Raw genomic sequence first — 57,671 nt, forward strand, 5'->3', positions numbered from 1 at the left:
CCCTCGCCTTCGCCCTGGGCGCCGGGGTGTTCGCCCTCGTCCTCGCCGTCACCGGCTTCCGCTCGTCCGACGCCGCGCACCAGGTGGAACAGCCGGAGGCGGCACTGACGGGCATCACCGCGGGGATGAGCGTGCTGCCCGCCGTCATCGCCGCCGCGAGCCTCCTGCTGCTGCACCGCTACCACGCGTCCCCGAGCCCGTCCCGCCCCCTCCAGGAAGAGCCCGTCCGTGCCGACTGAACCCGCCCTGCCCGACGGCCGCCCCGCCGCCGAGGTGCTCGCCGAACTGCGCGCCCTGCGCGAGGCGGACGCGCCCACCCGGGGCGGACGCACCTTCGCCTATGTCTACGACGCGGGGCTGGAGGGGCTCGACGAGCTGGCCGCCGAGGCGTACACCGCCTTCGCGACGGTCAACGGGCTCGACCCCACGGTCTTCCCGAGCGTGGCCCGGCTGGAGAACGACGTCGTCGGCGCCGTCGCCGCCCTGCTCGGCGCCCCCGGCGCCCAGGGGACGTTCACCAGCGGTGGCACGGAGAGCATCCTGCTCGCCGTCAAGACCGCCCGCGACCACGCCAGGACGGTGCGCGGGATCACCGAACCCCAGCTGGTGCTGCCCTCCACCGCCCACGCCGCCTTCCACAAGGCGGCCGCCTATCTGGGCCTCGGGACCGTCGTCGTGCCCGTCGACCCGGTCACCTTCCGCGCCGACGCCGGCGCCATGGCCGCCGCGCTCACCGACCGCACCGCGCTGGTGGTCGCCTCCACGCCCTCGTACGCCCACGGGGTCGTCGACCCCGTCGCCGAGATCGCCGCCGCCGCCTCCGCACGCGGGGTGCTCTGCCATGTGGACGCCTGCATCGGAGGCTGGATCCTGCCGTACCTGCGGCGCGCCGGACGGGAGGTGGAACCCTTCGACCTCTCCGTCCCCGGCGTCACCTCCCTCTCGGTGGACCTCCACAAATACGCGTACGCCGACAAGGGCGCCTCCGTGGTCCTCTACCGCGACGCGGAGCTCCGCCGCCACCAGTACTTCGCGCACGCCGGCTGGCCCGGCTACCCCGTGGTCAACCCCACGGTGCAGGGCACCAAGTCCGGCGGCCTGCTGGCCCAGGCCTGGGCGGTCCTCCATTACGTCGGCGAGGAGGGCTACACCGCGCTCGCGGGCCGGGTCGCCGAGGCGTCCGACCGGCTGCTGGCGGGGCTGCGTGCCCTCGACGGCGTACGGGTGCTGGGCGACCCCGCCGCCGGGCTCGTCGCCTTCACCGTCGCCCGGGAGGAGGACGGCGAGCCCGACCTCGGCCTGCTGCTCCATCTCGCCGACGAGATGCGCGAACTGGGCTGGTACCTCCAGCCGCAGCTCTCCTTCGACGGCCTCCCGCCCAACCTCCACCTCACGCTCACCCCCGCGACCGTCGGCCAGGTCGGCACCCTGCTCGACGACCTCGCGGCCGCCCTGGTGAAGGCCCGCGCGCTGGAGCCGGTCGCCGTGGACCCGGCGCTCGCCGCGTTCGCCGCCGAGCTCGATCCGGACACCCTCGGACCGGACGACGTGGCGGGCGTCCTGGCCTTCGCCGGACTCGGCGGGGGCGCCGGGCTCCCCGCCCGGATGGCCCCCGTGCTCGTCCTGCTCGACGCGCTGCCCGGAGCTCTCAAGGAGCGGCTGCTCGCCGAGTTCATAGGCTCCGTCTTCCGTGTCCCGTAGTCGGCGCGCATGACGGAACAGGACATCAACTGCCTTGCGTGAACGGGCTGTTGCAGTCCTGAGGAAGACCGGCCGCCGCTCTGTCCGGGGGCGGCCGGGCACGGTTACTGTTCCGGCGCCCCCCGCGCCCCCGTTCCTTCCCGAAGAGGTTCCGGTGACCCCTGCCCCCGTTCCCCCGCCGCCACGGCGCCGCGCGAGACTCCGCACCGCGCTGCTCTCCGCGCTCGCCGCGGCGACGCTGCTCGCCCCCCTCGCCACGGCCGTCCCCGCCGAGGCCGCGGCGGGCGTCGACCCCGTACCGACCGCCGGCGACCCGTGCCTGGGCCAGTGCCAGGACATCCTCCCGGCGGGCCAGAACGGCCACGCGACCCTCGCGGGAATCCTGCTGCACCAGACCGTCGGCACCCGCCCCAAGCACTCGGCGGACCAGATCGAGCCGTACGACAACCTGCTGCACAACTACTCCGGCCTCACCGAGGACCAGCTCGCGGCCTACTTCAACGACGCCTCGTTCGGAGTGGCCCCCGGCCAGGTGGAGAGCACGGTGTCACCGCGCTCCGACGTCACCATCACCCGCGACAAGGCCACCGGCACCCCGCACATCAAGGGCACCACCCGCTCGGGCACGGAGTTCGGCGCCGGTTACGCGGCCGGCCAGGACCGCCTGTGGCTGATCGACGTACTGCGCCACGTCGGACGCGGTGAGCTGTCGTCCTTCGCGGGCGGCGCGGCGGGCAACCGCACCCTGGAGCAGAGCCTCTGGGCGGTCGCCCCGTACACCGAGAACGACCTGAAGGCCCAGCTGGAGCGGGTCCGCGCCTCGGGCGCGGAGGGTGCCCAGGCCTACCAGGACATCCAGGACTACGTGTCGGGCATCAACGCCTTCATCGACGACACCGTCGGCGCCGCCACCTACCCCGGTGAGTACGAGCTGACCGGCCACGGCTCCTCCATCCAGGACTTCACCGCCACCGACGTCGTCGCTATCTCCTCCGTCATCGGCGCCATCTTCGGCGGCGGAGGCGGCGGCGAGGTCGAGAACGCCCTCGCCGAACTCGCCTTCCAGCAGCACTACGGGGCCGCCGCCGGCAAGGCCGCGTACAAGGCGTGGCGCGCGCAGACCGACAGCGAGGCCACGACGACCCAGCACAGCGGGACCTACCCGTACGCCAACTCCCCGGCGTCCCCGGTCGGGGTGGCCGTGCCGGACGGCGGCTCGGTCGCCGCGTTCCAGCACGCGCGCAACGGCACGGGGACGGGCGCCGCGACGGCCTCCGCGGCCTCCGTGGTCTCCGCGACGAAGGCCTCCACGGCCGGGGCCACCGCCGAGGGCATCCTGCCCGCCGACCTGATCACCGCGAAGAAGGGCATGTCCAACGCCCTGGTGGTCTCGGGCGAACACACCGCGTCCGGCCACCCCGTGGCCGTCTACGGTCCCCAGACCGGCTACTACGCACCCCAGTTGCTCATGGTCCAGGAGCTCGACGGACCGGGGCTCCGCTCGCGCGGCGCCTCCTTCCCCGGCCTGAGCTTCTACGTCGAGATAGGCCGCGGCCTCGACTACTCCTGGAGCCCCACCTCGGCCAACCAGGACATCACCGACACCTTCGCCGTCGAGCTCTGCGAGCCCTCCGGCGCCACGCCCACGACCGCGTCGAAGAACTACCTGCTGCGCGGCGTCTGCACCCCGTTCGAGACGCTGACCAAGAAGAACAGCTGGTCCCCGACGACCGCCGACGCCACCAAGGCCGGGTCCTACGACCTCGTCACCGAGCGGACGGCGTACGGACTGGTCACCCACACGGGCAAGGTCGGCGGCAAGCCGGTCGCCTTCACCGCGCTGCGCTCGACCTACCACCACGACCTCGACTCGGTGATCGGCTTCCAGCAGTTCAACGACCCCGGGAAGATCACCTCCGCGCAGACCTTCCAGAAGGCCGCGCAGAACATCGGCTACACCTTCAACTGGTTCTACGTGGACGCCGACCACACGGCGTACTACAACTCCGGGGCCAACCCCGTCCGCGCCGTGAACACCGACCCCGACAAGCCGATCCTGGCCTCGACGGCGTACGAGTGGAAGGACTGGGACCCCGCGCTCAACACCTCGGCCGTCACACCGCCCGCCCAGCACCCGCAGTCCGTGGACCAGGACTACTACATCAGCTGGAACAACAAGCAGGCCGACGGCTTCGCCTCCGCGTGGGGCAACGGCTCCGTGCACCGCGCCGACATCCTCGACGACCGGGTCTCCGCCCTGGTCGACGCGGGCGGCGTCACCCGCACCGCGCTCGTCAGGGCCATGGAGGACGCGGCCACCGTCGACCTGCGGGCCGAACAGGTGCTGCCCACCGTCCTGGACGTCATCGGCTCCGCCGCGGTGACCGACCCGGCCCTGTCCGCCACCGTGGAGAAGCTGCGCGCCTGGGAGGCGGCCGGCGGGCACCGGCGGGAGACCGCCAAGGGGTCCGGCACCTACGCGCACGCCGAAGCGATCCGCGTCCTGGACGCCTGGTGGCCGCTGCTGGTGGAGGGCGTCTTCACACCGGGGCTGGGCACGGACCTCTACCAGGCGCTGACCGCGGTCGCCCCGATCAACGAATCGCCGTCCGGCGGCCAGAACGGCACCGGGTCCACCGGTTCGGGCATCGCGGCGGGCGAGGCGCACAAGGGCTCGGCCTTCCAGCACGGCTGGTGGGCCTATGTCGACAAGGACCTCAGATCGGTGCTCGGCCGGAGCGTCGGCAGCCCGCTCAACACCACCTTCTGCGGATCGGGCGCCCTCGCCGCGTGCAGGCAGGTCCTGCTCTCCACCCTCACCACGGCCGCGGCCGTTCCGGCCGCACAGGTCTACCCGGCGGACAAGTCCTGCTCCACCGCGGGCGACCAGGTGTGCGCCGACTCGATCGTGCACCGCGCGATGGGCGGTATCACCGTGCCCCGCGTCGCCTGGCAGAACCGGCCGACGTACCAGCAGGTGGTGGAGTTCCCGGCCCGGCGCACGGACGATCTGACCAACCTGGCCACCGGGGCGGCCGTCACCGCGTCGGACTACCAGGACGCGGTGGTCGTCTCGTACCCGCCGAAGAAGGCGGTCGACGGTGACGTGTCGACGCGCTGGGCGTCGAAAACGGTCTCCACCGCATGGATCACCGTCGACCTCGGCTCCTCGCGCCAGGTGGGCAGGGTCGCGCTGAACTGGTCCGACCAGTACGCCGTCCAGTACCGGATCGAGGTCTCGGCGGACAACGCGACCTGGCGCACCGTGCACACCACGACGGCGGGACGCGGGGGCGTGGAGAACCGCGCGTTCACCCCGACAACGGCCCGGTACGTGCGCGTGTACGCCACTCAGCGGGGCACGGACAACCGGTACTCGCTCAACGAGATCGGGGTCTACGGCCGCTGACGGCCCGGCACACCCCCGCCCATGGGAGAACCCCCGCGAGTCAGGTCCTCGCGGGGGTTCTCCGTTCATCCGCCTGCCGGGTGAAGGTTGAGAAGACGATCACGAGGCAGGACGTCTCAGGTGCGTCAGGGGGCCAGCAGGAGGACGTCGGCGCGCTCCTTGGCGGCGGCGTAGCGCTTCGCCACGTCCTGCCAGTTGACGACGCGCCACATGGCCTCGATGAAGTCCACCTTCTGGTTCTTGTACTGCAGGTAGAAGGCGTGCTCCCAGGCGTCGAACACCAGGATCGGCACGGAGCCCTGGCCCACGTTGCCCTGGTGGTCGTAGACCTGCTCGACGATCAGCCTGCCGCTGACCGGCTCGTAGGCGAGGACGCCCCAGCCGGAGCCCTGCGTGGTGGCGGCGGCCTTCGTCAGCTGCGACTTGAAGCCGGCGTACGAACCGAAGGACTCGGCGATCGCGTCCGCCAGGTCGCCCACCCCGTCCGCCGCGAGGGGCTCGCCGCCGCCGTCGCCGGTCATGTTGTGCCAGTAGATCGAGTGCAGGATGTGGCCGGACAGGTGGAAGGCGAGGTTCTTCTGGAGGCCGTTGATCGCGCCCCACGCCTCCTTGTCACGGGCCTCTTCCAGCTGCTCCAGGGTGTCGTTCGCACCCTTGACGTACGCCGCGTGGTGCTTGTCGTGGTGGAGCTCGATGATCTGCGGGTTGATGACCGGTTCGAGCGCCGCGTAGTCGTACGGGAGTTCCGGGAGCGTGTACGTGGCCATGGGTTCGAACCCTCCAACTGCTGGCTGGTTGTTATTGCATGTCTTTCGCAATTGCAGGCTAGCAGGAGGAAGGGCCCGGAAGTGATCAACCATTGGTCCTGGTCCTGATTCCGTCGCGCGCCCGCGGCGCCGGAGCCACCGTCAGCGTCACCGCGACCGACGCGGCGGCCATCACCGCGATCGCCGTGGACGGCGAGCTGTGCTGGGCCAGGGCCCCCGCGAGGGTCGCCGTCACGCCCTGGGCCGCGAGCATCCCGGAGGCGTGCAGGCCGAGGGCATGGCCCGTCATCGCGTCCGGGGTCAGCGCCATCAGGCGCTCCTGGAACAGCAGACTCGCCGAGAAGCCGGTGGAGGCGAGGGCGGTCAGGAGCAGGGCGAGGGGCAGCGCGGGGCGGAGGGCGAACAGCAGATAGGGCGTGGCGAGCAGCAGGAGCAGCGGCGTGCCCAGCCGCCCTCGCCACCGCGCCGGCACGAACCGTCCCGTCACCGTGTCCCCGGCGAGCATCCCCAGTGCCGCGCAGGCGAAGAGCAGCCCCGCCCGGTCCGGCCGGTAGGGCACGAACAGCGACTCACAGCCGACGACCAGCCCGTTGGGCACCCAGAGCAGGAGGTACACGCGCCGCCGGGGAGCCGAGGACCACAGCAGCGCGTTGGTCCGCCAGGTCGCGGCCACCGACGGCCGGCCGGCCGCCCGGGGCGGACGCCGCGCGAGCCCGAACCGGGCGGCGGCGGCCCCGGCGACGTACAGGGCCGCCGCGACGAGCAGCGTCCCGCGCGGGGACGCCACGGCCACCAGGACGCCTCCGGCCGCGTAGCCGCAGATCTGCATGGTGCCCGCGCACATGCTCAGCACCGAACGCCCCAGCAGGAAGCCCTCCTTGGGCAGCACCTCGTGGAGAAGGCCGTACCGTACGCCGCCGATCACGGCCGCGAGGACGCCCTCGCCCAGGACGACGGCGAACACCAGGGGCAGGGGCAGGCCGGGGACGGCGAGCACGGCGGTCCCCGCGCCGAAGGCGAGGGCCGCCCCGCCCAGCGCCCCGCGCGGTGGGAGCCGGTCGGCGGCCGACATCAGCAGGGTCGCGCCGACCAGCTGCGCCAGCGAGGAGCCGAACATGGAGAGCGCGGAGAGCAGCGGCGAACCGGTCCTGGCGAACACGAGCACGCCCAGGGCCAGCTGGCTCGTCGTCGAGGCGGCGCTCTGAAGGGCGCTCGTCGCGAAGAGGGGGCCGAACTGGGGCACACGGAAGACGTCCCGGTAGGTGAGCATGCCCGGGAGTCTCGGAGGCCCGCCCGCGAGGCCGTTACTCTTTCGCGCGGAGGCGAAACCATGGGCTGGTGGCAGGTCGGCGCGGACACCCTGGCCGCCGGGCGCTTCGTCGTGTCGGAGCTGTCCGAGACCACGGCGACGCTCCAGGCGCTGGAGTGCGGCGTGCCCGCGCACCCGGCCGAGCGCGCGTGGTTCGACGCCCACCGGCCCGCCTACCGCGCGCTACTCGCGGACGACCCGGTCACCGCGCAGCTCGTACGGACCGGCCTGGGCGGCCAGTGGAACGCGGACTTCCTCACCCCCACACCCACCGGCGGGACCACGTTCGCCCAGGATCTGGCCCTGGTGCGCGGGACACCGCCCGGTGACGCCCGCGCCGACCTGGAGGTCTCCAGGGGCGGGCCGCTCCCCGCGGTGCTCCACCGCCCCGACCTGCCGCAGAAGGCGGCGGACCTGCTGGAGTGGGTGTGGCAGCGCATCGTGCGCCCCGACTGGCCGCGCCGCCGACGGATCATCGACGCCGACATCGTGGCCCGCGCGGGACAGCTGAGCCAGGGCGGATGGGCCGCCGCGCTGGAGAGCATGAACCCGGGCATGCGCTGGCTGGGCGGAAGCCGGCTCCAGGTCAACCCGCGCGCCTACCCGCCGCGCGAACTCGACGCCGTACGGCTGGTGTTCGTCCCCGTCACCCCTCGGCAGGGCTGGGTCTCCTGGGACGCGGAAGAGCAGCGCTACGCCATCGTCCACTCCTGCTCGGGGACCCTGTCGGACGCGGACCGGCCCGCCGTCCCCGACAGCCTCGGCAGGCTGCTCGGGTCCGCGCGGGCCGGTGTCCTCGTACGGCTGGACCGCCCCAGGAGCACCACGGAGCTGGTGGAACTCACCGGCCAGGGCCTGGGGTCGGTGGGCCGGCATCTGAAGGTCCTGCTCGACGCCGGGCTGGCCGGGCGCCGGAGGGCGGGGCGCTCGGTCCTCTACTTCCGCACCGAGGCGGCCGAGGTGCTCCTGCGCGCCCAGCCGGGCTGAGGCGGGGCCCCGCTCACCCCCCGGCCGGGGCTCCGCGCTCCGCCCGCTTCTGCCGTACGACGCCGATCGCGATCAGCACGACGGTCAGCAGGCCCGTCGCCAGGAGCTGGTCGCGGGTGTCGGGCTGGCGCAGCATCAGGACGAAGATGCCGGCCATGGCCGCCAGCGCCACGATCGTCAGGACCGGGAAGAACCACATCCGGACGACGAGACGGTCCGGGGCCTCACGCTCCGTCCGCCTGCGCAGGATCAGCTGCGAGACGGCGATGAAGATCCAGACGACCAGGATGACCGCGCCGATCATGTTGAGGAGCCAGGGGAAGACGTCGTCGGGGCGCCAGTAGCTGAGCAGCACGCAGAGGAAGCCGAAGACCGAGGAGACGAGCACCGCGTTGCGCGGGACGCCCGAGGAGACCCTGCCGAGCACCTTGGGGCCCTGGCCCCGGGCGACGAGGGAGCAGGCCATGCGCGAGGCGCCGTAGATGTTGGCGTTCATCGCGGAGAGCAGGGCGACGAAGATGACCACGTTCATGATCTCGGCGGCGCCGCTGATGCCGATGTGGTCGAGCATCGCGTAGAACGGCCCCACCTCGGCGACCTCCGGGGCGTCCCACGGCACCAGGGTCACGATGACCGCCATCGAGCCGATGTAGAAGACGGCGATGCGCCACATCGCCGTACGCACCGCCTTGGCGACACCCTGCACCGGGTTCTCGGACTCGGCCGCCGCGATGGTGACGGTCTCCAGACCGCCGTAGGCGAAGACCGAGGCGAGCAGACCGATGATGAGGCCCTCGGAGCCGTTCGGCATGAAGCCGCCGTCGCCGGTGAGGTTCGACGTGCCGGGGGCGTCCGTGCCGGGCAGCACGCCCAGGATCGCGAGCAGGCCGAGCACCAGGAAGAGCGTGATCGCGATGACCTTGAGCGCGGCGAACCAGAACTCGAACTCGCCGAAGTTCTTCACGGCGGCGAGGTTCGTACCGAGGAAGATCACCATGAACAGGGCCACCCAGGCCCACTCCGGCGTGCCCGGCAGCCAGCCCGTGACGATCTGCGCGGCGCCGATGCCCTCCAGCCCGACGGCCACACAGAGCAGCACCCAGAACGCCCAGCCCGCGGTGAACCCGGCCCACGGTCCGATCGCCCGCTCCGCGTGGACGGAGAAGGAGCCCGAGGCGGGATTGGCGGCCGACATCTCGCCGAGCATCCGCATCACGAACATGACCAGCAGCCCGGAGACGCCGTAGGCGACGACGATCGAGGGGCCGGCGGCGGCGATGCCCGCGCCCGAGCCGACGAAGAGACCCGCTCCGATCACCCCGCCCAGGGCGATCATCGACAGGTGGCGCTGTTTGAGGCCGTGGGTGAGCGCGGAGTCGACGGTGGGGGCTGCTGCGTCCGTGGGGGGCGGCGCGGAGGTCCGGGACATGGACAGGCTCAGTTCACTGGTCGGGACAGAGGTCGTCCACAGTCTGGCCACGCGCACCGATCAGAGGGAACATCCGTCCGCTATACGGTCACGAGGCTCACACAAGGTGCTCACCCGCCTACCCCGCCGCCCGGACACCTACCGCTTCGCGCGGATCTCCCGTACGGCCGCCACGAGCAGCACGAGCCCGGTCGCCGCCGCCGACCAGAGCACCTGCCCACGCGCCGCGTCGTCGGTCAGCATCAGCAGCAGGACGGCCAGCAGACCGGCCAGGGTCACCCAGGTCAGATACGGGAAGCACCACATCCGCAGCGTCAGCGCGCCCGGCGCCTCCCGCTCCAGCCGGCGCCGCAGCCGCAGCTGCGAGGCGGCGATCAGGCCCCAGACGAACAGCAGGACCGCGCCGACCGAGTTGAGCATGTAGAGGAAGACGGTGTCCGGCCACTTCAGATTGAGCAGCACGGAGACGAAACCGAACGCCACCGAGGCCAGCACCGCCCGCCTGGGCACCCCGCCGCCGCTCCCGCCGCCCGACACCTTCAGCAGCCCGCGCGGCGCCTCGCCGCGCTCGGCCAGCGAGAAGACCATGCGGGACGAGCCGTACAGATTGGCGTTGAGCGCCGAGAGCAGCGCCACGAACACCACGATGTTCATGATCTGCCCGGCCGACGGCACCCCGATCGAGTCCAGGACCTTCACATACGGGCTGAGTCCGGCCTGCTGCGCGGTCCATGGCAGCACGGTCACGATGACCAGCATCGAGCCGACGTAGAAGAAGAGGATGCGCACCAGCGCGCTGCGCACCGCACGTCCCACGGCACGCGCGGGATCGTCGGTCTCGGCCGCGGCGATCGTCACGACCTCCAGCCCGCCGAAGGCGAACACCACCGTGAGCACGCCGGAGGCCACCCCGTCCCAGCCGTTGGGCAGGAAGCCGCCCTGGCCGGTCAGGTTCGTCAGCCCCACCGGGGCGGTGTCCGGGAGGACCCCGAGGACGGCCAGCAGCCCGAGCACCAGGAAGGCCACGATCGCGACGACCTTGAGCGCGGCGAACCAGAACTCGAACTCGCCGAAGTTCTTCACGGCCGTCAGATTGGCCACGGTGAACACCACCATGAACAGCAGCACCCAGAGCCACTGGTCCACCGCGGGCACCCAGCCGTGGGCGATCTGCGCGGCGGCCGTCGCCTCCACGGCGAGCACCACCACCAGCAGGAACCAGTAGAGCCAGCCCACGCTGAAACCGGCCCAGCGGCCGAGCGCGCGCTCCGCGTGCACGGAGAAGGACCCGGACGCGGGCATCGCGGCCGACATCTCGCCGAGCATCCGCATCACCAGCATCGCGAGCGTTCCCGCGATCAGGTACGAGACGACGACGGCGGGCCCGGCGACGGCGATCCCGGCGCCCGACCCGACGAAGAGACCTGCGCCGATCACCCCGCCCAGGCCGAGCATCGTCAGATGGCGCTGCTTCAGGCCGTGGGCCAGGGGCTCGGACGGTACGGGGGAGTGCGTGGGGGGCGCGTCGTGCATGAGCTGCGGATCACTCTCGGATCATTTATGGGGAACCTACAGTCTCACGGCACGGCGGCCCTTCCCCAACGGAGGTCCTGGCACACCCTCACCTCAGTGACCAGCATCACGCCCGCACGTGATTGCGCAACGCTCTTTGTCCGAACCCAACTAGACCCTCAACCGCCGCTTTGTGGGCGGCTGATGGTGATCCGGCGACAGGGTGTCGGCTAACGTCACCCCCAGTCCTGCCTGCCGACCTCACCTGCGGAGTCCCCGATGAGTACTGCTGCCGCCCCCGTCCGTTCCGGAGCGGTCCTCGCCGACCTGCTGCCCGCAGCCCGGCACCGCTACGCCGTGGACACGGCGCTGGTCGTCGGCGGCGCCGCCCTCACCGGCATCGCGGCACAGATCGCCGTGCCCGTCCCGGGCTCCCCGGTCCCCGTCACCGGCCAGACCTTCGCCGCGCTGCTCATCGGCACCGCGCTCGGTGCCCGCCGCGGCTTCCTCTCCCTCGCCCTGTACGCGCTCGTCGGCATGGCCGGCATGCCGTGGTTCTCCGAGGGCACCTCGGGCCCGGGCGGCGCTTCCTTCGGCTACGTCCTCGGCATGCTGCTCGCCGCCACGGTCGTCGGCGGCCTGGCCCGCCGGGGCGGTGACCGGTCGGTGCTGCGCACCGCGGGCACGATGGCGGTCGGCTCCCTGATCATCTACGCGGTCGGCGTGCCCTACCTGGCGCTCTCCACCGGCATGTCGATGAGCGCCGCCGTCGCGGCCGGCCTGGTGCCGTTCCTGATCGGCGACGCCGTCAAGGCGGCGCTGGCCATGGGCGCGCTGCCGGCCTCCTGGAAGCTCGTCGGGCGCCGCGGCTGACAGCGAGTGGGCACCCCCGCTCACCGGGCGCCGTAGGCGCCACCGAAGAGGCTCGCCGGGTCGTACCGCGACACCAGACCGGCGAGCCTCTCGTGCGTCCCGGGGCCGTGGTACGTCCGGGCGCGGTCCCCTCCGCCGAAGGAGAAGTTCAGCGACCGGCCCAGGACCCGTGGCGCCGCCGCCCCGGCCACCTCCGCGTACAGCGCCCGCACCGCCGTCACGTCCGTACCGTCCAGCGGTGACAGCAGCCGCAGCAGGAAACCGGCGTTCCGGTGGGGCACCGCGTTCCCGTGCGCGGGAGGGGCGGCCAGGGCGCCGCCCAGGTGGTTGAGCTGGACCACCGTCATCATCGGGGCCTTCGGCCCGGTCAGCTCCAGCACCCGCCCGGCGGTGCCGGCGTCCAGGTCGCGGAGCATCAGGCCCTCGCCGTAGTAGGCGTGCGGGAACGGCGGGTCGCTGTGGATGGTGTGGCTCTCGGTGTACGGCATCTCCCGCAGCGAGTCCGAGAGTGCGGGCCCGATCGCGCGCAGCGGCGCCACCAGCGCCTCGCCGTCCGCGGCCCCGCCGGTGTACGCGACCCGCACCGAGACCACGTACCGCCCCCGCAGCGTCCCGGGCAGCTGCGGCATGTCCGGGTAGCGCAGGGCCGCCACGGAGGAGGTGCAGGTCCCGGGCACCGTACGGGTCCACTCCAGATAGCGCCGCAGCACCTCCGGGGCCCTGTCCCCGTCGAAGGCCAGCGAGCCACCGTACAGCCGCGCCACCTCCACCAGCCCGGTCTCCAGCGCCGTCACGACGCCCAGCCGGTGGCCGCCGCCCCGCAGACCCCAGAAGAGGTCCGGCTCGGTCCCGGGGGTCACATGGCGCAGCACGCCGTCGGCGGTGACCACGTCCAGCGAGCGGACGTGGTCGGCGGCGTAACCGAACTCCCGGGCCAGGATGCCCAGTCCGCCGCCCAGGGTGTACGAGACGGCGCCGACCCCGGGGGACGAGCCGTTCAGCGGGGCGAGTCCGTGCGGGGCCGCCGCGGCGATCACCCCGCCCCAGGTGGCGCCCGCCCCGATGCGCGCGGTGCGGGTGAGCGGATCGATCTCCACCTGGTCCATCAGGCGGGTGGAGACCAGCACCCCGCCCTCGACCGGGCCGGGCAGCCCGTGCCCGGTCGCGTGGACGCGCACCGGGAGGCCGCGCGCCCCGGCCTCCCGCACGGCGGCCCGGACGCCGGGGGCGTCGGAGGCCTCCACCAGGAGGCCGGGGCGGATGGCGAAGCCGGTCTGGAAGCTGTCCACTGCGGGGGTGGTGGTCATGAGGAAGGCTCTCCGTTCGCTCGCGGGATCGCGGTGCGGGGGAGAGCCTTCCGGGTATACCTGACATCTGCCGTCAGGTATGCGTGACGGTCACTCGACCGGCGCCGCGGCCTTCCGGGCGCGGGCGTCGCGCACCAGGGAGACCGCGACCACCAGGGCCGCGACCAGCAGCGAGAGCAGCACCTGCTCGCGTCCGGCGTCGTCGGTCAGCATGTAGACGAGGACGAAGGAGATCATCGCGATCGTCGCCCACGTCAGATACGGGAAGAGCCACATGCGCACGACGAGCTTCTCGGGCGACTCGCGCAGGATGATGCCGCGCATCCGCAGCTGCGTGAAGCAGATCACCAGCCACACGAACAGGGCGACCGCGCCCGAGGAGTTCAGCAGGAAGGCGAAGACCGTGTCGGGCCACTGGTAGTTGAAGAACACGGCGACGAAGCCGAACACGACGGAGGACAGGATCGCCGCCTGCGGCACGCCCCGCTTGTTGACCGTCGCGAACGCCTTCGGGGCGTCCCCGCGCTGTCCGAGCGAGAAGGCCATGCGCGAGGCCGTGTAGAGGCCGGAGTTCAGACAGGACAGCACGGCGGTCAGCACGATGACGTCCATGACCTGTCCGGCATGCGGGATGCCGATCGCGTTCAGCGCGGCGACGTACGAACCGTCCTCGACGATCGAGGGGTCGTTCCACGGCAGCAGGGTGAGGACGACGAAGATCGAACCCAGGTAGAAGATGGCGATGCGCCAGATCACGCTGTTCGTCGCCTTGGAGACGGCGCGCTGCGGGTCCTCGGACTCACCCGCTGCCAGCGTCACGATCTCGCTGCCCATGAAGGAGAAGACGACCATCAGCACACCGGTGAGGATGGCTCCCGGCCCTTCGGGGAAGAACCCGCCGGTGTCCGTGAGATGGGCGAGGCCGGACCCCGCGTTGTCCGAACCCGGCAGGATGCCGAAGACGGCCAGCAGGCCGACGACGACGAAGGCGCCGATCGCCACGACCTTGATCCCGGCGAACCAGAACTCGAACTCGCCGTACGAGCCGACGGAGACCAGGTTGGTCGCGGTCAGCACCACCATGACGATCAGGGCCCAGGCCCACTGCGGGACGCCGGGGACCCAGCTCTCCAGGATCTTGGCACCCGCCGTCGCCTCGACGGCGAGCACCACGACCCAGAAGAACCAGTACAGCCAGCCGATGGAGAAGCCGGCCCAGCGGCCCAGCGCCCGGTCGGCGTAGGCGGAGAAGGAGCCGGAGCTCGGGCGGGCCACGGCCATCTCGCCGAGCATGCGCATCACGAAGACGACCATCGCGCCGACCAGTGCGTACGAAAGGAGGATGGCCGGTCCCGCGGCGGCGATACCCGCGCCGGAGCCGACGAAGAGCCCGGCACCGATGACACCGCCGATGGCGATCATCGAGAGATGACGGTTCTTGAGACCGGCCTGAAGCCCGTCCGGGGAATCCGGCTTACCCGGCTCACCGGGCTGTTGGCCCGGCCCGGCCAGAGTCGTCTGCGACGTCATGGATCGAATCCTTACGTTTTCTGATCACGTGTGTCGGGTCGTGCCCGCTGCGGGGGTGGTGCGCGGGCACGGCCACGCATTCAAGCCCGAGCGATGCCGGAACCGGAACCCCCTCCTCCAGTTCCTTGACCCGATCGTTGCGTGAGTGGTGTTGCCCACGGACCGAGGTCCGCGGGCCCGGGGCCCGGCGCGGTGCCGTGCGCCCCGACCCCGCTGACGGTTACCCGGGCCCGTCCGTGTCACACTTCGCTCCATGCGCGTGTACCTCGGCTCCGACCATGCCGGCTTCGAACTGAAGAACCACCTCGTCGAGTGGCTCACGGCCAACGGCCACGAGGCCGTCGACTGCGGTCCCCACATCTATGACGCCCAGGACGACTACCCGCCGTTCTGCCTCCGCGCCGCGGAGCGGACGGCCGCGGACAAGGACAGCCTCGGCATCGTCATCGGCGGATCGGGCAACGGCGAACAGATCGCCGCGAACAAGGTCAAGGGCGTCCGCGCCGCGCTCGCCTGGAGCGAGCAGACCGCCGCGCTCGGCCGCGAGCACAACGACGCCAACGTCGTGGCCATCGGCGGTCGGATGCACACGGTGGAGGAGTCCACCAGGTTCGTCGAGATCTTCCTCGGCACCCCGTACTCGGGTGAGGAACGCCACACCCGCCGCATCGAGATGCTCTCGGCCTACGAGACCACCGGCGAACTCCCCCCGATCCCGGCCCACCACCCGCAGCAGGGCTGAGAGGCCCGCACCCGCTTCCCTCGTGCCGCCGGGTCCGTACCCGGCGGCACGAGCGCGTTTCCAGGAGACCTGCCGTGCCCGAGGGGCATACGATCCACCGCCTCGCGGCGGACCACCACGAGCGGTTCGCGGGCCGTCCGGTGCGCGTGAGCAGCCCGCAGGGCAAGTTCTCCGGCGGCGCGGCGCTGCTGGACGGCCGGACCTTCACCGGCGTCGACGCCCACGGCAAGCACCTCTTCCTCGGCTTCGAGGGCTCGGCCTGGGTCCACATCCATCTCGGGCTCTTCGGCAAGCTCGGCTTCGGCACGGTCCCCGCGCCGCCGCCCACCGACACGGTCCGGCTGCGGCTGCTCAACGACGCCCATTACGCCGATCTGCGCGGCCCCACCACCTGCGCCCTGATCACCGGCCCCGAGAAGCGCGCGATACACGACCGGCTCGGCCCGGACCCGCTGCGCGCCGACGAGGACGGCGAGCGCGCCTGGCGGCGCGTCTCACGCAGCCGGGTCACGGTCGCCGCCCTGCTGATGGACCAGAAGGTCGTCGCGGGCGTCGGCAACGTCTACCGCGCGGAGGTCCTCTTCCGGCACGGCATCGACCCGTACCTCCCCGGCAAGGACCTCACCCGCGCCGAGTGGGACGCGGTCTGGGCCGACCTCGGCGTGCTGATGCGCGAGGGCGTACGGAACAACCGGATCGACACCGTCCGCCCCGAGCACCTGCCCGAGGCGATGGGCCGCCCCCCGCGGGTCGACGACCACGGCGGCGAGGTGTACGTCTACCGGCGGGCCCGGCAGGGCTGCCACATCTGCGGTACGGAGATCCGCACGGCGGACCTGGCGGCGCGCAACCTCTTCTGGTGCCCCGCCTGCCAGCCGTCCGCGTCGGGCCGGTAGCCGCGCCCTGCCGCACCGGCCCCGGCCCGCCCCGGATCAGAAGCCGTGCGGGCACCACGGCTGGACGTCCGAGGAGAACGCCAGGGCCGCCTCGGACACCGCGCCCGGCCGCAGTTCCCGGACGAGTCCGGCGGCCGCGAGCGTCGACAGCGACACCCCGCCCAGATAGGCCGCCCCCAGATCCTTCACGGAGAGCGCCAGTTCGGCCTCGTCCGCCGTCCGCCGGCAGGTGGCCACGCCCTTGGCGTCTGCGGTCAGCCGCCAACGCCCCTCGTTCCACGGGCAGAAGGCGTCCTCCACCTCCAGCACGAGGTCCAGCGGGGTCCGGTAGCTCCGTGCCTCCAGCGCCGCGTCCAGCGAGACGAGGCGCACGTACAGCCCGTCCCGCTGCTTGACCTCGCAGCGCCGGACATCGGAGACCAGCCGGAGCACGGGCTCGTCGGCGGGCCGGTTGTGGCACTCGACGAACGAGGTCAGGTCGATCCCGAACAGGAAACGCCACAGCGCCGCGTACGAGGCCGGGTCCAGCCCCGCCAGGTCCCGCACCGCCACCGTGCCCTTGGGGCCGGCGTCCTCCCAGGCGGGCCTGATGTGGTACGTGGCGTACCCCGTGACCTCGCCGTCCCGCTCGGCCAGCACGCACTGCAACGGGGAGCCGCCCTGCCGGCCACCCTCCGGGTCGCTCACGGGCACCCGCTCCCAGCCGGGCTGCCGGACCGGGGTGCCCGGCCGCTCCGCCGCCAGTCGCGCGTACACCGCCTCGCAGGCGCCGAGCGCGTCCGCGGGGGACGACCGGCGCACCCGCACCTCGTCCGTGCCCGGAGGCAGCATGAGGCCGACCCGGGAGGAGTCGATCCGCAGAGAGGTCTCGGTGGTGGCGGCGCCGTAGCCGAAGCGCCCGTAGATCCCCGGCTCCGAGGCCAGGAGCACGGAGAGCGGCTCGCCCCAGGAACGCACGTCGTCGAGCTGGCGCCGCATCATCGAGGTCAGCAGGCCCTGCCTGCGGTGGGTCGAGGCGACGCTCACCATCGTGACGCCGGCCGTCGGCACCGCGGCCCCGCCCGGGACGGTCAGCCGGAAGCTGTAGGCCCCGGTCGTCCCGACGCACTCCGCGCCGTCCCAGAGGCCGACCGCCCGCTCGGGCTCGGCCAGCGCCGCGTACATCTCACGGCTCTCGGGAAAGAGGGGGACGCCCCCGAAGGCCAGCTCGACGGCGCCGAGCCAGGGTTCCCAGTCGGCGTGCGACAGCACCCGTATCTCAGTGTTCATGAGCCCTGCTTACCAGCGCTCCGCCATCCGGGCGACCCGGTTTCGAACACATTGTCTCCGGGTCCCCCTGCACCGGAGGCCGTCGGGTGGATAAGGTCCCGACAATGGCACGTCGCGGAGGACCAGAGACCTACACCGCCCGGTGGCGCAGATCGATGCACCGGGCGCGCATCGCGCTGCGCCGGTCCGGGGTCGACTACTTCCGCGGCGACGGCTCCGACTGGATAGCCCTGGCCGGCCTCCTGGTCATCGTTCCGGTCATCACCTGCGTCACTCTGCTGAACCCGGTCTGGTGCTCACCGACCGCCCTGGCACTGCCGATCGTGGCGGGCGGCCTGCTGCTCCGGCCGGCCAGTCTCCTCGGCCTCTACGCCACCGCGGCCACCGCCCTGATCGTGGAGTCCATCGCCCTGGGCCCCTACGCGGAGGGCCCTGCCAGGGTCACCCCCGGCACCGTCCTCGTCGTCGCGGCCTGCGGCTTCTTCGGGCTGGTCCTCGCCCAGTTCCGGGCCAGGGTCGGGGTCCCGTGGCGGCGCGGCGGCACCATGCTCTTCGACCTGCGCGAGCGGATCCGGGTGCAGAGCTCCCTGCCGAGACTGCCCGAGGGCTGGCACCGGGAGATGGCGCTCCGCCCGGCCGGCGGCCAGTCCTTCTCCGGGGACTTCGTCGTCGCCGCCCGTACGAACGGCGGGCGCACCCTGGAGGTCGTGCTCACCGACGTCTCGGGCAAGGGCATGGACGCGGGCTCCCGGGCCCTGCTTCTCTCCGGAGCCTTCGGCGGACTCCTGGGCTCCCTGCCGCCGCACGGCTTCCTGCCCGCGGCCAACGGCTATCTGCTCCGCCAGGACTGGGACGAGGGCTTCGCCACCTCCATCCATCTCGTACTGGACCTGGAGTCCGGCGACTACGAGCTCCTCTCGGCCGGCCATCCTCCCGCGCTCCAGCTGCACTCCGGCAGCGGCCGGTGGGAGGAGATGGCCGCGGAGGGGCCGCTGCTCGGGGTGTACGACGGCGCGCAGTTCGACGCCGTGAAGGGCTCGCTGGCGCCCGGCGACGTCCTGATGCTCTTCACCGACGGGCTGGTGGAGGCGTCCGACCGGGACATGTCCGACGGCATCGACCGGCTGACCGGTGAGGCCGACCGCTACGTGGCGACCGGCTTCGAGGGCGCGGCCTGGCACCTGATCGAGGCCTGCGCGAAGGACGTCAACGACGACCGCGCGCTGCTGCTGCTCTCCCGTCGCGGCTGAACCGTACGGAAGCGGCGGAAACCGTACAGGCGTCAATGGGAAGCCTGTCCATCACCCGTTCGTGAAGTCGTTCCGTGCTGTCCCGGGTGCGCCGGCTCACATCCTGCTCCCGCGCACCCGGGTCCTGCCGGCGCCCCTCAGACCGGCACCGCTTCCTTCTCGGGCTCCTGGTCCCGCGCCCGCCCACCGGGCAGGATGCGGGCCAGCCACTGCGAGCGGCCGGCCGCCAGCGGCGAGAGCACCGCGAGCACCAGCACGTATCCCGCGATGAACGGGGAGAGCCGCTCGTCGAGCCCCGCGGCCGCCGCCATCGTGGCGAGGATCAGCGCGAACTCACCGCGCGCCAGCAGCGTGGTGGAGATGTTCGCCGTGGCCTGCGGACCGAAGGTGTAGATCTTCGCGGTGGCCAGCCCGGCGAAGACGTTCATCGCCAAGGTCACCGCGACGGCGGCCAGCACCGGCCGCACCACGCTCGGAAGGTCGCCCGGGTTGATGGACAGCCCGAACGCGAAGAAGAAGATCGCGCCGAACGCGTCCCGCAGCGGGTGCACCAGCTTCAGGATGCGGGCACCCGATGTGGTGCTGCCCAGCATCAGGCCGACCATGAACGCGCCGATCGCGTCGGCGACCCCGAACCACTCCGAGACCCCGGCCATGAAGACGGCGGCGCCCAGGAAGGAGATGACGAGCAGCTCGTCGTCCTTGGTGTGGATCAGCTTGCCTATGAGCTTGGTGCCGAAACGTGCCGCCAGCGCGAGCAGCAGCAGGAAGCCGAAGGCCTTGCCGCCGTCGATCACCGCGGCCCCGAGGCTGTCCGCGCCGGACAGGATCGGTTGCAGGGCGGCCAGGTAGAGGGCCAGGAAGACGTCCTCGACGACGATGATGCCGAGGATCGGCCGGGTCTCCGGATTGCCGATCCGGCCTAGGTCGACCAGGACCTTCGTGACGATGGCCGACGACGAGATGCCGAGCACACCGGCCAGCACCAGCGCTTCCGAGGTGCCCCAGCCCAGCGCGAAACCGAAGCCGAGACCCGCGCCGACGTTCAGCGCGAGATAGGTGCCGCCGGCGAGCGCCATCTTGCGCCCGCCCGTCTTGAGGTCGTCCAGATGGAATTCGAGACCGAGGTAGAAGAGCAGCAGCACCAGGCCGAGCGCCGAGAGCATCTCCAGGTCGTGGGGATCGTCGAGGAGGACGACCCCGGGGGTGTGCGGGCCGAGCAGGATCCCGGCGAGGATGAACAGCGGGATGGTCGGCAGTCCGATGCGGCCGCCGACGCGGGCGAGAACGGCAGCGGCGAGGAACGCGCCTCCCATGGCGATGAGCGTGTCTGCGTGTCCGATGAGCCTGTCTCCTTCGTTCGGTCAAGAGGGCGTCAAGGAATCGTCAGTAATTAGTTTACCGAACGATTACCCGTGCCCTCGCGACCCTTCGGAGGACGGGCCCGTCCACGTACAGTCGGCGCCATGCCGAACCCGTATCTGACCCTGGCCGAGGTGGAGGCGATCGCCCGCGAGGCCCACCGCGCGCAGACCGACAAGGCGGGGCGGCCGTATGCCGGGCATCTCGCCGCGGTCGCCGAGGGGGTACGGGCCCGGGGCGGCGCCGAGGAGCAGATCGCGGCGGCCTGGCTGCACGACGCGATCGAGGACGGCGCGCTCTCGCGCCAATGGCTGGACGAGGCGCCGCTGTCCGCGTGGACAAAGGAAATGGTCCTCGCCGTCACCAAGCGGGACGGCGAGGACCTCTTCGCGTACACCGGGCGGATTCTCGCCACGCCCGGAGCGCTGCTGATCAAGGAGTCGGACCTGGCGCACAACGCGGACCCGGACCGGCTCGCTGTGCTGGAGCCCGCGACCCGTACCCGGCTGACCGAGAAATATGCGCTGGTACGAGGGCTGTTGGGGCTCGACGGGAGCCAACGGCCCGCCGAGGGGCGGGATCAGGCCAACCCCGCCGGAGGGTGACCCCCGGACGGCGCCGCCCCCGGAGGGACGGGGCCGATCCGGACAGGGTCGGCGTTCGGCGGTCCGGACGGGGTCAGTGCTTGGCGGGAGTCCTGCGGAACGCCCACTTCATGTCCGGCTCGGTGGCGAAGCGCAGTACCCGCCTGACCGGCGGGGTGCACAGCAGGGTCACGGCGGCGGCCGCGACGAGGGAGACGACGACCAGTCCCAGAGGGCCCGTGAGCCACTCGTAGCGGTCGAACAGGCCGTAGTAGCCGGCACCCTTCACCAGGAAGCCGTGCAGCAGGTAGCCGCAGATCGTCCCGGCGCCCAGCACGGTGAACCACATGTGGCGGCGCGGAACCCAGGAGAGGAACGCGATCGTGAGGGCCAGCGCGCATCCGAACATCGCCAGGGTCATCACGGGACCCGCCCACCACTGGAAGTCCATCTCCTGGGCGCTGTTGCTGCGGTAGAACCAGCCGAGCCCCACGCGGGGAGAGGCCCAGTAGGCGAAGAGCAGGGCGCCGACGACCAGCGGCACGGACAGCATCCGTACCTCGCGCCGCCGGATCAGCTGGAAGTGCTCCGGCTTCATCAGCAGGCCGAGCACGAAGAACGGCAGCAGCTGGCAGACGCGTTGCAGGTCGAGGTCGTCGGTGATGCCGGGCGTCACCGAGGCGAGCGCGGCGATCACGAGGGCGACCGGCAGCGGATGGCGCAGCGACTGCCACAGCGGAGTGGTGACCCGCCAGATGAACAGCGCGATCAGGAACCACGTGAGGAACAGCGGGTCGAGCAGGGTGATGGGCGTGTCCTCGACGCCGCCGGCGTAGCGCTTGAAGAGCGAGTACGCGGTCTCGAAGAGCACATAGGGCACGACGACCCCGGTGACCAGGCGCTTCACCTTGGGTGCGCTCATGTCGAAGGACCGCGAGAAGTAGCCGGAGACCAGGATGAAGGCCGGCATGTGGAACGTGTACACGACCATGTACAGCGCACGGGTCGTGCGGCTGCCGTCCATCACCGGCTCCCAGGCGTGGGCGACGGCGACGAGCACGATCGCGAGGTACTTCACATTGTCGAAGTACGCGTCCCGGCGCTTGGCCGGAGCCGGCGCCCCGGTGCGGGCCGGAGCGGCCTTGGTCGCAGCGGTGGCGGTGGCCCCGGCGGCAGTCGGGGGCTGCTCGTGTCTGGGCTCCGCCTCCCGGCTCTCCGGGGTGATCGGGGCCCTCTGAATTTCGCTCGGAGCTTGGGACATCTCATGCACCTTAGACCCGTTGATCGGTATGCGTAAATCAAGCAAGAGATATCGCGTGTTCCCGCCCATTCGAAAATGAAACTACCGACAACTGCCCGTTACGTAGGGATTCATCCCCCTTAAATGGGGCATATCGGCGGGTGGTTGATGAGAGTGAATTTCGTCGCACGAACCGCCGGTATATCGCTGTGAATGAAGTGTGGGGATATGGAAACGGTCACACCTTCCGCTATTCGAACTCCCGGCCGCACAGCGGGCGCACAGGTTTCGCGTGCGCCCTTCCATGCCCCCGTGTGCGGCGCCCGAGCCGCGCGGAAGCCGGGTGCGCGCGGGCGCGAGGATTGGCGCGATCCGGCCATCTCTCTCCGTCACCCGGCAGCACCCACAGGGGAGTTGGTGGCACGATGGACGCGACGGAGGTGTGCCGGGCCGCACGCCACCGGGCCGGCAAGGCGGACCGACCAAGGGTGTGATCAGTCGTGGCCATTTCACTGTCTGTGGTGCTTCTGCTGGGGATCGTCCTGGTGGTGCTGATCCGCGGCGGATCCATCAAGGGCGGGCCGGCGGTCGTCGCCGTGCTCTTCGGCTTCTTCCTCGCCTCGACCGGCATGGCGCCGTCGATCAACAGATTCATGAACTCGATAGCCGACACGATCAACCAGATCAGCTTCTGAGGTCACGCGGAAGCGACCGGCCCCGACGGGTGACCGCCCGCCGGGCGGCAGGCATGCGCGGGCCGGTCGCGGATCTGCGCGTGCCTCCGGCCGGATCCGACCGGAAGGACGTCATGCCCGCTTATGCCATAGCCCGTCTGCAGGAGGCCGCACCCCACCCGGACATCGCCGAATACATCGAGCGGCTCCCGGGCACGTTCGAGGCCCACGGCGGGCGCTACCTCGTGCACATGACGCCGCACGAGGTCAGGGAGGGCAGCTGGCCCGGGCACGTCGTGATGATCGGCTTCCCCGGGATCGAGGAGGCGCGGGCCTGGTGGGACTCGCCCGCGTACCGGGAGATCGCACCGCTGCGCTCGCGGCACATCGAGGGCGACATCATCCTCGTCGAGGGAGTCCCCGAGGGCTACGACCCGGCCGGGGCCGTGCAGGCTATGCGGGAGGCACTGCCTCCCGCATAGCGCGTGGAACGCGTCAGGGCCGGCCGGAGGAAGAATCCTCCGGCCGGCCCTGAGCCGTGGAGCGGGCGACGGGAATCGAACCCGCGTAGCTAGTTTGGAAGACTAGGGCTCTACCATTGAGCTACGCCCGCACGTCGCACCACAGGTCCGCGGACCTCGGTACGGACAGCATCGTAGCGGCTCCGGGTCGGTGCGCGCACACCCGTATCGGTGTGCCCCCGGGCCGGACCCCGCGACCGCCTCCGGCAGGGCCTCCCTGACCAGCCCCGTGACCACTCTCGCGACCGCCTCTCGCGCGGCCTCCTCGGCCGGCCCGGCGACGGCCTCGGCGACGCCTTCGGTCAAGCGGCCGACGCACTGCTCGTCGGCATGTACCCTACGTGTCGCACCGACGGGGTGTGGCGCAGCTTGGTAGCGCGTCCGCTTTGGGAGCGGAAGGTCGTCGGTTCGAATCCGGCCACCCCGACCACCAGCAGGATCCCGGCAAGATCGCATTGTGGGAGTCATCCTCCTTGCCGTTACTATGCAAATTGCGTGCCCGTGTGTCTGATGTACCGGGCTCGATCCGCGAAGCCGCCTCTCGGCGGCCCAGCAGAACCCCAAGAAGTCAGCCACCAAGGAGACCGAACCGTGAAGAGCGCCGTGGAGACCCTGAACCCGACTCGGGTTCGGCTCAGCATCGAGGTGCCCTTCGAGGAGCTCAAGGACAGCCTCGACGCGGCGTACAAGAAGATCAACCAGCAGGTCACGGTGAAGGGCTTCCGTAAGGGCAAGATCCCCAACCGGGTCATCGACCAGCGGTTCGGCCGTGGTGCTGTGCTGGAGGAGGCCGTCAACGACGCCCTCCCGAAGTTCTACACCGAGGCTGTCAACGAGGGCGAGCTCAACGTTCTGGGCCAGCCCGAGGTCGACATCACCGAACTCAAGGACGGCGAGCTGCTGGTCTTCACCGCCGAGGTGGATGTCCGTCCCGAGATCGAGATTCCGGACTACTCCGGCATCGAGGTCACCGTGGACGCACTCGAAGTGACCGACGAGGACGTCGAGAAGGCCGTGGAGCAGCTCCGCGAGCGCTTCGCCTCGACCAACCCGGTCGAGCGCGCCGCCGCCGAGGGCGACGTCGTGACAATCGACCTCGAGGCCAAGGTCGACGGAGAGGTCCTCGAGGACGGCGTGGCCGCAGGTGTCTCGTACACCATCGGTTCCGGCGAGCTCCTCGACGGCATCGACGAGGCCGTGACCGGCCTGGAGGCCGGTGGCGAGGCCACCTTCACCTCCGAGCTGAAGGGCGGCTCCGCCGAGGGCAAGGAAGCGGAGGTCACCGTCAAGGTCACCGCCGTCGCCGCCCGCGAACTGCCCGAGCTGGACGACGACTTCGCGCAGATGGCGAGCGAGTTCGACACGCTCGCCGAGCTTCGCGAGGACAGCCGTAAGCGCCTCGAGAACACCAAGCAGTACGACCAGGCCACCCAGGCCCAGGAGCGCGTCCTCGACGAGCTGCTGAAGCTGGCCGAGGTCCCGATCCCCGAGAAGCTCCTCGCGGACGAGGTCCAGACCCGCAAGCACAACCTGGAGCACCACCAGCTCGGTCAGATGGGCCTCGACCTCGAGAAGTACCTCGAGATCCAGGGCAAGACGCTGGAGGAGTTCGAGAACGAGACCTCCGAGCAGGCCATCAAGGGCATCAAGACCCAGTTCATCCTCGACGAGCTCGTCAACAAGGAGAAGCTGAACGTCAACCAGGAGGAGCTCACCGAGCACCTCATGCGGCGTGCGGCCTCCTCCGGCATGAGCCCGGACCAGTTCGCCCAGGCCGTCGTCGAGGGCGGCCAGGTTCCGATGCTCGTCGGCGAGGTCGCCCGCGGCAAGGCGCTGGCCGTGGTCGTCGAGGCCGCCAAGGTCGTCGACACCAACGGTGAGATCGTCGAGCTCGAGGACGACGAGGAGACGGCCGAGGAGGGCACCGAGACGGCCGAGGCCGCCGAGGGCACCGAGAAGGCCGAGGAGAAGGACGAGAAGAACGAGGCCTGAGCCCGTTCCGCTCGCTGATCCGATCCACGCGGCGGGCCCCGGACGTACCACGTCCGGGGCCCGCCGTCGTATCGGCCCGAGGCCGGGCCGAGGCCGGTGACGCACCCGGGAACCCTTGTGCCCACTGGCTTACCTTGCGCTCCCAGCGAACAGTTGGGGAAGCGGGATGGCGTTGTCCCACCTGCGCGTTAGGGTCCATGAAGAGGAAGGGTCGGGTAGTCCCGGCCCACCCGGTACGAAGACGCTGAGACGGCCGGAGCCGTCAGAGACGAGCAGGTGGATACGTGACGAATCTGATGCCCTACGCCGCCGGAGAGCCGTCCCTCGGTGGAGGCCTCGGTGACCAGGTCTACAGCCGACTGCTCGGCGAGCGCATCATCTTCCTCGGTCAGCAGGTCGACGATGACATCGCCAACAAGATCACCGCACAGCTTCTGCTCCTTGCCGCGGAACCGGACAAGGACATCTACCTCTACATCAACAGCCCCGGCGGCTCGGTGACGGCCGGCATGGCGGTCTACGACACCATGCAGTACATCCCGAACGACGTGGTCACCATCGGTATGGGCATGGCGGCCTCGATGGGCCAGTTCCTGCTCACCGGCGGCACGGCGGGCAAGCGCTTCGCGCTCCCGAACACCGACATCCTCATGCACCAGGGTTCGGCCGGCATCGGCGGTACCGCCTCGGACATCAAGATCCAGGCGCAGTACCTGCTGCGTACGAAGACGCGGATGGCCGAGATCACCGCCCACCACTCCGGCCAGACCGTGGAAACGATCATCCGCGACGGCGACCGCGACCGCTGGTACACCGCCGAGGAGGCCAAGGAGTACGGCCTCATCGACGAGATCATCTCGGTCGCGTCGGGCATCCCGGGCGGCGGCGGCACCGGCGCCTGATCCGGGCGTGCGCCACCCCGCTCCCTCTCGTACGCCGAGACCCCCAGCCCACAGATACGCCACCAGGATGGTGAAGACCCACATGAACAACTTCTCCGGCGCCTCCGCGAGCGGCCTCTACACCGGCCCGCAGGTGGACAACCGCTACGTCGTCCCGCGCTTCGTGGAGCGCACCTCGCAGGGTGTGCGCGAGTACGACCCGTACGCGAAGCTCTTCGAGGAGCGCGTGATCTTCCTGGGCGTCCAGATCGACGACGCCTCGGCCAATGACGTCATGGCGCAGCTGCTGTGCCTGGAGTCGATGGACCCGGACCGCGACATCTCGATCTACATCAACAGCCCCGGCGGCTCGTTCACCGCGCTCACCGCGATCTACGACACGATGCAGTTCGTGAAGCCGGACATCCAGACGGTCTGCATGGGCCAGGCGGCCTCCGCCGCCGCCGTCCTGCTGGCCGCGGGCACCCCGGGCAAGCGCATGGCGCTCCCGCACGCCCGTGTGCTGATCCACCAGCCGTCCTCGCAGACCGGCCGTGAGCAGCTCTCCGACCTGGAGATCGCGGCCAACGAGATCCTGCGCATGCGGACCCAGCTGGAGGAGATGCTGGCCAAGCACTCCACCACCCCGCTGGAGAAGATCAGCGAGGACATCGAGCGCGACAAGATCCTTACCGCGGACGACGCACTCGCGTACGGTCTGGTGGACCAGATTGTCTCCACCCGTAAGACCACAGCCGGCGCGTCCGTCTGACGTCGGTCTTTCCCCTTGGCACATTCCGTATCCACGGCCCCGGCCGTGTGAACCGTGCCAAGGGGGGCCCGAACGGGGGGCCAGGCAAGGTACCGTCGGATAGAGGCACCAGGAGCCGCTGAACCAGGCTGCTCCCAGGCGAAGGGGAAGCACCTCGTGGCACGCATCGGTGATGGCGGCGACCTGCTCAAGTGCTCGTTCTGCGGAAAGAGCCAGAAGCAGGTGAAGAAGCTCATCGCGGGACCCGGTGTGTACATCTGCGACGAGTGCATCGATCTCTGCAACGAGATCATCGAGGAGGAGCTCGCCGAGACCTCCGAGGTGCGGTGGGAGGAGCTCCCCAAGCCGCGCGAGATCTACGAGTTCCTCGAGGGGTACGTCGTCGGGCAGGAGCCCGCGAAGAAGGCCCTCTCGGTCGCTGTGTACAACCACTACAAGCGGGTCCAGGCCGGGGAGAACGGCGGCGGCAACCGTGACGACGCGATCGAGCTCGCCAAGTCCAACATCCTGCTGCTGGGCCCCACGGGCTCCGGCAAGACGCTCCTCGCGCAGACGCTGGCCCGCATGCTCAACGTCCCGTTCGCCATCGCCGACGCGACGGCGCTGACGGAGGCCGGCTATGTCGGCGAGGACGTCGAGAACATCCTGCTGAAGCTGATCCAGGCCGCGGACTACGACGTCAAGAAGGCCGAGACCGGGATCATCTACATCGACGAGATCGACAAGGTCGCCCGCAAGAGCGAGAACCCGTCGATCACGCGCGACGTCTCCGGCGAGGGTGTGCAGCAGGCCCTGCTGAAGATCCTGGAGGGCACCACCGCCTCCGTGCCGCCGCAGGGCGGACGGAAGCACCCGCACCAGGAGTTCATCCAGATCGACACGACGAACGTCCTGTTCATCGTGGGTGGCGCCTTCTCCGGGCTGGAGAAGATCATCGAGTCGCGGGTCGGCGCCAAGGGCATCGGCTTCGGCGCCACGATCCGCTCCAAGCTGGAGATCCAGGCGAGCGACCAGTTCCAGGAGGTCATGCCGGAGGACCTGGTGAAGTTCGGGATGATCCCCGAGTTCATCGGCCGCCTCCCCGTGCTGACCTCGGTCCACAACCTGGACCGCGAGGCGCTGCTCCAGATCCTCGTCGAGCCGCGCAACGCGCTGGTGAAGCAGTACCAGCGCCTGTTCGAACTCGACGGCGTGGAGCTGGACTTCGAGCGCGAGGCGCTGGAGGCCATCGCCGACCAGGCGATCCTGCGCCAGACGGGCGCGCGTGGCCTGCGCGCCATCATGGAGGAAGTGCTCCAGTCCGTGATGTACGAGGTGCCGTCCCGCAAGGACGTGGCGCGCGTCGTCATCACCCCGGACGTCGTCCGCGACAACGTCAACCCGACGCTGGTCCCGCGCGAGCCGCGCACGATCGGCAAGAACGACGGCGGACGCCACGAGAAGTCCGCGTAGCGGCGGTTACGACGAGACACGCGAAGGGGCGCCCGGCCACATGGCCGGGCGCCCCTTCGGCGTCGTACGTCAGGCCTTGGTGCGCGAGGTGTTGTAGAGCTTGGCCGCGAGGACCGAGACCTCTTCCTGCGTCATCGACTTGTTGGTCAGGGCCGCGCCGATGTCGAGGCCGATCACCGCGCCGACCGTGCTGTAGTCGGCCCAGATGCAGACCGGCATGACCATTTCCTTGGGGCCGCCCGCCGCGGTGCCGTCGGCCTTGTCGTTGACCACCTTCATGTCCTGGCACTTCATCAGCGCACCCTCGAAGCCCTCGGGGGTGACGTTCTTGGGGCTGCCGACCAGGGAGGTCTGGCCCCCGTCCTCGTCCTCGGCCATCCCGGCCTTGGCCTGGGCGAACATGCCGTCGAGTGCCTTGGCCGGGTCGCTGACCTCGCCCCAATTGCCGTAGAGCATGAGCATCTTGGTCGTGAGCGGGTTCTTCTCCAGGTCACCGCTCGCGTACTGGGCCTCGGCCTTCTGGGGGTTCTTGATCCCCAGGGCCTCGGCCTCCGCCTTCTCCTTGCTCGTCGGAGTGGCCGAGGACGTCTTGCTCTTGTCCAGCTTGTAGGTGTCCACCGAGGCGGCCGGCGTGATCTTGTATCCCTTGGTGGAATCGGCCACGTCGCTGTTGCCCGACCCTCCGCCCGAGGTCATGAAGTACACCCCGCCCGCGACCACCGCGAGTGCCACGACGACCGCGCCGATGATCAGCCCGGTCTTCTTCTTCGGCGCATCCGGCTGCGGCGGCATGCCGGGGTAGGCGGGCTGGCCGCCGTACGGGGGAGTGGGCGGCTGCTGGCCGTAGGGGCCGGGCTGCTGGCCGTACGGACCCGGCTGCTGTCCCTGCTGCGGGTAGCCGTAGCCCTGCGGGGGCTGCTGCTGCGGCGGGACGCCCTGGGGGGCCTGCTGCGGGTAGCCGTAGCCGGGCTGGCCCTGGGGCGGCTGCTGGCCGTACGGGTTGGGCTGCTGGCCGTACGGACCCGGCTGCTGGCCGTACGGTCCGGGCTGACCCTGCGGCGGCTGCCCGCCGTACGGGCCCGGCTGGTTGTGACTCATGGCGCTGTCCCCTCCGAATGCTTATGCGTTCCGAACATCCTGGCGGAAGCGGCGCTCACATAGGGAATCCGCACGTACACCGTTACTGAACAAACCGGTTTCAGTGCACGACTGTGACGCCCCTAAACTGTGTGCCGTGACCGAGAACGCAGCGCAGCAGCCAGCCAGCACCCCCGAACTGCCGACCCAGTACGCGCCGGCCGACGTAGAGGGGAAGCTGTACGAGCGCTGGGTAGAGCGCGGTTACTTCACGGCGGACCCGGAGAGCGAGAAGCCCCCGTACACGATCGTCATCCCGCCGCCCAACGTCACCGGTTCCCTCCACCTGGGCCATGCCTTCCAGCACACGCTCATGGACGCCCTCACCCGCCGCAAGCGGATGCAGGGTTACGAGGCGCTGTGGCTGCCCGGCATGGACCACGCCGGCATCGCCACCCAGAACAAGGTCGAGCAGCAGCTCGGCGAGGAGGGCAAGTCCCGCCACGACCTGGGGCGCGAGGACTTCGTCGAGCGCGTCTGGCAGTGGAAGGAAGAGTACGGCGGCAAGATCCTCGGCCAGATGCGCCGCCTCGGCGACGGCGTCGACTGGTCCCGTGAGCGCTTCACCATGGACGAGGGGCTGTCCGCCGCCGTCCAGACGATCTTCAAGCGGCTCTACGACGACGAGCTGATCTACCGCGCCGAGCGCATCATCAACTGGTGCCCCCGCTGTCTCACCGCGATCTCCGACATCGAGGTCGACTACCAGGACGACGACGGCGAGCTCGTCTCCATCACCTACGGCGAGGGCGAGGAGACCCTGGTCGTCGCCACGACCCGCGCCGAGACGATGCTCGGTGACACCGCGGTCGCCGTCCACCCGGACGACGCGCGCTACACGCACCTCATCGGCAAGCGGATCAAGCTGCCGCTGACCGACCGCACGATCCCGGTCGTCGCCGACCACCACGTCGACCCGGAGTTCGGCACCGGCGCCGTCAAGGTGACCCCGGCGCACGACCCCAACGACTTCGCGATCGGCCAGCGCCACGGCCTGGAGTCGATGACCGTCATGGACGAGCGCGGTGTCATCACCGTCGCGGGCCCGTTCGAGGGCCTCGACCGCTTCGAGGCCCGTTCCGCCATCGTCGGCGCGCTGCGCGGACAGGGCCGGATCGTGGCCGAGAAGCGCCCGTACGTCCACTCCGTCGGCCACTGCTCCCGCTGCCGCACGACCGTCGAGCCCCGCCTCTCCCTCCAGTGGTGGGTCAAGGTCGAGACGCTCGCCAAGGCCGCCGGTGACGCGGTCCGCGACGGCCGGGTCGCGATCCACCCCAAGGAGATGGAGAAGCGGTACTTCGACTGGGTCGACAACCTCAACGACTGGTGCATCTCGCGCCAGCTCTGGTGGGGCCACCGCATCCCCGTCTGGTACGGCCCCGAGGGCGAGGTCGTCTGCGTCGGCCCCGACGAGCAGCCGCCCACGGGCGAGGGCTGGACGCAGGACAACGACGTCCTGGACACCTGGTTCTCGTCCGGCCTCTGGCCGTTCTCCACGCTCGGCTGGCCCGAGGAGACCCCGGACCTCAAGAAGTTCTTCCCGACCGACGTCCTGCTCACCGGCCACGACATCATCTTCTTCTGGGTCGCCCGGATGATGATGTTCGGCCTGTACGTCATGGACGGCGAGGCCCCGTTCAAGACGATCGCGCTCACCGGCCTGGTCCGTGACGAGCGCGGCAAGAAGATGTCGAAGTCCTTCGGCAACGTCGTCGACCCGCTGGACTGGATGGACACGTACGGCTCCGACGCCGTCCGCTTCACCCTCGCCAAGGGCGCCAACCCCGGCACCGACGTCCCGATCGGCGAGGACTGGGTCCAGGCCTCCCGCAACTTCGCCAACAAGATCTGGAACGCGACCCGTTTCGCGATGATGAACGGCGCGACGGTGGAGGGGGAGCTCCCGCCCGTCGAGCAGCTCTCGGCCACCGACCGTTGGATCCTGTCCCGGCTGAACAAGACCGTCGCCGACGCCGACGCGTTCTACGAGGACTTCCAGTTCGCCAAGCTCAGCGACGCCCTCTACCACTTCGCGTGGGACGAGGTCTTCGACTGGTACGTCGAGCTGTCGAAGACCACGTTCTTCGCCGGGGGCGAGCAGGCGCGGGTGTCCGCCCGGGTCCTCGGCGAGGTCCTGGACGTCACGCTCCGGCTGCTGCACCCGATCGTCCCGTTCGTGACCGAGCAGCTCTGGACGACCCTCACCGGTCAGGAGTCCGTCGTCATCGCCGACTGGCCCAAGGACAGCGGCTTCCGTGACGAGGCCGCCGAGAAGGAGATCGAGCTCGTCCAGCAGGTCGTCACCGAGGTCCGCCGCTTCCGCTCCGACCAGGGCCTCCAGCCCGGCCAGAAGGTCCCGGCCGAGCTGACCGTCACCGGCACGGTGCTCGCCCCGCACGAGGCGGCCATCCGCCAGCTGCTGCGGCTCCAGCCCGCGGAGGAGGGGTTCCACGCGACGGCCACCCTCCCGGTCGCCGGAGCCACGGTCGCGCTCGACCTGTCCGGCACGATCGACGTCGAGGCCGAGCGCAAGCGCCTCACGAAGGACCTGGGCGCCGCCGAGAAGGAGAAGGCCCAGGCCAACGGGAAGCTCGGCAACGAGGCCTTCCTGGCCAAGGCGCCGGACAACGTGGTCGACAAGATCCGTGGCCGGCTCGCCAAGGCGGAGGCCGACATCGAGCGGATCACCGCCCAGCTGGCGAATCTGCCGCAGGGCTGATGACGTAGAGCCGGAGCCCCCGCGCCCCCGACCGACCGGGAGCGTGGGGGCTTCGCCGTGCCCCGGGGCCCCCGGCCCCGGGCGCTGCGCACGATGTCCGCGCCCATCCGTAGACTGGCCCTGTGAGTGAGCCCCGCCCTTCAGACCGGCACGACGCGTCAGATCCCGACGACACCTTCGCGGAGATCGTCGACGAAGAGACCCAGCGCGACCCCGACCTGGCGGTGATCGAGGCCGGGAGCCGGACGCTGCGCACCCAGTCGGGACCGCCCCAGGGTGAGGCGGTCCCCGACCGCCCCGCCGACCCGGAGACCGACCGGGCGCTGCGCGCCGTGGAGCAGGAGCTCGCCGGCCGCTGGGGCGAGACCAAGCTCGAACCCTCGGTGACCCGTATCGCGGCCCTGACGGACGTGCTGGGCGAGCCCCAGCGCGCCTACCCCTCGATCCACATCACGGGGACGAACGGCAAGACGAGCACGGCCCGCATGATCGAGGCCCTGCTCGGCGCCTTCGAGCTCCGCACCGGCCGCTACACCTCCCCGCACGTCCAGTCGATCACCGAGCGGATCAGCCTCGACGGCGCCCCGATCGACCCCGAGCGCTTCATCGAGACGTACAACGACATCAAGCCGTACGTCGAGATGGTCGACGCCCAGCAGCCCTACCGGCTCTCGTTCTTCGAGGTGCTCACGGGCATGGCGTACGCGGCCTTCGCCGACGCGCCGGTGGATGTCGCGGTCGTCGAGGTCGGCATGGGCGGCACCTGGGACGCGACGAACGTCATCGACGCGTCCGTCGCCGTCGTCACCCCCATCTCGCTGGACCACACCGACCGCCTCGGCACCACTCCGGCCGAGATCGCGGGCGAGAAGGCCGGGATCATCAAGCAGGACGCGACGGTGATCCTGGCCCAGCAGCCGGTCGACGCCGCGCAGGTGATGCTGAAGAAGGCCGTCGAGGTGGACGCCACGGTGGCCCGCGAGGGCATGGAGTTCGGTGTCGTCTCCCGCGAGATCGCGGTCGGCGGCCAGCTGCTGACCCTGCGGGGAGTCGGCGGCGAGTACGACAACATCTTCCTCCCGCTCTACGGCGCGCACCAGGCGCACAACGCGGCGGTGGCGCTCGCCGCCGTCGAGGCGTTCTTCGGCATCGGCGCGGAGCAGGCCCGCAGCCTCGACGTGGACGTGGTCCGCAAGGCCTTCCTCTCGGTGCTCTCGCCGGGCCGGCTGGAGGTCGTGCGGTCCAGCCCGACCGTCGTCCTGGACGCCGCGCACAACCCGGCCGGAGCCCACGCCACCGCCGAGGGCATCTCGGAGGCGTTCAGCTTCTCCCGGCTGATCGGGGTCGTCGGCGCGAGCGACGGCAAGGACGTCCGGGGACTCCTGGAAGCCTTCGAGCCGATCTTCGCCGAGATCGTCGTCACGCAGAACTCCAGCCCGCGCGCCATGGACGCCGACGCGCTCGCCGCGGTCGCGGTCGAGGTCTTCGGCAACGAGCGCGTGCAGGTCGAGCCGCGCCTGGACGACGCGCTGGAGGCGGCCATCACCCTCGCGGAGGAAGAGGCCGAATACGCGGGCGCCGGAGTCCTGGTGACCGGGTCCGTGATCACGGTCGGCGAGGCCCGGCTGCTTCTGGGAAGGCGCTGACCTGTGCGTACGCTCTGTGCATCGACACTCATCAGTGAGTTCTTCGTCATCGGCTTCGCCGGGCTCGTCGCGATGAAGTCCGACGATCTGTCCATGGCCACGGTCTGGACGGTCTGCGGCATCGGCATGCTGCTGTCCGTCCTGCTCTGCGGAATGATCACCCGTCCGGGCGGCATTCAGCTCGGCTGGGCGCTTCAGATCCTGCTCGTGCTGAGCGGCTTCTTCGTCCCCATGATGTTCATCCTGGGAGTGCTCTTCGTCGTCCTGTGGTGGGCATCGGTGCACTACGGCCGCCAGATCGACGCGGCCAAGGCGCGGTGGGCGGCGCAGGCCGAGGCACAGGAGAGCGCAGAGGCTCCGGCCCAAGGTTGACGCAGAGTGAGCCCGGCCGCATGGCCGTCGGCGTATCCCTGTAATCTCGCCCCCACCCGCACCGAAAGCCCGCAAGGAGCCGCACATGACTCAGCGCACCCTCGTCCTTCTCAAGCCCGACGCCGTCCGGCGTGGGCTGATCGGCGAGATCGTCGGCCGCATCGAACGCAAGGCCAACTGGACGATCACCGCGCTGGAGCTGCGCACGCTGGACCAGGAGACCCTGGAGCAGCACTACGGCGAGCACAAGGGCCGCCCGTTCTACGAGCCCCTCGTCGAATTCATGGCATCCGGCCCCGTCGTCGCTCTTGTGGCCGAAGGCGAGCGAGTCATCGAGGGTGTCCGCGCCCTGGCCGGCCCGACCGACCCGATCGCCGCCGCGCCCGGCTCGATCCGGGGCGACTTCGGCACCATCACCCGGGAGAACCTCATCCACGCCTCGGACTCCGAGGAGTCCGCAGAGCGAGAACTGAAGCTTTTCTTTCCCGGACTTTCCTGACTTCGGCTCGGCCAATCAGCGCTCATGACCTGGGGCGACCGAAGTAATTCGGTCGCCCTTCGGCATAGGGTCACGTATCGCGGGAACGCATCCCTCCGACGTAACGTCACCATGGGTGGAACGGGCAGCCGTTCCGCTCGCCATGGCGAAGGACCCTCGCGCTGTGTCCGTGCTCACGGCACTACGATGGAAGCTTCCACGCCCGCAGCGCCAACCCTCGCCTACTCAAAACAAGCCATTCTTCGCTTCTTGGGAAGGCCCGACGCATCCTCATGGGGAACAAGGGGAACTCAATGTCGTTCATCGGCCGTGACATGGCTATCGACCTCGGGACTGCCAACACGCTGGTGTACGTCAGGGGGCGCGGCATCGTTCTGAACGAGCCGTCCGTCGTGGCCATCAACACCAACACCGGCGGAATCCTGGCGGTCGGCGCCGAGGCAAAGAAAATGATCGGCCGCACGCCCGGCAACATCGTTGCCGTGCGGCCGCTGAAGGACGGCGTGATCGCCGACTTCGAGATCACGGAGCGTATGCTCCGCTACTTCATCCTCAAGATCCACAAGCGGCGCTACCTCGCCCGCCCCCGGGTCGTCGTCTGTGTGCCCTCCGGCATCACAGGGGTCGAGCGACGCGCCGTCATCGAGGCGTCGACGCAGGCGGGCGCGCGTCAGGTGCACATCATCGAGGAGCCCATGGCAGCGGCCATCGGCTCCGGTCTGCCGGTCCACGAGGCCACCGGGAACATGGTCGTCGACATCGGTGGCGGCACCACCGAGGTCGCCGTGATCTCGCTCGGCGGAATCGTCACTGCCCAGTCGATCCGGGTCGCCGGCGACGAGCTGGACAACGCGATCATCCAGCACATCAAGAAGGAGTACTCCCTCCTCCTCGGTGAGCGCACCGCCGAGCAGATCAAGATCACGATCGGCTCGGCGTTCGAGATGGAGAAGGACGAGCACACCGAGATCCGCGGACGCGACCTGGTCTCGGGGCTTCCCAAGACCGTCGTCATCTCCGCGACCGAGGTCCGCAAGGCCATCGAGGAGCCGGTCAACGCGATCGTCGACGCCGTGAAGACGACGCTCGACAAGTGCCCGCCGGAGCTCTCCGGCGACGTCATGGACCGCGGCATCGTCCTCACCGGCGGCGGCGCGCTCCTGCGCGGGCTCGACGAGCGGCTGCGCCACGAGACGGGCATGCCGATCCACATCGCCGAGGACCCGCTGGACTCGGTGGCCCTCGGATCCGGCAAGTGCGTCGAGGAGTTCGAGGCGCTCCAGCAGGTGCTGGACGCCCAGCCCCGACGGTAGAACACGACGTTCCGCCGTACGGGCGCTGCCGCCCCGTGCGGCGGAACGTTGGTATACAGGCACGAACATTCCGACGAGGAAGGCACGGCCGCCGCACGTGAGGGACACACGAGAGAGCCGGCTGCTCCTGGTGCTGCTGATCGCCATCGCATTCGCCCTGATCACGGTCGATATCCGCGGTGGCGAGGAGTCACCGGTGGACGGAGCCCGGCAGGCCGCCGCCACGGTCTTCGGACCGGTCGAGAACGGCGTCGCGGCCGCGGTGGACCCGGTGGGCAACGCCATCGGCGCCGTACGGGACTCCGGGGACCGGCACGACCGGATCGCGGCCCTGGAGCACGAGAACGCCGAGCTGAAGACGAAGCTCGGCAGCGACGACCGCAACACCAGCAAGGTCAAGCAGCTCGACACCATGCTGAAGAGCGCCGGGGCCGGCCAGTACGGCATCAAGGCGGCCCAGGTCATCGCCATAGGAGCGGCCCAGGGCTTCTCCTGGACCATCACCATCGACGCGGGGGCGAACGACGGCCTCAAGCGCGACATGACCGTGCTGAACGGCGAGGGGCTCGTCGGGCGGGTCACCACCGTCGGCCCGAACACCGCGACCGTCCTGCTGGCCAACGACCCGGACTTCACCGTCGGCACCCGGCTGGAGAAGACCGACGAGCTCGGCTTCGCCACCGGACAGGGGTCCCGGCCGCTCTCGGTCCAGTTCCTCAACGGCAAGGCCGACGTGAAGAAGGGCGACCGGCTGGTCACCTTCGGGTCCAGCAAGGACAAGCCCTTCGTCCCGGGCGTGCCCGTCGGCGAGGTGGTCCGTGTCGACCCGTCGGGCGGTGACCTGACCCGTACGGTCTACGTCCGCCCGTTCGTCGGCTTCACCAAGCTCGACATCGTGGGCATCGTCGTCCAGGCACCCCGCGAGAACCCCCGCGACATGGTCCTGCCGGCGCAGCCCAAGAAGCCGGAGAAGCCCAAGCCCACCCCGACCGTCACGGTCACCGTCCAGCCGAACGGCGACCTCGTCGACGGCAGCGGGAAGGTCGTCGGGAACATCAACGAGAAGCCCGGTGCCTCCGCGTCCCCCGGCGCCTCCCCCGAAGCCTCGGGCAACGCCGACACGGCCGCAGGTGACGCGGCGAACGAGCAGGAATAGAGCTGATCCCCATGCGTTTGAACAGGACTCTGCTCTCCGTCGCCCTGGTCGTGGTCGCCCTCGTGATCCAGGTCTCCGTCCTCGCCCGCCTCCAGCTCCCCGGGGCCACCCCCGACCTGCTGCTCCTCGTCGTCCTCGGACTGGCCTTCGTGTACGGGCCCGTGAGCGGCACCGTCATCGGCTTCGGCGCGGGACTGCTCGCCGACCTGGCACCCCCCGCCGACCACGCCGCCGGGCGCTACGCCCTGGTCCTCTGTGTCATCGGCTACCTCGCCGGGATGGCACGCCCCGAGAACGGCCAGCTCAAGTCGGCCTTCACCCCGATGGCCTTCGTCGTCGTCGCGGCGATCGGATCGACGCTGCTGTACGCCGGTGTCGGCTCCCTCGTCGGCGACACGGCCGCCCGCCATGTGGGCCTCGGCAGCCTGCTGTTCACCGCCGTGGTGTACGACCTGCTGCTGGCGCCGTTCACCGTGCCGCTGATCATGGCGCTCGCCAGACGCACCGAGAACGACCCGGTGGCCGACAGCTCCGGCAGCGGCGACGTCGCCGCCGGCTGGCTGGCGTCCGGCACCGGGCTGCGGATCGGCAGCCAGCGTGGCGGGATGCGCCTGAGGGCGGCCCGCAGCCGCGCCGCACGCGCGGGAAGGATCAAGGGGGTCAAGCGACTGTGAGGCAGTACCGGCACCGGACGAGCACCGGGGGAGACCTCCGTGGCCCCGGCCGAACCACCACCACCGGGGGCGCTCCGTGAGCAATATTCCGGAGACCGGAAGGACCCAGCGGGTCCAGATCCGTCTCGTCGTGATCCAGGTCCTCGTCTTCTCGCTCCTCCTGACGCTCGGCGGGCGGCTCTGGTACCTCCAGATCCGCAACGGGCAGGAGTACACCGACGAGGCGAAGAACAACCACGTCCAGCAGGTCGTGCAGCCCGCCGTGCGGGGTTCCATCCTCGACGCGCGCGGCGTGCCCCTCGCCGACAACGAGACCCGCCTCGTCGTCTCCGCGAGCCGTACCGAGCTGATGAAGATGAAGGACGACGGCGTCGCCGTCCTCACCCGTCTGGCCGACGTCCTCGACATGAAGCCCAAGGAAGTCCTGGACAAGGTCCGGCTCTGCGACGCCAAGACCCCGCAGCCCTGCTGGAACGGCTCGCCCTACCAGCCGATCCCCGTCACCGACGAGGCCACCACCCAGCAGGCGCTGACCATCCGTGAGCGCGCCGAGGACTTCCCCGGCATCACGGCCGAACCGACCGCCGTACGCCGCTACGCCGCACCCGGCAAGGCCAACACCGCGCAGGTCCTCGGCTACCTCTCGCCCGTCACCGACGAGGAGGTGACCAAGGCGCAGGACACCGACTCGCCCTACCTCCGCTCCGACCAGGTCGGCCGCTCCGGCCTGGAGCGCACCTACGACAAGGAGCTGCGCGGCAAGGCGGGCGTCACCCGCTACGAGGTCGACAACCTCGGCCGGGTCATCGGCCAGGCGCAGAACGACGAGGCGGAGCCCGGGGCCAGCGTCGTCACCTCCATCGACGCCCGGGTCCAGGCCGTCGCCGAGTACGAGCTGAACAAGGCGATGGAGACGGCCCGCAAGGAGATGGACCGCAACACCAACGAGCTGTACAAGGCGGACTCGGGCGCCGTCGTCGTCATGGAGGCCAAGACCGGCCGCATCGTGTCGATGGCGTCCCTGCCGACGTACGACCCCAACGCCTGGATCGGCGGCATCTCCGCCAAGGACTACGCGAAGCTGACGGGCAAGAAGTCCAACTTCCCGCTGCTGAACCGGGCCATCCAGGGCACCGCCGCCCCCGGCTCCATCTTCAAGGTCATCTCGTCGACCGCCGCGGTCAACGCCGGATACGACTTCGACGGCAACTACCCCTGCCCGAGCTCGTACTCCATCGGCGGCCAGGTCTTCAAGAACTTCGAGTCCCAGGGCTACGGCAGCATCAACCTCGGGCGCGCCCTCGAGGTCTCCTGCGACACGGTCTACTACGGCCTGGCGCACAAGGAGTGGGCCAAGGACGGCGGCAACAAGCCGAAGAAGAACCCGGCGGACTGGTTCTACAAGACAGCCCACCAGTTCGGCCTCGGCAAGGAGACCGGCATCGACCTCCCCAACGAGGTCTCCGGCCGCGTCCCGGACCGCCAGTGGAAGCAGGACTTCTACGACGCCAACAAGGCCTCCTGGTGCAAGCAGGGCAAGAAGGACGGGACGTACGTCGAGAAGATCGCGTACGAAGGCTGCATCGAGGGCAACAAGATGCGCGCCGGTGACTCCGTCAACTACTCGATCGGCCAGGGCGACACGCTCGTCACCCCGATCCAGATGGCGACGATCTACGCCGCGATCTCCAACGGCGGCACCCTGTACGACCCCACCGTCGGCAAGGCGATCGTCAGCGGCGACGGCAAGACCGTCCAGGAGATCGCGCCCCAGGCCCACGGCAAGCTCCCCTTCAAGGGAGACACGCGCGACAAGATAGACGATGCCCTCGCGGGAGTCGCGACCCGGGGCAGCGCCGCCTGGCGATTCGGCGGATGGCCCCAGGACAAGATCCCGATGCACGCCAAGACGGGCACGGCCGAGGTCTACGGCAAGCAGACGACCTCATGGTTCGCCACGTACACCAAGGAATACTCGATCGTCATGACGATCTCCCAGGGTGGTACGGGTTCCGGCGCCTCCGGCCCCGCCGTGCGCAACATCTACAACGCGCTCTACGGGCTCGACGCGACCGGGAAGCAGGACCTCAAGAAGGCCCTGCTGCCCAAGCCCCAGAAGGCGCTGCCGACGATCAGGCCGGACGGCCAGATCGTGTCGCCCAAGATCAAGCCCTACACCCCCGAGCCGCCCGCCGAGGACGGCACGCAGGCCCTCGCCGCGGCCCTCCCCGGGGCCCTGGGGAGGCGGGACTGATGGCAGGCTTCTCCGTCTCGGGCTACGGCCCCGAGGACCGCTCCCTCTGGGTGAGGCTCACCGCCCGGGACTCCGTCGTGCGGCGGCTGGACTGGCCGCTGCTCGGATCGGCGGTCGCGCTGTCCTTCGTCGGCTCGCTCCTGGTCTGGTCGGCGACCCGCGGCCGCGAGTCGCTGACCCACGGCGACCCGTACTACTTCCTGTTCCGGCACGCGCTCAACACCGGCATCGGCTTCGCGCTGATGATCGGCACCATCTGGCTCGGGCACCGCACCCTGCGGGGAGCGGTGCCGGTCCTCTACGGGCTGTCGGTCCTGCTCGTCCTCGCGGTCCTCACCCCGATCGGCGCCACGGTCAACGGGGCGCACGCGTGGATCCTCCTCCCGGGGGGCTTCTCGCTCCAGCCCTCCGAGTTCACCAAGATCACGATCATCCTCGGCATGGCGATGCTGCTCGCCGCCCGCGTCGACGCGGGAGACCAGCTGCACCCCGACCACCGGACCGTGGCCAAGGCGCTCGGCCTGGCGGTCATCCCGATGGGTGTCGTCATGCTGATGCCCGACCTCGGCTCCGTCATGGTCATGGCCGTCATCGTCCTCGGGGTGCTCCTCGCCTCCGGGGCGTCCAACCGCTGGATCTTCGGGCTCCTCGGGGCGGGCACGGCCGGCGCCCTGGCCGTCTGGCAGCTCGGAGTGCTCGACGACTACCAGATCGCCCGCTTCGCGGCCTTCGCCAACCCGGCACTCGACCCGGCCGGCGTCGGCTACAACACCAACCAGGCCCGCATCGCCATCGGCTCCGGCGGACTCACCGGCACCGGGCTCTTCAACGGCTCCCAGACGACCGGCCAGTTCGTCCCCGAGCAGCAGACCGACTTCGTCTTCACCGTCGCGGGGGAGGAGCTCGGCTTCCTGGGTGCCGGACTGATCATCGTCCTGCTCGGTGTCGTCCTCTGGCGCGCCTGCCGGATCGCCCGCGAGACGACCGAACTGTACGGGACGGTCGTGGCCGCCGGCATCATCGCCTGGTTCGCCTTCCAGTCCTTCGAGAACATCGGGATGACCCTCGGGATCATGCCGGTGGCGGGGCTCCCGCTGCCGTTCGTGTCGTACGGAGGATCGTCGATGTTCGCCGTCTGGGTGGCGATCGGGCTCCTCCAGTCGATCCGGGTGCAACGGCCGATAAGCGCCTGAGCGGTTCGCTCCCTCCTGCATGTTCGCGCCGATCGCGGATAGATTCGTTGTATGGCGGACTCGAAGCGCGAGGTCGAACGGAAGTACGAAGCAACTCCCGAAACCCGGCTGCCGGATCTGACCCGTGCGGCCGGGGTCTCGGCCGTGGCCCACCGGGGCGTCACCGAACTCGACGCCGTCTACTACGACACCGAGGACTTCCGGCTCGCCGCCGCCTCCCTCACGCTGCGCCGCAGGACGGGCGGGGACGACGCCGGCTGGCACCTCAAGATCCCGGTCTCCGCCGATGTCCGCGACGAGATCAGGGCCCCGCTCAGCGACGCCCTGCCGTCCGGACTCACCGCGCTGCTCCGCTCCCGTGTGCGGAACACCCCGGTCGTCCCCGTCGTCCGCATCCTCTCCGCGCGGGACGTCCACCACCTCCTCGACGAGGACGGCGGCCTCCTCGCCGAGCTCAGCGTCGACGAGGTGCTTGCCGAGCGCCTCACCGAAGAGGGCCACGGCACCACCTCGGCCTGGACCGAACTGGAGGTCGAGCTGGCCGACGACGGCGATCCCGCGCTCCTGGACGCCGTCGAGCGGCGCCTGCGCAAGGCCGGAGTCCGGCCGTCGGCCGCGCCGTCCAAGCTGGCCAGGGCGCTGGAGGAGACGGCACCGGGGAAGCGCCGCAAGCCCCGGAAGGCGGCCTCCCCGCGCAGCGCCGGCGACCATGTGCTCGCCTACGTACGCGCCCAGGCCGAGGCCGTCGTCGAGCTCGACCCGGCCGTCCGCCGCGACCTGCCCGACAGCGTGCACAGTATGCGGGTAGCCACCCGCCGGCTGCGCAGCGCCCTGCGGACGTACCGCCCGGTCCTCGACCGGACCGTCACCGATCCGCTCCGCGAGGAGCTGAAATGGCTCGCGGGGGAGCTCGGCGTCGACCGGGACCAGGAAGTCCTCGACGAACGGCTCCGCTCCCGCGTCGCCGGGCTGCCCGGCACCCTGGTCCTCGGGCCGGTGGCCGCCCGGCTGAAGCTCACCTTCGTCGCCCGGCGCAGCGGGGCCCGGAGCCAGGTGGCCTCCGTGCTCGACGGCGACCGCTACCTCGCCCTGCTGGACTCCCTGGACGCCCTGCTGGCCGACCCCCCGCTGCGCCCCGCCGCGGGCAGGGCGCCCGGGGACACGCTGCCCCGCGCCGTCCTCAAGGAGTACGACCGCCTCGCCACCCGCATGGCGGGTGCCCTGGAGCAGCCTCCGGGCGAGGAGCGCGACGTGGCCATGCACGAGGCGCGCAAGGCCGCCAAGCGCGTCCGCTACGCCGCGGAGGCGGCGAAGCCCGCCCTGGGCAAGCCGGCCAAGAAGTTCGCCCGGAGGATGAAGGCCGTGCAGAAGGTCCTCGGCGACCACCAGGACAGCGTCGTCGCCCGGGACGCCCTGCGCACCCTGGCCGTCCAGGCCCACGGGGCCGGGGAGTCCGCCTTCACCTGGGGACTGCTGTACGGCCGGGAGGAGGCCGCGGCGGCGGCACGGGAACGCGAACTGCCCGGGACCTGGGCCCGGGCGGCGGACCCCCGGCTCCGGGCGGCGTTGAAAGGCTGAGCACCGGGTTACGCTTGATGGTCACCCCTGCCAGCTACGAAGGTCCACAGATGTCTGCCGAGTCGGTCTTCCCGCAGCTCGAAGCTCTGCTCCCGCATGTGCAGAAGCCCATCCAGTACGTCGGCGGTGAGCTGAACTCCACCGTCAAACCGTGGGACGAATGCGACGTCCGCTGGGCACTCATGTACCCCGACGCCTACGAGGTCGGACTGCCCAACCAGGGCGTCATGATCCTCTACGAGGTGCTCAACGAGCGTGAGGGCGTCCTCGCCGAGCGCACGTACAGCGTGTGGCCGGACCTCGAGGAGCTGATGCGCGAGCACGAGGTGCCGCAGTTCACCGTGGACAGCCACCGCCCCGTCGGCGCCTTCGACGTGTTCGGCCTGAGCTTCTCCACCGAGCTCGGCTACACCAACATGCTCACGGCCCTGGACCTCGCGGGCATCCCGCTGGAGTCCAAGGACCGCACCGTCGATCACCCGATCGTGCTGGCGGGCGGCCACGCGGCGTTCAACCCCGAGCCGATCGCGGACTTCATCGACTGCGCGGTCATCGGCGACGGCGAGCAGGCCGTCCTGGAGATCACGGAGATCATCCGGGCCTGGAAGGCCGAGGGCCGCCCCGGCGGGCGCGAGGAGGTGCTGTTCCGGCTCGCGAGGACCGGTGGCGTCTACGTCCCCGGCTTCTACGACGTCGAGTACCTCCCCGACGGCCGTATCGGCCGCGTCGTGCCGAACAGGTCCGGTGTGCCGTGGCGTGTGTCGAAGCACACCGTCATGGACCTCGACGAGTGGCCGTACCCGAAGCAGCCGCTCGTCCCCCTCGCCGAGACCGTCCACGAGCGGATGTCCGTCGAGATCTTCCGCGGCTGCACCCGCGGCTGCCGTTTCTGCCAGGCCGGCATGATCACGCGCCCCGTGCGGGAGCGAAGCATCACCGGCATCGGCGAGATGGTCGAGAAGGGCCTCAAGGCCACCGGCTTCGAGGAGGTCGGCCTCCTCTCGCTCTCCTCCGCGGACCACACCGAGATCGGTGAGATCGCCAAGGGCCTCGCCGACCGGTACACCGACGACAAGATCGGTCTCTCGCTGCCCTCCACCCGCGTCGACGCCTTCAACGTCGACCTGGCCAACGAGCTGACCCGCAACGGCCGCAGGTCCGGTCTCACCTTCGCCCCCGAGGGCGGCTCCGAGCGCATGCGCAAGGTCATCAACAAGATGGTCTCGGAGGAGGACCTGATCCGCACGGTCGCCACCGCGTACGGCAACGGCTGGCGCCAGGTGAAGCTGTACTTCATGTGCGGCCTGCCCACCGAGACGGACGACGACGTCCTCCAGATCGGTGACATGGCGGTCAACGTCATCGCCAAGGGCCGTGAGGTCTCCGGGCAGAACGACATCCGCTGCACCGTCTCCATCGGCGGCTTCGTGCCCAAGCCGCACACCCCCTTCCAGTGGGCCCCGCAGCTCAGCGCCGAGGACACCGACGCCCGGCTGAAGAAGCTCCGGGACAAGATCCGCGACGACAAGAAGTACGGCCGCTCCATCGGCTTCCGCTACCACGACGGCAAGCCCGGCATCGTCGAGGGCCTGCTCTCGCGGGGCGACCGCCGCGTCGGCTCCGTCATCCGCGCGGTGTACGAGTCGGGGGGCCGCTTCGACGGCTGGCGTGAGCACTTCAGCTACGACCTGTGGATGCGGAGCGCCGAGAAGACGCTCCCCGGCTTCGGCGTCGACGTCGACTGGTACACCACCCGCGAGCGGACGTACGAGGAGGTCCTGCCCTGGGACCACCTGGACTCCGGTCTCGACAAGGACTGGCTCTGGGAGGACTGGCAGGACTCGCTCGACGAGACCGAGGTCGAGGACTGCCGCTGGACCCCGTGCTTCGACTGCGGCGTCTGCCCGCAGATGGACACCAGCATCCAGATCGGCCCGACCGGCAAGAAGCTCCTGCCGCTCACGGTCGTGAAGTAGCCGGGGCCCATGGACCGGAGGCTTCGGGCATCGTCCCGGCCGCCGAGTGGGCGCACGGCGTGAAGAGGCGCCCGGACGATCCCGTCCGGGCGCCTCTCGGCGTCCGCGGACCGGCGCTGTCGCGTCCCGCGCACTGCCTTGCCTTTCGCCGGGCGCCTGCTCCACGATCGGCGACGTGACCGGAACCCACACCCTTCTCGACCGCCTGCCCACCCCGGGCGAACACCGCCGGATCGCCGAGGCGGTCGGCTGGGGGCACGCCTTCGCGTGGGGGACCGTACCCGCGTCACTGGACGGATCGCCGGCCGGCGCGGTGGCCGTCCGCGACGGTCAGGTCGTCGGCATGGGCCGGATGGTCGGAGACGGCGTGAAGTACTTCTACGTGCAGGACCTCGCGGTGCTGCCCGCCCACCAGGGGGCGGGATCGGGACAGCGCTGCTGCGCCGGCTGCTGGACCACGTGGAGCGCACCGCCCCGGCCCCGGCCTTCGTCGGGCTCTTCTCCACCGACGGCGCCGTCCCGCTCTACCGGAGGAGCGGCTTCACGACCGGCGACATGACGGGCATGTTCCGCCTGGTCGATCCCGCCCGCACCTGACCGGGACGCGCCCTCCGGCACCTGGATGTGAAGCAGGCATTCCCGGCGGGAGCCCGATGACGGCCCTGGAGGCGGGACGCGCCGCGCCGTCCGCGGCCCGCGAGACCCTGCGCACGGCGCGCCGCGACGCGTGGCGCGCGCTCGCCGGAGCGCCCCAGGTCACGGACTCGCGGGAACTCGGAGGGTCCGCTGCGCGTACCCTGGGTAGGACAACGACTGTCCCCAGCGCGGCGCCCGCCTCCGAGATCTCCCTGCCTGCCGACACAGACGTCAGGCGGGGGTGAGCCGGAGCGGCACCCCGGGGCACCCCGTATTTCGTGGGCGGCACGCCACCGCGGCCGCCCCGCACCGAGGAGAAGAACCACTGGGCAAGCGACAGCCCGAAGGCCCGCCGCCCGCACCGGCGGTGCAGCGCATCCGACTGCGCTACACCAAGCGGGGCCGCCTCCGGTTCACCAGTCACAGAGACTTCCAGCGCGCCTTCGAGCGGGCGCTGCGCCGCTCCGAGGTGCCCATGGCCTACTCGGCCGGCTTCACCCCGCACCCCAAGGTGTCGTACGCCAACGCCGCCCCCACGGGCACGGGCAGCGAGGCCGAGTTCCTGGAGATCGCCCTCACCGAGGCGCGGGATCCGGACACCCTGCGCAGGCTGCTCGACGAGTCGATGCCCGACGGGCTCGACGTCATCGACGCGGTGGAGGCCCGTACCTCCGGCCTCGCCGACCGGCTGACCGCTTCCGTATGGGAGATGCGGCTCGACGGCGTCGCCGTGCAGGACGCGGAGAAGGCCGTGGCCGCCTTCCTGGCAGCCGAGACCGTCGAGGTCCAGCGCCGGGCGAAGAACGGCATGCGCAGCTTCGACGCCCGCGCGGCCGTGGCCGACCTGCAGGCTCTTGATCCACAGCCTGATAGGCCCGGGGACCGGCCCTGTGCGATACTGCGCCTGGTAGTGCGGCACGTGACACCTGCCGTGCGACCCGACGACGTCCTGTCCGGTCTCCGAGCTGTGGCCGACCTAACGCCGCCGGTCCCCGCAGCGGTGACCAGGCTGGCGCAGGGGCTCTTCGACGAGGAGTCCGGCACGGTGACCGACCCGCTCGCGCCCGACCGCGAGGCTGCCCCGGCCGTATCCACGGCCGATCCGGCCGCCGCCGCGACGGCGCCGGAAGGTGCAGGTTCCGCGTAAGGCGGTCGTTGTAGCGCAGCCCTCGGACTCGGGAGCCACCTGGGTCGGGCCGCGCACCGCCCCATAAGACTTTCGCCAGGCCGTACGCAGTGCGTACGGAACCGGCGAGCCAGACATCAGCTCCCGTGCGGCGCCCGCGCCCCGGACGGCGGTATCGCGCACATCACGCGAATCGCGCCGGACCGGAACCAGGCGCGGCGCCCGGGAGCGCGACGGGAGAACCGCCCGCATGCACGAGCCGAACGAACCCGGTACGACCGGGAACACCGAAGAGAACAACGCCCCCGGCGACAAGCTGCCTCCGCGCCGCAGGCGCCGCGCGGCCTCCCGCCCCGCGGGACCGCCGTCGGGCGCGCCGGGCGCCCCCGCCGCCCAGGACGTCACGCCGGCCGTACCGGCCGCTGCCGACGCAACCCCCGAGCCCGCCGAGGCCGCGCCGCCGCGCGCCCGCCGTCGTGCGGTCCGCAAGGCCACCGCTCCGGCCGGTGCTCCGCAGACCGCCGAGGTCGTGGAGCCGGTGGCCGAGACCCCGGCCGCCGAGCCGGCCGCTGCCGCTGAGCCCGCCGCCGCTGAGCCCGCCGAGGCCGCGCCACCGCGCGCCCGCCGTCGTGCGGTCCGCAAGGCCACCGCTCCGGCCGGTGCTCCGCAGACCGCCGAGGTCGTGGAGCCGGTCGTCGAGACCGCCCCCGTGGAGGAAGAGGCCGAGGAGGCCGAGGAGACCGTCGAGGCGCCCGTCGTCGAGGCGCCCCGTGGCCGCCGCCGCGCCACCCGTAAGGCGACCGCCCCGGCGGGCGCCCCGCAGTCCGCCGAGACCGTCGCGGCCGTCGCGGAGGAGACCCCCGCGGCCGAGCCGGTGAAGGCCGCCGAGCCCGCCGCAACCGTGGCCGAGCCCGAGCCCGCCGCGGCCCCGCGTGGCCGCACCAGGCGCCGTGCGTCGGCCCCGGCCGGTGCGCCGCAGGCCGCCCAGTCCGCCGAGACCCCGGCCGAGACCGTGGCCGAGCCGGTCGCCGGGACCGCCCCGGTCGAGGAGCCCGCCGCGGCCGAGGAGGCCCCCGCCGCCGAGGCTCCCCGCGGACGCCGCCGGGCATCTCGCAAGGCGAGCGCCCCGGCCGGTTCGCCGCAGCCCGCCGAGGAGGTCGCCGAGGCGGCGGCCGAGAAGGCCGAGAGCCTCCCCGCCGCCGTCGCCGAGGAGCTGGCCACCGAGACCGAGCAGGTCGAGGAAGCCGCGCCGCGAGGCCGTCAGCGCCGCCGGGCCACCGCCGCCGCGGGCCGACCCGAGTTCACCGGCAAGGCCGAGGAGCCGGCCCGCAAGGGCCGCCGCGCGACGCGTCCCGCCGTCGCCGTGTTCCAGGCCCCGGTCTTCGCCGAGCCGATGTTCCAGACCCCGGAGACCGCTGCCGCCGCCGCGGCCGCCGCCGGTTCCGCCTCGCCGTACGACGAGAGCGACGACTTCGAGGAGCAGAAGACCTCGGACCGGGCGCCGCGCAAGGCCGAGGCCAAGCAGGCCCCCGAGGCCGCCGCATCCGCCGAGGCTGCCGAGGCCGCACCGCAGGGCGGCTCCCGCCGCCGTCGGCGCCGTCGTGGCGAGGCCGTCGAGACCGAGCCGGCCGCGACCCCGGTCACGCTCCCGGCCGAGCAGCCCGCAGCCTCCACCGCCGTCGAGGACGAGCACGAGGACGAGCAGGAGACCGAAGCCGAGCACGAGGGCGACGAGTCGGACGAGTACGGCGACCGCCCCTCGCGCCGCCGCCGTCGTGGTGGCCGTCGCCGCCGCCGCGGCGAGGCCACCGACGCGGACGACGCCGAGCAGAGCGACGATGCCGCGTCGGACCGCTCCGAGGACGAGCAGCCTGCGCACGAGGAAGAGGAGGACGACGAGCACGAGTCCTCCGCCGGCTCCAGCAGCAGCCGTCGCCGCCGTCGCCGTCGCCGTCGCAGCGGGGACGCCTCCGGCGAGGACCACGGCACGGGCTCCGACGATCCGGAGCGTACGGTCGTCAAGGTCCGCGAGCCCCGTAAGAAGGAGGCCGAGCGCGAGCCCGGCACCGGCTTCGACGAGGTCCAGTCCATCAAGGGCTCGACCCGTATGGAGGCCAAGAAGCAGCGCCGGCGCGAGGGCCGGGAGCAGGGCCGCCGCCGTGTCCCGATCATCACCGAGGCCGAGTTCCTGGCCCGCCGAGAGGCCGTCGAGCGCGTGATGGTCGTCCGCCAGAGCGGCGAGCGCACCCAGATCGGCGTCCTCGAGGACAACGTGCTCGTCGAGCACTACGTCAACAAGGAGCAGGCCACCAGCTACGTCGGCAACGTCTACCTGGGCAAGGTGCAGAACGTCCTGCCGTCCATGGAGGCCGCCTTCGTCGACATCGGCAAGGGCCGCAACGCCGTGCTGTACGCGGGCGAGGTCAACTTCGAGGCGCTCGGCATGGCCCACGGGCCGCGCCGCATCGAGACCGCGCTGAAGTCCGGCCAGTCCGTCCTCGTCCAGGTGACCAAGGACCCGATCGGCCACAAGGGCGCCCGCCTGACCAGCCAGGTCTCGCTGCCCGGCCGCTACCTGGTCTACGTGCCCGAGGGCTCGATGACCGGCATCAGCCGCAAGCTGCCCGACACCGAGCGCGCCCGGCTGAAGACCATCCTCAAGAAGATCGTTCCCGAGGACGCGGGCGTCATCGTGCGCACCGCCGCCGAGGGCGCGAGCGAGGACGAGCTGCGCCGTGACGTCGAGCGTCTCCAGCAGCAGTGGGAGGAGATCCAGAAGAAGTCGAAGAACACCAGCAGCTCCAACGCGCCGACGCTGCTCTACGGCGAGCCGGACATGACCGTCCGGGTCGTCCGCGACATCTTCAACGAGGACTTCTCCAAGGTCATCGTCAGCGGTGACGACGCCTGGGAGACCATCCACGGCTATGTCTCGCACGTGGCGCCCGACCTGACGGACCGGCTCTCGCGCTGGACCTCCGAGGTCGACGTCTTCGCGACGTACCGCATCGACGAGCAGCTGATGAAGGCGCTGGACCGCAAGGTCTACCTGCCCAGCGGCGGCTCGCTCGTGATCGACAAGACCGAGGCGATGGTCGTCGTCGACGTCAACACCGGCAAGTTCACCGGGCAGGGCGGAAACCTCGAGGAGACCGTCACCAAGAACAACCTGGAGGCGGCCGAGGAGATCGTGCGCCAGCTGCGGCTGCGCGACCTCGGTGGCATCGTCGTCGTCGACTTCATCGACATGGTGCTGGAGTCCAACCGGGACCTGGTGCTGCGGCGCCTCCTGGAGTGCCTGGGACGCGACCGTACGAAGCACCAGGTCGCCGAGGTCACCTCGCTGGGCCTGGTCCAGATGACCCGCAAGCGGGTGGGCCAGGGTCTCCTGGAGTCCTTCTCCGAGACCTGTGTCCACTGCAACGGGCGCGGCGTCATCGTTCACATGGAGCAGCCGACCTCCACCGGTGGCGGTGGCAAGCGCTCCAAGAAGCGCCGCGGTGGTGCCGGGCACGAGCACGGCCAGGACCACGAGCACGCCGAGCAGCACGAGGCGGAGACCGAGGCCGAGGTCGCGGCGGAGGTCGCCGCACCGGTGGCCCTGCCCGAGCCGGAGTTCGTGGCCGACGAGGAGCTGTACAGCAGCCCCGCCGAGGCGGAGGCGGCGGCGTCGCGCGGCCGTGGCCGCCGGCGTGCCACCCGCAAGGTGACGGCTCCGGCCGGCGCTCCGGTGGCGGAGCCCGCTCCGGCCCCGGTCGTCGAGGAGCCGCAGCCCGAGCCGGTCGCCGAGACCCCGGTGGCGGCTCCGGCCGAGCCCGAGGCCGAGGCCCCCGCTCCCGAGGCCGCACCTCCGGCGCGCACGCGTCGCAGGGCGACCCGGAAGGCGACCGCTCCGGCGGGCTCGCCCAAGTCGGCCGATGTGACGCCCCCGGTCCAGCCGGCCGAGCCCGCGGCGGAGCCCGTCGCGGTCGAGGACCCGGTCGTCGAGGCCCCCGCGGCCCCGGCTCCCGCTCCGTCCGAGGAGACGCCGGCGCCCGAGGCGGCCGCCCCCGAGGCCCCCGCGGCCGAGGGGGAGCCCGCTCCGGCGGCCCCGCCGCGCGCCCGTCGCCGGGTGACCCGCAAGGTCACCGCTCCGGCCGGGTCGCCCGCCGGCGCCGAGGAGGCCGCGGTCGTCGTGGTCGCGGGCACCGAATCCGACACGCCCGAGGCCCCCGAGGCCGAGGCGGCGGAGTCGGAGGCCCCGGTCAAGAAGACGGCAGCGCGCAAGACCGCGAAGAAGGCCACGGCGAAGAAGGCGGCCACCAAGAAGACGGCCGCCAAGACGGTCGCGAAGAAGACCGCCGCGAAGAAGACGACCACGAAGAAGGCGGCCGCGAAGAAGACCGTCGCGGCCGAGCAGTCGTCGCCTTCCGTGACGGCTTCCGCTCCGTCCGCCGATTCGGAGTGAATCGCCGACCGAGCCTTTCGTAACCGGTTGTTCATCGATCCGTGTCCCGCCCCGAACCCTTCGGGGCGGGACACGTGCTTTGTTTCAGAACTGATGCACTAGCCGGTTAACAGGCCCGAAATCGCCTGAGAAATCCCTGATAATGTGACGGCGGTCGCTGGCTGTGAAGTTCCTGGAAGGGAACTACGGTCGGTGACCGGCCCGGTTCAGGACAGACCGGACCCAAGTTTCCTTGGTAGGGCGTCGGCATTCTGCCGGTGGGGTTATGCGCGGCCTCGTGAGACGTCCCGCACCCCAGACCTCTGCCTGTGAAGAGCTCTTGCGGTGTTCAAGGAGGACGTCCATGACGAGCATCAACGAGCAGCCGATTCCTGCTGCCCGCCCGGTCATCGGTGAAGAAGAGATCGAGGCAGCCGTACGCGTGCTGCGCAGCGGTCGCGTCGTGCAGGGCCCGGAGGTCGCTGCCTTCGAGGAAGGCTTCTCCGAGCTGGTCGACGGACGTCACTGCGTCGCCGTCAACTCCGGTACCTCCGCACTGCACATGCTGCTGCTCGCCCTCGGCATCGGCCCGGGCGACGAGGTGATCGTCCCTTCCTTCTCCTTCGCGGCATCCGCCAACGCGGTCCGACTCGTCGGCGCCGACGTCGTGTTCGCCGACATCGAGCCCGGCAGCTACGGCCTGGACCCGGCCGCCGTCGAGGCGGCGATCACACCGCGCACCGCCGCCGTCATGCCGGTGCACCTCTACGGCCACCCGGCCGCCATGGACAAGCTCATGCCCATCGCGGAGAAGCACAAGCTCGCCGTCGTCGAAGACGCGTGCCAGGCGCACGCCGCGGCCCTGAACGGCACCCCCGTCGGCGCGTTCGGCGCGGGCGGAACGTTCAGCTTCTACCCGACCAAGAACATGCACTCCCTCGAGGGCGGCATGGTCACCACGGCAGACGCCGAACTCGCCCGCACCCTGCGCCTCCTGCGCAACCAGGGCATGGAGGCGCGGTACGCCAACGAGATCGTCGGCGCCAACATGCGCATGACGGACGTAGCCGCCGCCGTCGGCCGCGTCCAGCTCACCAAGGTCGGTGGCTGGACCGAGCAGCGCCGCGCCAACGCCGCCTACCTCGACGCGCACATCACCGCGCCGAACGTCACGACGCCGCCGGTCGCCGAGGGTGCCCGCCACGTCTACCACCAGTACACGATCCGGGTGCAGGGCGACCGCGACGCCGCGATGGCCAAGCTCACCGAGGCGGGCATCGGCAACGCCGTCTACTACCCGACCCCGATCCACCGGCTGAAGCCGTACTGGGAGCCGGACCAGAAGGCCGGCCGTAACTGGGACCTGCCGGAGACCGAGCGGGCCGCCGCCGAGGTCGTCTCGCTGCCCGTCCACCCGTCGCTGAGCGAGGGTGACCTCGCGCGCATCGCCGACGCCGTGAACTCGCTGGGGGAGAACCTGTGACCGCCGTACTGAGGGCAGGCCTCGTCGGCCTCGGTTCCATGGGGCGCAACCACGCCCGTGTCCTCGCCGGACTCGAAGGCGTGACCCTGGTCGGCGTCGTCGACCCGATGGGCGACAAGAACGGCTGGGCGCAGGGCGCCCCCGTCCTGTCGACCGTCGAGGAGCTCATCGCGCTCGGCGTCGACTACGCGGTCGTGGCCTGCCCGACCGCCCTCCACGAAGAGGTCGGCCTCAAGCTGGCCGAGGCCGGCGTCTGCGCCCTGATCGAGAAGCCGCTGGCCGACACCGTCGAGGGTGCCCGCCGCCTCGTCGAGGCCTTCGAGTCGCGCGGCCTGGTGGCCGGCGTCGGCCACATCGAGCGCTGCAACCCGGCCCTGCGCTCCCTGCGCAGCCGCCTGGAGGCCGGCGAGCTCGGTGACGTGTTCCAGGTCGTCACCCGCCGCCAGGGGCCCTTCCCCCACCGCATCGCCGACGTCGGTGTGGTGAAGGACCTCGCGACGCACGACATCGACCTCACGGGCTGGGTCACCGGCCAGACGTACACCTCGATCGCGGCCCACACGGTCTCCAAGTCCGGCCGCAAGCACGAGGACATGGTCTCCGCGGTGGGCCAGCTCTCCGACGGCACCATGGTCAACCACCTGGTCAACTGGCTGAGTCCGCTCAAGGAGCGCTTCACCTCGGTCACCGGCGAGCGCGGCTGCTACATCGCCGACACCCTCACCGCCGACCTCACGTTCCACTCGAACGCGGCCGTGGCGACCGAATGGGAGGCGCTGCGCGCCTTCCGCGGGGTCTCCGAGGGCGACATGATCCGTTACGCGATCCCGAAGCGCGAGCCGCTGCTGGTCGAGCACGAGCTCTTCCGGGACGCCGTGCTGGGCGAGTCGGCCGATATCTGCACGCTGCGGCAGGGGTTGCGTACCGTGGAGGTGGCGGCTTCGGTGCTGGAGTCGGCTGCCAGTAGCACCACCATCCGCCTCTCGGACGGACGACAAGCCGGTCAGGAGCTGGGGAGTTGACCACACCGGATGTGACTGTCGTTGTAGCCGTCTACAACACCATGCCGTATCTGACCGAGTGTCTGAACTCGCTGGCAGGGCAGAGCATCGGGCTCGACCGCCTGCAGGTCGTCGCCGTGAACGACGGGTCGACGGATGGCAGCGGGCCGGAACTCGACCGCTTCGCAGCGGAGTACCCCGGCACTTTCACCGTGCTGCACCAGGCCAATTCCGGCGGCCCGGCCGCACCGAGCAACCGGGCTCTGGACGTGGCCACCGGTCGTTACGTGTACTTCATCGGCTCCGACGACCACCTCGGTGAGGAAGCACTGGAGCGAATGGTGGCGTGCGCCGACGAGCACGGTTCCGACGTGGTCGTGGGAAAGATGGTCGGCACCAACGGCCGCTATGTGCACCAGAAGCTCTACGCGGAGAGCAATCCGGACGTCAGCCTGTACGAATCGGCGCTTCCGTACACACTGGCCAATACCAAGCTGTTCCGGCGTGACCTCGTCGAGAAGCACAAGCTGCGCTTTCCCGAGGACATGCCGGTCGGCAGCGACCAGCCGTTCACCATCGAGGCCTGTGTCCGGGCGAGAAAGATCTCAGTACTCGCTGATTACACGTACTATTACGCGGTCAAACGCGGTGACGCCAGTAACATCACCTACCGAGCCGATCACCTGGCCCGGCTGCGCTGCGTCACGAAGATCATGGAGCACACCGCAGGCCTGATCGAGCCCGGTCCGAAGCGTGATGCCGTATTCAAGCGGCATTTCGAGTGGGAGCTCTCCAAGCTCCTGCAGAAAGACTTCGCCTCTCTCGATCCGGATACCAAACGCCAGGTGTGCGAGGGGATAGCCCCACTCCTGGACGCTTACTACACCGACGCTCTCCGCGACGGCACGGGCGTCACCCGGCGCGTGCGTTTCGGCCTGGCCCTGAGGGGTGCGGTCGACGAACTCTCCGCTGCTCTCACCGAGGAAGCGGAGCACGGCGCCCCGCCCTTCCTCCTCGAGGACGGGAGGGCGTTCGCGACGTACCCGGGCTTCAGGGACAGTGAGACCGGCCTGCCCGACCACTGGTACGAGGTCCTCGGCGAGGGGGTGGCCGGCCGGCTCGCACGGCACACGGAACTCGAATCCGCCGAGTGGGAGCAGGAGGGGACGAAGCTGTCCCTCTCGCTCGTCCTGCGGCTCGGTGTCATCGGCGACACCTCCTCCGCAGTGGTCGCGCTGGCGCGTGGCGCGATGCCCAAGAGCGCGGACAAGCCCGGAGCACGCAGGCTGCCGGACAAGGCCCAGCCGCAGGGCGTGGCAGGCGAGTTCGACAGGCAGGCGGCGGAGGACGGCACGCGGTCCCGGCTGACTGCCCGCATCCCCATCGATCCGGTCAATGCCAAGCGCGGTGTGCGCGTCTACGTCGACGTGGCAGGCTCGGTGTACGAGATCCCCGTGCGGACCGACGGCCTCCCGATGCCGCTGGCCCGGCGCTGGGGCGGACCGGTACCGCACCGGGTCGCCGCCAACGTGAATCCGAAGGGCCGTCTCGTCATCACGACCGCTCCTCTGTGGGAGACGAAGACGGGTGTGTTCAGGCGCCTGCGCCACATGCTGTCCAGGCTGAAGAGGAAAGTAACCCGATGAACATCTGTGTAGTCGCGCTCGGCAAGATCGGCCTTCCGCTCGCCGTGCAGTTCGCCGCCAAGGGCCACAAGGTCATTGGCGCCGACGTCAACGAGAAGGTCGTCGAGCTGGTCAACGCTGCCACCGAGCCGTTCCCCGGCGAGCACGACCTGGACGTCAAGCTCAAGGAGACCGTGGGCGCCGGCCTGCTCTCCGCGACGACGGACACCACGGCCGCGGTCGCCGCGTCCGACGCCGTCGTGGTCGTCGTCCCGCTCTTCGTGGACGCCGAGGGAACGCCGGACTTCGGCTGGATGGACTCCGCGACGAAGGCCATCGCCGCGGGCCTGAAGCCGGGTACCCTCGTCAGCTACGAGACCACCCTCCCGGTCGGCACCACGCGCACCCGCTGGGCGCCGATGCTCGCCGAGGGCTCCGGCCTCACCCCGGGCCGCGACTTCCACCTCGTCTTCTCCCCGGAGCGCGTGCTCACCGGCCGCGTCTTCGCCGACCTGCGCCGCTACCCCAAGCTCGTCGGCGGCATCGACGAGGCGTCCTCGCAGCGCGGCGTGGAGTTCTACGAGGCCGTGCTCGACTTCGACGAGCGCGAGGACCTGCCGCGTCCGAACGGCGTCTGGGACCTCGGTACGGCGGAGGCCTCCGAGCTCGCCAAGCTCGCCGAGACCACCTACCGCGACGTCAACATCGGTCTGGCCAACCAGTTCGCCCGGTTCGCCGACAAGAACGACATCGACGTCAAGAAGGTCATCGAGGCCTGCAACAGCCAGCCCTACAGCCACATCCACCAGCCCGGCATCGCCGTCGGCGGTCACTGCATCCCGATCTACCCGCGGATGTACCTCTGGAACGACCCCGAGGCCACCGTCGTACGCTCGGCCCGCGAGGCCAACGCCGCGATGCCCGAGTACTCCGTCGACCTGCTGGCCGCCGCCTACGGCGACCTGGACGGCGTCGGGGTCCTGGTGCTGGGCGCCGCCTACCGCGGTGGTGTCAAGGAGACCGCCTTCTCCGGCGTCTTCGGTGTGGTCGAGGCGCTGAAGGCGCGCGGCGCGGTTCCGTTCGTCTCGGACCCGATGTACACGGCCGACGAGCTGACCGCGCACGGCCTCGTGCCGCACGAGGGCCAGGCCGTGACCGCAGCGATCCTCCAGGCCGACCACGCCGAGTACCGTGAGCTCGCCGCCGCCGACCTGCCGGACGTACGTGTCCTGGTCGACGGACGCCGCACGACCGACCCGGCCAACTGGGCGGGCGTGCGCCGCGTCGTCATCGGCGGCTGATCCCCGATGACCTGGCTGATCACCGGCGGAGCCGGTTACATCGGATCGCACGTGGTGAAGGAGATGGCCGTCCGTGAGCCGGTCGTCGTCCTGGACGACCTCAGCACCGGCCGGGCCGAGCGGCTGGCCGACGGCGTGCCGCTGGTCGTCGGCTCCGTACTGGACCGGGAACTGCTCGACCGGGTGTTGGTCGAGCACGGGGTGACCGGCATCGTGCACATCGCAGGCAAGAAGCAGGTCGCCGAGTCCGTCGAGCGCCCGCTCCACTATTACCGCGAAAACGTCGACGGGCTGCGCACGCTCCTGGAGGCAGCGGCCGACGCGGGTGTCGGGCGCTTCCTCTTCTCCTCGTCGGCAGCGGTCTACGGCATGCCCGATGTCGACCTCGTCACGGAGGAGACTCCGTGCAAGCCCCTCAGCCCGTACGGGGAGACGAAGCTCGCAGGCGAGTGGCTGGTCGCGGCGGCAGGAAGGGCGCACGGCATGGCCACGGCCTCGCTGCGCTACTTCAACGTCGCGGGGGCGGGCTCGGCAGAGCTCGGCGACGACGGGGTGTTCAACCTTGTGCCGATGGTCTTCGAGCGCCTGACCAAGAAGGAAGCGCCGAGGGTCTTCGGAGACGACTACCCGACCCCTGACGGCACGTGCGTCCGCGACTACATCCACGTCGAGGACGTGGCTACCGCACACGTGGCTGCGGCCCAGCGGCTCGTCGACGACACCTCCGCTTCCCTCACTCTGAACATAGGGCGCGGGCAGGGGGTCTCGGTGTCCGAGATGGTCGCCGTGATCCAGGATGTCGCGGGTCTGCGTGACCTGTCGCCCGTGGTCGAGGCCCGTCGGGCCGGCGACGCGGCCCGCGTCGTGGCCGCGGCAGACCGTATCCGGCTGGAGCTCGGCTGGACTTCGCGCCACGACGTCCGGGACATGGTGACCTCGGCGTGGGCCGGCTGGCTTCTGAGGCACCCCGTGGACGTGTGACACACACCGGTCCCGCACACGCGTGAGGGTCCGTACCCCCGAGCCGGGGTACGGACCCTCACGCGTCGTTGCGGTCCTGTCAGCTCTCGCCGAGGAACAGCTGGTCGAACTGCTTC

Annotated in this window: 45 protein-coding genes, 2 tRNA genes and 1 pseudogene (2 of these 48 running past the window's edge); 36 read left to right on the plus strand and 12 right to left on the minus strand. The window is 70.7% G+C overall.

All coding sequences use genetic code 11. The features are described from left to right. The 3 genes from ACWCQM_RS05340 to ACWCQM_RS05350 form a co-directional block, all read left to right on the plus strand. On the plus strand, positions 1–239 hold the final stretch of the coding sequence (locus ACWCQM_RS05340) for an MFS transporter (protein WP_450914014.1). The gene continues 1,135 nt to the left of window position 1, outside the view; 239 of the gene's 1,374 nt are visible here — the last part of the coding sequence; the start codon falls outside the window, past its left edge; the stop codon is at positions 237–239. Continuing rightward, complete coding sequence (locus ACWCQM_RS05345; protein WP_450914015.1) at positions 229–1,701, plus strand: pyridoxal phosphate-dependent decarboxylase family protein; 1,473 nt, start codon at positions 229–231, stop codon at positions 1,699–1,701. The genes ACWCQM_RS05340 and ACWCQM_RS05345 overlap by 11 nt, the downstream gene beginning before the upstream one ends. 154 nt (positions 1,702–1,855) lie before the next feature. Further along, positions 1,856–5,110: a penicillin acylase family protein gene (locus tag ACWCQM_RS05350; protein ID WP_450914016.1), complete on the plus strand. Its 3,255-nt coding sequence runs from the start codon at positions 1,856–1,858 to the stop codon at positions 5,108–5,110. A 125-nt stretch (positions 5,111–5,235) separates the two neighbouring features. Here ACWCQM_RS05350 and ACWCQM_RS05355 read toward each other — a convergent pair whose 3' ends face one another. Both ACWCQM_RS05355 and ACWCQM_RS05360 read right to left on the minus strand, forming a co-directional pair. Next, a complete protein-coding gene (locus ACWCQM_RS05355) occupies positions 5,236–5,877 on the minus strand; it encodes a superoxide dismutase (protein ID WP_099172586.1) in 642 nt (213 codons plus the stop codon). A gap of 85 nt (positions 5,878–5,962) precedes the next feature. Beyond that, positions 5,963–7,147 carry an MFS transporter gene (locus ACWCQM_RS05360; RefSeq protein ID WP_450914017.1) on the minus strand — a complete coding sequence of 395 codons (1,185 nt, stop codon included), beginning with the start codon at positions 7,145–7,147 and terminating at the stop codon, positions 5,963–5,965. Positions 7,148–7,207: 60 nt separating this feature from the next. Here ACWCQM_RS05360 and ACWCQM_RS05365 point away from each other — a divergent pair, with 60 nt between their 5' ends. Next, positions 7,208–8,173, plus strand: coding sequence for an ArsR/SmtB family transcription factor (locus ACWCQM_RS05365; RefSeq protein ID WP_450914018.1), 966 nt, complete (start codon positions 7,208–7,210; stop codon positions 8,171–8,173). Positions 8,174–8,186: 13 nt separating this feature from the next. On the opposite strand, the gene ACWCQM_RS05370 is transcribed toward ACWCQM_RS05365, so the two are convergent. Together ACWCQM_RS05370 and ACWCQM_RS05375 are read right to left on the minus strand one after the other, a co-directional pair. Beyond that, positions 8,187–9,602 (minus strand): amino acid permease, encoded by a 1,416-nt coding sequence (locus ACWCQM_RS05370; protein ID WP_450914019.1) that lies wholly within the window; start codon positions 9,600–9,602, stop codon positions 8,187–8,189. Between the two features lie 138 nt (positions 9,603–9,740). After that, positions 9,741–11,135, minus strand: coding sequence for an amino acid permease (locus ACWCQM_RS05375; protein WP_450914020.1), 1,395 nt, complete (start codon positions 11,133–11,135; stop codon positions 9,741–9,743). 258 nt (positions 11,136–11,393) lie between these two features. Between ACWCQM_RS05375 and ACWCQM_RS05380 the strand changes: the two genes are divergently transcribed. Further along, complete coding sequence (locus tag ACWCQM_RS05380; RefSeq protein ID WP_450914021.1) at positions 11,394–11,987, plus strand: biotin transporter BioY; 594 nt, start codon at positions 11,394–11,396, stop codon at positions 11,985–11,987. 20 nt (positions 11,988–12,007) lie between these two features. Here ACWCQM_RS05380 and ACWCQM_RS05385 read toward each other — a convergent pair whose 3' ends face one another. Together ACWCQM_RS05385 and ACWCQM_RS05390 are read right to left on the minus strand one after the other, a co-directional pair. Then, positions 12,008–13,294 carry an FAD-binding oxidoreductase gene (locus tag ACWCQM_RS05385; RefSeq protein WP_450914022.1) on the minus strand — a complete coding sequence of 429 codons (1,287 nt, stop codon included), beginning with the start codon at positions 13,292–13,294 and terminating at the stop codon, positions 12,008–12,010. A 90-nt stretch (positions 13,295–13,384) separates the two neighbouring features. Next, positions 13,385–14,824: an amino acid permease gene (locus ACWCQM_RS05390; RefSeq protein ID WP_450914023.1), complete on the minus strand. Its 1,440-nt coding sequence runs from the start codon at positions 14,822–14,824 to the stop codon at positions 13,385–13,387. Between the two features lie 253 nt (positions 14,825–15,077). Between ACWCQM_RS05390 and ACWCQM_RS05395 the strand changes: the two genes are divergently transcribed. Together ACWCQM_RS05395 and ACWCQM_RS05400 are read left to right on the plus strand one after the other, a co-directional pair. Further along, complete coding sequence (locus ACWCQM_RS05395) at positions 15,078–15,566, plus strand: ribose-5-phosphate isomerase (RefSeq protein WP_073746887.1); 489 nt, start codon at positions 15,078–15,080, stop codon at positions 15,564–15,566. A 74-nt stretch (positions 15,567–15,640) separates the two neighbouring features. Then, positions 15,641–16,462, plus strand: a complete 822-nt coding sequence (locus ACWCQM_RS05400) for an Fpg/Nei family DNA glycosylase (protein WP_450914024.1) — start codon at positions 15,641–15,643, stop codon at positions 16,460–16,462. Between the two features lie 36 nt (positions 16,463–16,498). Here ACWCQM_RS05400 and ACWCQM_RS05405 read toward each other — a convergent pair whose 3' ends face one another. Beyond that, entirely contained in the window at positions 16,499–17,731 is a 1,233-nt protein-coding gene (locus ACWCQM_RS05405; protein WP_450914025.1) for a GNAT family N-acetyltransferase, read from the minus strand. Positions 17,732–17,835: 104 nt separating this feature from the next. Here ACWCQM_RS05405 and ACWCQM_RS05410 point away from each other — a divergent pair, with 104 nt between their 5' ends. Next, positions 17,836–18,981, plus strand: a complete 1,146-nt coding sequence (locus tag ACWCQM_RS05410; protein ID WP_267075726.1) for a PP2C family protein-serine/threonine phosphatase — start codon at positions 17,836–17,838, stop codon at positions 18,979–18,981. A 137-nt stretch (positions 18,982–19,118) separates the two neighbouring features. Here ACWCQM_RS05410 and ACWCQM_RS05415 read toward each other — a convergent pair whose 3' ends face one another. Then, positions 19,119–20,297 (minus strand): cation:proton antiporter, encoded by a 1,179-nt coding sequence (locus tag ACWCQM_RS05415; RefSeq protein WP_450914026.1) that lies wholly within the window; start codon positions 20,295–20,297, stop codon positions 19,119–19,121. Positions 20,298–20,447: 150 nt separating this feature from the next. On the opposite strand from ACWCQM_RS05415, the gene ACWCQM_RS05420 reads away from it, so the two are divergent. Continuing rightward, positions 20,448–20,948 (plus strand): HD domain-containing protein, encoded by a 501-nt coding sequence (locus ACWCQM_RS05420; protein WP_450914027.1) that lies wholly within the window; start codon positions 20,448–20,450, stop codon positions 20,946–20,948. Positions 20,949–21,021: 73 nt separating this feature from the next. Here ACWCQM_RS05420 and ACWCQM_RS05425 read toward each other — a convergent pair whose 3' ends face one another. Continuing rightward, positions 21,022–22,188: an acyltransferase family protein gene (locus ACWCQM_RS05425; RefSeq protein ID WP_450914028.1), complete on the minus strand. Its 1,167-nt coding sequence runs from the start codon at positions 22,186–22,188 to the stop codon at positions 21,022–21,024. Positions 22,189–22,667: 479 nt separating this feature from the next. Here ACWCQM_RS05425 and ACWCQM_RS05430 point away from each other — a divergent pair, with 479 nt between their 5' ends. Beyond that, positions 22,668–22,862, plus strand: coding sequence for a hypothetical protein (locus ACWCQM_RS05430; protein WP_073746901.1), 195 nt, complete (start codon positions 22,668–22,670; stop codon positions 22,860–22,862). A gap of 113 nt (positions 22,863–22,975) precedes the next feature. Continuing rightward, positions 22,976–23,323 (plus strand): DUF1330 domain-containing protein, encoded by a 348-nt coding sequence (locus tag ACWCQM_RS05435; protein WP_450914029.1) that lies wholly within the window; start codon positions 22,976–22,978, stop codon positions 23,321–23,323. 57 nt (positions 23,324–23,380) lie between these two features. Here ACWCQM_RS05435 and ACWCQM_RS05440 read toward each other — a convergent pair. Next, positions 23,381–23,454, minus strand: a tRNA-Gly gene (locus tag ACWCQM_RS05440). 261 nt (positions 23,455–23,715) lie between these two features. On the opposite strand from ACWCQM_RS05440, the gene ACWCQM_RS05445 reads away from it, so the two are divergent. The 5 genes from ACWCQM_RS05445 (at position 23,716) to clpX (ending at position 28,459) form a co-directional block, all read left to right on the plus strand. Then, positions 23,716–23,792 (plus strand) — tRNA-Pro (locus tag ACWCQM_RS05445). Positions 23,793–23,953: 161 nt separating this feature from the next. Beyond that, positions 23,954–25,354 carry a trigger factor gene (gene tig / locus ACWCQM_RS05450; protein WP_450914030.1) on the plus strand — a complete coding sequence of 467 codons (1,401 nt, stop codon included), beginning with the start codon at positions 23,954–23,956 and terminating at the stop codon, positions 25,352–25,354. A 296-nt stretch (positions 25,355–25,650) separates the two neighbouring features. Continuing rightward, on the plus strand, positions 25,651–26,256 hold the full coding sequence (locus ACWCQM_RS05455; RefSeq protein WP_198959691.1) for an ATP-dependent Clp protease proteolytic subunit: 606 nt from the start codon (positions 25,651–25,653) through the stop codon (positions 26,254–26,256). Between the two features lie 67 nt (positions 26,257–26,323). After that, positions 26,324–27,007, plus strand: coding sequence for an ATP-dependent Clp protease proteolytic subunit (locus tag ACWCQM_RS05460; RefSeq protein ID WP_030122564.1), 684 nt, complete (start codon positions 26,324–26,326; stop codon positions 27,005–27,007). Between the two features lie 156 nt (positions 27,008–27,163). Further along, positions 27,164–28,459 carry an ATP-dependent Clp protease ATP-binding subunit ClpX gene (clpX, locus tag ACWCQM_RS05465; RefSeq protein WP_450914031.1) on the plus strand — a complete coding sequence of 432 codons (1,296 nt, stop codon included), beginning with the start codon at positions 27,164–27,166 and terminating at the stop codon, positions 28,457–28,459. 69 nt (positions 28,460–28,528) lie between these two features. Here the strand turns inward: clpX and ACWCQM_RS05470 are convergent, their stop codons facing one another. Continuing rightward, positions 28,529–29,557, minus strand: a complete 1,029-nt coding sequence (locus ACWCQM_RS05470; RefSeq protein WP_450914032.1) for a hypothetical protein — start codon at positions 29,555–29,557, stop codon at positions 28,529–28,531. Between the two features lie 136 nt (positions 29,558–29,693). Between ACWCQM_RS05470 and ACWCQM_RS05475 the strand changes: the two genes are divergently transcribed. The 20 genes and pseudogenes from ACWCQM_RS05475 (at position 29,694) to galE (ending at position 57,555) form a co-directional block, all read left to right on the plus strand. Next, positions 29,694–32,315 (plus strand): valine--tRNA ligase, encoded by a 2,622-nt coding sequence (locus ACWCQM_RS05475; RefSeq protein WP_450914033.1) that lies wholly within the window; start codon positions 29,694–29,696, stop codon positions 32,313–32,315. 122 nt (positions 32,316–32,437) lie between these two features. Beyond that, the gene (gene folC, locus ACWCQM_RS05480) at positions 32,438–33,961 is read left to right on the plus strand and encodes a bifunctional tetrahydrofolate synthase/dihydrofolate synthase (RefSeq protein WP_450914034.1); all 1,524 of its coding nucleotides are present in this window, start codon (positions 32,438–32,440) and stop codon (positions 33,959–33,961) included. A 3-nt stretch (positions 33,962–33,964) separates the two neighbouring features. Continuing rightward, positions 33,965–34,333 carry a DUF4233 domain-containing protein gene (locus ACWCQM_RS05485; protein WP_450914035.1) on the plus strand — a complete coding sequence of 123 codons (369 nt, stop codon included), beginning with the start codon at positions 33,965–33,967 and terminating at the stop codon, positions 34,331–34,333. Positions 34,334–34,418: 85 nt separating this feature from the next. Beyond that, entirely contained in the window at positions 34,419–34,832 is a 414-nt protein-coding gene (gene ndk / locus ACWCQM_RS05490) for a nucleoside-diphosphate kinase (protein ID WP_401511425.1), read from the plus strand. A 293-nt stretch (positions 34,833–35,125) separates the two neighbouring features. Beyond that, the gene (locus ACWCQM_RS05495) at positions 35,126–36,145 is read left to right on the plus strand and encodes a rod shape-determining protein (protein ID WP_073746922.1); all 1,020 of its coding nucleotides are present in this window, start codon (positions 35,126–35,128) and stop codon (positions 36,143–36,145) included. A 97-nt stretch (positions 36,146–36,242) separates the two neighbouring features. Then, positions 36,243–37,301, plus strand: coding sequence for a rod shape-determining protein MreC (mreC, locus tag ACWCQM_RS05500; protein WP_073746924.1), 1,059 nt, complete (start codon positions 36,243–36,245; stop codon positions 37,299–37,301). 11 nt (positions 37,302–37,312) lie between these two features. Next, on the plus strand, positions 37,313–37,975 hold the full coding sequence (gene mreD, locus ACWCQM_RS05505) for a rod shape-determining protein MreD (protein ID WP_073746926.1): 663 nt from the start codon (positions 37,313–37,315) through the stop codon (positions 37,973–37,975). A gap of 76 nt (positions 37,976–38,051) precedes the next feature. Further along, positions 38,052–40,229, plus strand: a complete 2,178-nt coding sequence (gene mrdA / locus ACWCQM_RS05510) for a penicillin-binding protein 2 (RefSeq protein ID WP_450914036.1) — start codon at positions 38,052–38,054, stop codon at positions 40,227–40,229. Further along, positions 40,229–41,422: a rod shape-determining protein RodA gene (gene rodA / locus ACWCQM_RS05515; RefSeq protein WP_450914037.1), complete on the plus strand. Its 1,194-nt coding sequence runs from the start codon at positions 40,229–40,231 to the stop codon at positions 41,420–41,422. Before mrdA ends, rodA begins: the two co-directional genes overlap by 1 nt. Positions 41,423–41,473: 51 nt before the next feature. Next, the gene (locus ACWCQM_RS05520; protein WP_450914038.1) at positions 41,474–43,000 is read left to right on the plus strand and encodes a CYTH and CHAD domain-containing protein; all 1,527 of its coding nucleotides are present in this window, start codon (positions 41,474–41,476) and stop codon (positions 42,998–43,000) included. Between the two features lie 50 nt (positions 43,001–43,050). Next, positions 43,051–44,976 carry a TIGR03960 family B12-binding radical SAM protein gene (locus ACWCQM_RS05525; protein WP_450914039.1) on the plus strand — a complete coding sequence of 642 codons (1,926 nt, stop codon included), beginning with the start codon at positions 43,051–43,053 and terminating at the stop codon, positions 44,974–44,976. Positions 44,977–45,151: 175 nt separating this feature from the next. Further along, positions 45,152–45,403 (plus strand): annotated as a pseudogene (locus ACWCQM_RS05530) (GNAT family N-acetyltransferase); the annotation flags it as partial. A 32-nt stretch (positions 45,404–45,435) separates the two neighbouring features. Further along, the gene (locus tag ACWCQM_RS05535; RefSeq protein WP_450914092.1) at positions 45,436–45,573 is read left to right on the plus strand and encodes a hypothetical protein; all 138 of its coding nucleotides are present in this window, start codon (positions 45,436–45,438) and stop codon (positions 45,571–45,573) included. Positions 45,574–45,979: 406 nt separating this feature from the next. Next, on the plus strand, positions 45,980–46,759 hold the full coding sequence (locus ACWCQM_RS05540) for a TIGR03936 family radical SAM-associated protein (protein WP_450914040.1): 780 nt from the start codon (positions 45,980–45,982) through the stop codon (positions 46,757–46,759). Positions 46,760–46,988: 229 nt separating this feature from the next. Beyond that, on the plus strand, positions 46,989–51,185 hold the full coding sequence (locus ACWCQM_RS05545) for an Rne/Rng family ribonuclease (protein ID WP_450914041.1): 4,197 nt from the start codon (positions 46,989–46,991) through the stop codon (positions 51,183–51,185). A gap of 343 nt (positions 51,186–51,528) precedes the next feature. Further along, positions 51,529–52,647, plus strand: a complete 1,119-nt coding sequence (locus tag ACWCQM_RS05550; protein ID WP_073746940.1) for a DegT/DnrJ/EryC1/StrS family aminotransferase — start codon at positions 51,529–51,531, stop codon at positions 52,645–52,647. Continuing rightward, on the plus strand, positions 52,644–53,669 hold the full coding sequence (locus ACWCQM_RS05555; RefSeq protein WP_450914042.1) for a Gfo/Idh/MocA family protein: 1,026 nt from the start codon (positions 52,644–52,646) through the stop codon (positions 53,667–53,669). Before ACWCQM_RS05550 ends, ACWCQM_RS05555 begins: the two co-directional genes overlap by 4 nt. Then, on the plus strand, positions 53,666–55,294 hold the full coding sequence (locus ACWCQM_RS05560) for a glycosyltransferase family 2 protein (RefSeq protein ID WP_450914043.1): 1,629 nt from the start codon (positions 53,666–53,668) through the stop codon (positions 55,292–55,294). Before ACWCQM_RS05555 ends, ACWCQM_RS05560 begins: the two co-directional genes overlap by 4 nt. After that, positions 55,291–56,574: a nucleotide sugar dehydrogenase gene (locus ACWCQM_RS05565; protein ID WP_267075748.1), complete on the plus strand. Its 1,284-nt coding sequence runs from the start codon at positions 55,291–55,293 to the stop codon at positions 56,572–56,574. The genes ACWCQM_RS05560 and ACWCQM_RS05565 overlap by 4 nt, the downstream gene beginning before the upstream one ends. Before the next feature lie 6 nt (positions 56,575–56,580). Then, positions 56,581–57,555 (plus strand): UDP-glucose 4-epimerase GalE, encoded by a 975-nt coding sequence (galE, locus tag ACWCQM_RS05570; protein ID WP_450914044.1) that lies wholly within the window; start codon positions 56,581–56,583, stop codon positions 57,553–57,555. 79 nt (positions 57,556–57,634) lie between these two features. Here the strand turns inward: galE and ACWCQM_RS05575 are convergent, their stop codons facing one another. Next, positions 57,635–57,671, minus strand: partial view of a glycosyltransferase family 1 protein gene (locus ACWCQM_RS05575; RefSeq protein WP_450914045.1) — the end only. 2,096 nt of this gene lie beyond the right edge of the window; only the last 37 of its 2,133 coding nucleotides appear in the window; its start codon lies beyond the right edge, outside the window; the stop codon is at positions 57,635–57,637.

The sequence above is a fragment of the Streptomyces sp. NPDC002125 genome (assembly GCF_053593715.1).

Coding starts and splice junctions, on each gene's coding strand:
- ACWCQM_RS05375 (WP_450914020.1), bottom strand. CDS start 11,135: ATGCACGACGCGCCCCCCACGCACTCCCCCGTACCGTCCGAGCCCCTG.
- ACWCQM_RS05365 (WP_450914018.1), top strand. CDS start 7,208: ATGGGCTGGTGGCAGGTCGGCGCGGACACCCTGGCCGCCGGGCGCTTC.
- galE (WP_450914044.1), top strand. CDS start 56,581: ATGACCTGGCTGATCACCGGCGGAGCCGGTTACATCGGATCGCACGTG.
- ACWCQM_RS05415 (WP_450914026.1), bottom strand. CDS start 20,297: ATGGGAGGCGCGTTCCTCGCCGCTGCCGTTCTCGCCCGCGTCGGCGGC.
- ACWCQM_RS05420 (WP_450914027.1), top strand. CDS start 20,448: ATGCCGAACCCGTATCTGACCCTGGCCGAGGTGGAGGCGATCGCCCGC.
- ndk (WP_401511425.1), top strand. CDS start 34,419: ATGACTCAGCGCACCCTCGTCCTTCTCAAGCCCGACGCCGTCCGGCGT.
- ACWCQM_RS05410 (WP_267075726.1), top strand. CDS start 17,836: ATGGCACGTCGCGGAGGACCAGAGACCTACACCGCCCGGTGGCGCAGA.
- ACWCQM_RS05460 (WP_030122564.1), top strand. CDS start 26,324: ATGGTGAAGACCCACATGAACAACTTCTCCGGCGCCTCCGCGAGCGGC.
- ACWCQM_RS05385 (WP_450914022.1), bottom strand. CDS start 13,294: ATGACCACCACCCCCGCAGTGGACAGCTTCCAGACCGGCTTCGCCATC.
- ACWCQM_RS05565 (WP_267075748.1), top strand. CDS start 55,291: ATGAACATCTGTGTAGTCGCGCTCGGCAAGATCGGCCTTCCGCTCGCC.
- ACWCQM_RS05545 (WP_450914041.1), top strand. CDS start 46,989: ATGCACGAGCCGAACGAACCCGGTACGACCGGGAACACCGAAGAGAAC.
- ACWCQM_RS05355 (WP_099172586.1), bottom strand. CDS start 5,877: ATGGCCACGTACACGCTCCCGGAACTCCCGTACGACTACGCGGCGCTC.
- ACWCQM_RS05525 (WP_450914039.1), top strand. CDS start 43,051: ATGTCTGCCGAGTCGGTCTTCCCGCAGCTCGAAGCTCTGCTCCCGCAT.
- ACWCQM_RS05370 (WP_450914019.1), bottom strand. CDS start 9,602: ATGTCCCGGACCTCCGCGCCGCCCCCCACGGACGCAGCAGCCCCCACC.
- rodA (WP_450914037.1), top strand. CDS start 40,229: ATGGCAGGCTTCTCCGTCTCGGGCTACGGCCCCGAGGACCGCTCCCTC.
- ACWCQM_RS05405 (WP_450914025.1), bottom strand. CDS start 17,731: ATGAACACTGAGATACGGGTGCTGTCGCACGCCGACTGGGAACCCTGG.
- ACWCQM_RS05495 (WP_073746922.1), top strand. CDS start 35,126: ATGTCGTTCATCGGCCGTGACATGGCTATCGACCTCGGGACTGCCAAC.
- ACWCQM_RS05520 (WP_450914038.1), top strand. CDS start 41,474: ATGGCGGACTCGAAGCGCGAGGTCGAACGGAAGTACGAAGCAACTCCC.
- ACWCQM_RS05360 (WP_450914017.1), bottom strand. CDS start 7,147: ATGCTCACCTACCGGGACGTCTTCCGTGTGCCCCAGTTCGGCCCCCTC.
- ACWCQM_RS05390 (WP_450914023.1), bottom strand. CDS start 14,824: ATGACGTCGCAGACGACTCTGGCCGGGCCGGGCCAACAGCCCGGTGAG.
- ACWCQM_RS05550 (WP_073746940.1), top strand. CDS start 51,529: ATGACGAGCATCAACGAGCAGCCGATTCCTGCTGCCCGCCCGGTCATC.
- mreD (WP_073746926.1), top strand. CDS start 37,313: ATGCGTTTGAACAGGACTCTGCTCTCCGTCGCCCTGGTCGTGGTCGCC.
- ACWCQM_RS05380 (WP_450914021.1), top strand. CDS start 11,394: ATGAGTACTGCTGCCGCCCCCGTCCGTTCCGGAGCGGTCCTCGCCGAC.
- ACWCQM_RS05435 (WP_450914029.1), top strand. CDS start 22,976: ATGCCCGCTTATGCCATAGCCCGTCTGCAGGAGGCCGCACCCCACCCG.
- ACWCQM_RS05470 (WP_450914032.1), bottom strand. CDS start 29,557: ATGAGTCACAACCAGCCGGGCCCGTACGGCGGGCAGCCGCCGCAGGGT.
- ACWCQM_RS05395 (WP_073746887.1), top strand. CDS start 15,078: ATGCGCGTGTACCTCGGCTCCGACCATGCCGGCTTCGAACTGAAGAAC.
- ACWCQM_RS05425 (WP_450914028.1), bottom strand. CDS start 22,188: ATGTCCCAAGCTCCGAGCGAAATTCAGAGGGCCCCGATCACCCCGGAG.
- ACWCQM_RS05455 (WP_198959691.1), top strand. CDS start 25,651: ATGCCCTACGCCGCCGGAGAGCCGTCCCTCGGTGGAGGCCTCGGTGAC.